53 protein-coding genes (1 of these 53 cut by a window edge) are annotated in these 56,188 nt (G+C 63.0%); 25 read left to right on the plus strand and 28 right to left on the minus strand.

The genetic code is table 11. The features are described 5' to 3' along the window. The first annotated feature begins 536 nt into the window (after positions 1 to 536). Positions 537 to 2,492, plus strand: coding sequence for a M23 family metallopeptidase (locus LSG43_RS16665; protein ID WP_231805721.1), 1,956 nt, complete (start codon positions 537 to 539; stop codon positions 2,490 to 2,492). On the opposite strand, the gene LSG43_RS15150 is transcribed toward LSG43_RS16665, so the two are convergent. Next, a complete protein-coding gene (locus LSG43_RS15150) occupies positions 2,489 to 2,839 on the minus strand; it encodes a VOC family protein (RefSeq protein ID WP_231805723.1) in 351 nt (116 codons plus the stop codon). The genes LSG43_RS16665 and LSG43_RS15150 overlap by 4 nt on opposite strands. 170 nt (positions 2,840 to 3,009) lie before the next feature. On the opposite strand from LSG43_RS15150, the gene chrA reads away from it, so the two are divergent. Beyond that, positions 3,010 to 4,230 carry a chromate efflux transporter gene (gene chrA, locus LSG43_RS15155; protein ID WP_231805725.1) on the plus strand — a complete coding sequence of 407 codons (1,221 nt, stop codon included), beginning with the start codon at positions 3,010 to 3,012 and terminating at the stop codon, positions 4,228 to 4,230. Between the two features lie 559 nt (positions 4,231 to 4,789). Here chrA and LSG43_RS15160 read toward each other — a convergent pair. The 7 genes from LSG43_RS15160 to LSG43_RS15190 all read right to left on the minus strand — a co-directional run bounded on the left by LSG43_RS15160 (position 4,790) and on the right by LSG43_RS15190 (position 15,483). Next, positions 4,790 to 5,878, minus strand: a complete 1,089-nt coding sequence (locus LSG43_RS15160; RefSeq protein WP_231805727.1) for a transporter substrate-binding domain-containing protein — start codon at positions 5,876 to 5,878, stop codon at positions 4,790 to 4,792. Between the two features lie 145 nt (positions 5,879 to 6,023). After that, a complete protein-coding gene (gene clpB / locus LSG43_RS15165; protein WP_231805729.1) occupies positions 6,024 to 8,642 on the minus strand; it encodes an ATP-dependent chaperone ClpB in 2,619 nt (872 codons plus the stop codon). A gap of 211 nt (positions 8,643 to 8,853) precedes the next feature. After that, on the minus strand, positions 8,854 to 9,507 hold the full coding sequence (locus tag LSG43_RS15170) for a DUF4167 domain-containing protein (RefSeq protein WP_231805731.1): 654 nt from the start codon (positions 9,505 to 9,507) through the stop codon (positions 8,854 to 8,856). A gap of 410 nt (positions 9,508 to 9,917) precedes the next feature. After that, positions 9,918 to 10,796: a peptide chain release factor N(5)-glutamine methyltransferase gene (gene prmC / locus LSG43_RS15175; RefSeq protein WP_231805733.1), complete on the minus strand. Its 879-nt coding sequence runs from the start codon at positions 10,794 to 10,796 to the stop codon at positions 9,918 to 9,920. Continuing rightward, complete coding sequence (prfA, locus tag LSG43_RS15180) at positions 10,796 to 11,872, minus strand: peptide chain release factor 1 (RefSeq protein ID WP_231805735.1); 1,077 nt, start codon at positions 11,870 to 11,872, stop codon at positions 10,796 to 10,798. Before prfA ends, prmC begins: the two co-directional genes overlap by 1 nt. 31 nt (positions 11,873 to 11,903) lie before the next feature. After that, positions 11,904 to 14,168 (minus strand): phosphoenolpyruvate--protein phosphotransferase, encoded by a 2,265-nt coding sequence (gene ptsP, locus LSG43_RS15185; protein ID WP_231805737.1) that lies wholly within the window; start codon positions 14,166 to 14,168, stop codon positions 11,904 to 11,906. 55 nt (positions 14,169 to 14,223) lie between these two features. Then, the gene (locus LSG43_RS15190; protein ID WP_231805739.1) at positions 14,224 to 15,483 is read right to left on the minus strand and encodes an aspartate kinase; all 1,260 of its coding nucleotides are present in this window, start codon (positions 15,481 to 15,483) and stop codon (positions 14,224 to 14,226) included. A gap of 165 nt (positions 15,484 to 15,648) precedes the next feature. Here LSG43_RS15190 and ubiG point away from each other — a divergent pair, with 165 nt between their 5' ends. Continuing rightward, a complete protein-coding gene (gene ubiG, locus LSG43_RS15195; protein ID WP_231805741.1) occupies positions 15,649 to 16,386 on the plus strand; it encodes a bifunctional 2-polyprenyl-6-hydroxyphenol methylase/3-demethylubiquinol 3-O-methyltransferase UbiG in 738 nt (245 codons plus the stop codon). Here ubiG and LSG43_RS15200 read toward each other — a convergent pair. The 5 genes from LSG43_RS15200 to LSG43_RS15220 are packed head-to-tail and all read right to left on the minus strand — an operon-like array spanning position 16,383 to position 19,158. Beyond that, positions 16,383 to 16,730, minus strand: a complete 348-nt coding sequence (locus LSG43_RS15200) for a GNAT family N-acetyltransferase (protein WP_231806181.1) — start codon at positions 16,728 to 16,730, stop codon at positions 16,383 to 16,385. The two genes, ubiG and LSG43_RS15200, sit on opposite strands and share 4 nt — an antisense overlap. A gap of 41 nt (positions 16,731 to 16,771) precedes the next feature. Then, on the minus strand, positions 16,772 to 17,200 hold the full coding sequence (locus tag LSG43_RS15205; protein ID WP_231805743.1) for a DUF1178 family protein: 429 nt from the start codon (positions 17,198 to 17,200) through the stop codon (positions 16,772 to 16,774). Positions 17,201 to 17,227: 27 nt separating this feature from the next. Further along, the gene (locus LSG43_RS15210; protein WP_231805745.1) at positions 17,228 to 18,076 is read right to left on the minus strand and encodes a carbon-nitrogen hydrolase family protein; all 849 of its coding nucleotides are present in this window, start codon (positions 18,074 to 18,076) and stop codon (positions 17,228 to 17,230) included. Next, the gene (gene grxC / locus LSG43_RS15215; RefSeq protein ID WP_231805747.1) at positions 18,073 to 18,336 is read right to left on the minus strand and encodes a glutaredoxin 3; all 264 of its coding nucleotides are present in this window, start codon (positions 18,334 to 18,336) and stop codon (positions 18,073 to 18,075) included. Before grxC ends, LSG43_RS15210 begins: the two co-directional genes overlap by 4 nt. A 27-nt stretch (positions 18,337 to 18,363) precedes the next feature. Next, positions 18,364 to 19,158 carry a ComF family protein gene (locus tag LSG43_RS15220; RefSeq protein WP_231805749.1) on the minus strand — a complete coding sequence of 265 codons (795 nt, stop codon included), beginning with the start codon at positions 19,156 to 19,158 and terminating at the stop codon, positions 18,364 to 18,366. 45 nt (positions 19,159 to 19,203) lie between these two features. Between LSG43_RS15220 and LSG43_RS15225 the strand changes: the two genes are divergently transcribed. From LSG43_RS15225 to LSG43_RS15235, 3 genes are all read left to right on the plus strand, one after another. Next, positions 19,204 to 20,064, plus strand: coding sequence for a methyltransferase domain-containing protein (locus LSG43_RS15225; protein WP_231805751.1), 861 nt, complete (start codon positions 19,204 to 19,206; stop codon positions 20,062 to 20,064). Continuing rightward, complete coding sequence (locus LSG43_RS15230) at positions 20,057 to 20,644, plus strand: SagB/ThcOx family dehydrogenase (RefSeq protein WP_231805753.1); 588 nt, start codon at positions 20,057 to 20,059, stop codon at positions 20,642 to 20,644. The genes LSG43_RS15225 and LSG43_RS15230 overlap by 8 nt, the downstream gene beginning before the upstream one ends. 235 nt (positions 20,645 to 20,879) lie before the next feature. Beyond that, positions 20,880 to 21,836, plus strand: a complete 957-nt coding sequence (locus tag LSG43_RS15235) for a DMT family transporter (protein ID WP_231805755.1) — start codon at positions 20,880 to 20,882, stop codon at positions 21,834 to 21,836. Here the strand turns inward: LSG43_RS15235 and LSG43_RS15240 are convergent, their stop codons facing one another. The 5 genes from LSG43_RS15240 to LSG43_RS15260 all read right to left on the minus strand — a co-directional run bounded on the left by LSG43_RS15240 (position 21,837) and on the right by LSG43_RS15260 (position 25,767). After that, the gene (locus LSG43_RS15240) at positions 21,837 to 22,946 is read right to left on the minus strand and encodes a CehA/McbA family metallohydrolase (RefSeq protein WP_231805757.1); all 1,110 of its coding nucleotides are present in this window, start codon (positions 22,944 to 22,946) and stop codon (positions 21,837 to 21,839) included. Positions 22,947 to 22,971: 25 nt separating this feature from the next. Then, positions 22,972 to 23,370 carry a (deoxy)nucleoside triphosphate pyrophosphohydrolase gene (locus tag LSG43_RS15245; RefSeq protein ID WP_231805759.1) on the minus strand — a complete coding sequence of 133 codons (399 nt, stop codon included), beginning with the start codon at positions 23,368 to 23,370 and terminating at the stop codon, positions 22,972 to 22,974. Beyond that, positions 23,367 to 24,125, minus strand: coding sequence for a GNAT family N-acetyltransferase (locus LSG43_RS15250; protein WP_231805761.1), 759 nt, complete (start codon positions 24,123 to 24,125; stop codon positions 23,367 to 23,369). The genes LSG43_RS15245 and LSG43_RS15250 overlap by 4 nt, the downstream gene beginning before the upstream one ends. 2 nt (positions 24,126 to 24,127) lie before the next feature. Further along, positions 24,128 to 25,363: a bifunctional glutamate N-acetyltransferase/amino-acid acetyltransferase ArgJ gene (argJ, locus tag LSG43_RS15255; RefSeq protein ID WP_231805763.1), complete on the minus strand. Its 1,236-nt coding sequence runs from the start codon at positions 25,361 to 25,363 to the stop codon at positions 24,128 to 24,130. A gap of 101 nt (positions 25,364 to 25,464) precedes the next feature. Continuing rightward, on the minus strand, positions 25,465 to 25,767 hold the full coding sequence (locus LSG43_RS15260; RefSeq protein WP_231805765.1) for a putative antibiotic biosynthesis monooxygenase: 303 nt from the start codon (positions 25,765 to 25,767) through the stop codon (positions 25,465 to 25,467). Positions 25,768 to 25,919: 152 nt separating this feature from the next. Here LSG43_RS15260 and LSG43_RS15265 point away from each other — a divergent pair, with 152 nt between their 5' ends. Next, complete coding sequence (locus LSG43_RS15265; RefSeq protein WP_231805767.1) at positions 25,920 to 26,522, plus strand: TetR/AcrR family transcriptional regulator; 603 nt, start codon at positions 25,920 to 25,922, stop codon at positions 26,520 to 26,522. Between the two features lie 54 nt (positions 26,523 to 26,576). Here the strand turns inward: LSG43_RS15265 and LSG43_RS15270 are convergent, their stop codons facing one another. Then, positions 26,577 to 27,473 carry a peptidylprolyl isomerase gene (locus LSG43_RS15270; protein WP_231805769.1) on the minus strand — a complete coding sequence of 299 codons (897 nt, stop codon included), beginning with the start codon at positions 27,471 to 27,473 and terminating at the stop codon, positions 26,577 to 26,579. A 252-nt stretch (positions 27,474 to 27,725) separates the two neighbouring features. Between LSG43_RS15270 and secA the strand changes: the two genes are divergently transcribed. The 3 genes from secA to LSG43_RS15285 all read left to right on the plus strand — a co-directional run bounded on the left by secA (position 27,726) and on the right by LSG43_RS15285 (position 33,140). Further along, positions 27,726 to 30,410 (plus strand): preprotein translocase subunit SecA, encoded by a 2,685-nt coding sequence (gene secA, locus LSG43_RS15275; RefSeq protein ID WP_231805771.1) that lies wholly within the window; start codon positions 27,726 to 27,728, stop codon positions 30,408 to 30,410. Between the two features lie 219 nt (positions 30,411 to 30,629). After that, positions 30,630 to 31,295, plus strand: a complete 666-nt coding sequence (locus LSG43_RS15280) for a hypothetical protein (RefSeq protein WP_231805773.1) — start codon at positions 30,630 to 30,632, stop codon at positions 31,293 to 31,295. Positions 31,296 to 31,370: 75 nt separating this feature from the next. Beyond that, the gene (locus tag LSG43_RS15285) at positions 31,371 to 33,140 is read left to right on the plus strand and encodes an SLC13 family permease (protein WP_231805775.1); all 1,770 of its coding nucleotides are present in this window, start codon (positions 31,371 to 31,373) and stop codon (positions 33,138 to 33,140) included. A 13-nt stretch (positions 33,141 to 33,153) separates the two neighbouring features. Here LSG43_RS15285 and LSG43_RS15290 read toward each other — a convergent pair whose 3' ends face one another. The 4 genes from LSG43_RS15290 to LSG43_RS15305 all read right to left on the minus strand — a co-directional run bounded on the left by LSG43_RS15290 (position 33,154) and on the right by LSG43_RS15305 (position 36,493). Further along, positions 33,154 to 34,215 carry a L,D-transpeptidase family protein gene (locus LSG43_RS15290; protein ID WP_231805777.1) on the minus strand — a complete coding sequence of 354 codons (1,062 nt, stop codon included), beginning with the start codon at positions 34,213 to 34,215 and terminating at the stop codon, positions 33,154 to 33,156. A gap of 126 nt (positions 34,216 to 34,341) precedes the next feature. Next, the gene (locus LSG43_RS15295; protein ID WP_231805779.1) at positions 34,342 to 35,301 is read right to left on the minus strand and encodes an acetyl-CoA carboxylase carboxyltransferase subunit alpha; all 960 of its coding nucleotides are present in this window, start codon (positions 35,299 to 35,301) and stop codon (positions 34,342 to 34,344) included. Positions 35,302 to 35,435: 134 nt separating this feature from the next. Continuing rightward, positions 35,436 to 36,338: a site-specific tyrosine recombinase XerD gene (locus LSG43_RS15300; RefSeq protein WP_231805781.1), complete on the minus strand. Its 903-nt coding sequence runs from the start codon at positions 36,336 to 36,338 to the stop codon at positions 35,436 to 35,438. Beyond that, positions 36,335 to 36,493, minus strand: coding sequence for a histidine kinase (locus LSG43_RS15305; RefSeq protein ID WP_231805783.1), 159 nt, complete (start codon positions 36,491 to 36,493; stop codon positions 36,335 to 36,337). Before LSG43_RS15305 ends, LSG43_RS15300 begins: the two co-directional genes overlap by 4 nt. A 222-nt stretch (positions 36,494 to 36,715) precedes the next feature. Between LSG43_RS15305 and LSG43_RS15310 the strand changes: the two genes are divergently transcribed. Genes LSG43_RS15310 through LSG43_RS15320 form a run of 3 tightly spaced genes read left to right on the plus strand, consistent with a single transcriptional unit; the run spans position 36,716 to position 39,676 of the window. Next, entirely contained in the window at positions 36,716 to 37,291 is a 576-nt protein-coding gene (locus LSG43_RS15310) for a shikimate kinase (RefSeq protein ID WP_231805785.1), read from the plus strand. Next, positions 37,281 to 38,396, plus strand: a complete 1,116-nt coding sequence (aroB, locus tag LSG43_RS15315) for a 3-dehydroquinate synthase (protein ID WP_231805787.1) — start codon at positions 37,281 to 37,283, stop codon at positions 38,394 to 38,396. The genes LSG43_RS15310 and aroB overlap by 11 nt, the downstream gene beginning before the upstream one ends. Beyond that, on the plus strand, positions 38,396 to 39,676 hold the full coding sequence (locus LSG43_RS15320) for an HlyC/CorC family transporter (RefSeq protein ID WP_231805789.1): 1,281 nt from the start codon (positions 38,396 to 38,398) through the stop codon (positions 39,674 to 39,676). The genes aroB and LSG43_RS15320 overlap by 1 nt, the downstream gene beginning before the upstream one ends. Before the next feature lie 15 nt (positions 39,677 to 39,691). Here the strand turns inward: LSG43_RS15320 and LSG43_RS15325 are convergent, their stop codons facing one another. After that, positions 39,692 to 39,949, minus strand: coding sequence for a BolA family protein (locus tag LSG43_RS15325; protein WP_231805791.1), 258 nt, complete (start codon positions 39,947 to 39,949; stop codon positions 39,692 to 39,694). Between the two features lie 130 nt (positions 39,950 to 40,079). Here LSG43_RS15325 and LSG43_RS15330 point away from each other — a divergent pair, with 130 nt between their 5' ends. The 5 genes from LSG43_RS15330 (at position 40,080) to LSG43_RS15350 (ending at position 45,811) form a co-directional block, all read left to right on the plus strand. Next, a complete protein-coding gene (locus LSG43_RS15330; protein WP_231805793.1) occupies positions 40,080 to 40,733 on the plus strand; it encodes a J domain-containing protein in 654 nt (217 codons plus the stop codon). 125 nt (positions 40,734 to 40,858) lie between these two features. Continuing rightward, entirely contained in the window at positions 40,859 to 41,836 is a 978-nt protein-coding gene (gene cobS / locus LSG43_RS15335; protein WP_231805795.1) for a cobaltochelatase subunit CobS, read from the plus strand. Positions 41,837 to 41,890: 54 nt separating this feature from the next. Next, positions 41,891 to 43,774: a cobaltochelatase subunit CobT gene (gene cobT / locus LSG43_RS15340; protein ID WP_231805797.1), complete on the plus strand. Its 1,884-nt coding sequence runs from the start codon at positions 41,891 to 41,893 to the stop codon at positions 43,772 to 43,774. Next, the gene (locus tag LSG43_RS15345) at positions 43,765 to 44,748 is read left to right on the plus strand and encodes an esterase-like activity of phytase family protein (protein ID WP_231805799.1); all 984 of its coding nucleotides are present in this window, start codon (positions 43,765 to 43,767) and stop codon (positions 44,746 to 44,748) included. The genes cobT and LSG43_RS15345 overlap by 10 nt, the downstream gene beginning before the upstream one ends. Before the next feature lie 25 nt (positions 44,749 to 44,773). Next, on the plus strand, positions 44,774 to 45,811 hold the full coding sequence (locus LSG43_RS15350; protein WP_231805801.1) for a M42 family metallopeptidase: 1,038 nt from the start codon (positions 44,774 to 44,776) through the stop codon (positions 45,809 to 45,811). A 33-nt stretch (positions 45,812 to 45,844) separates the two neighbouring features. Here LSG43_RS15350 and LSG43_RS15355 read toward each other — a convergent pair whose 3' ends face one another. Together LSG43_RS15355 and rpmB are read right to left on the minus strand one after the other, a co-directional pair. Beyond that, a complete protein-coding gene (locus tag LSG43_RS15355) occupies positions 45,845 to 46,480 on the minus strand; it encodes a VUT family protein (RefSeq protein ID WP_231805803.1) in 636 nt (211 codons plus the stop codon). A gap of 186 nt (positions 46,481 to 46,666) precedes the next feature. Then, on the minus strand, positions 46,667 to 46,951 hold the full coding sequence (rpmB, locus tag LSG43_RS15360; RefSeq protein ID WP_231805805.1) for a 50S ribosomal protein L28: 285 nt from the start codon (positions 46,949 to 46,951) through the stop codon (positions 46,667 to 46,669). Between the two features lie 244 nt (positions 46,952 to 47,195). Here rpmB and LSG43_RS15365 point away from each other — a divergent pair, with 244 nt between their 5' ends. The 6 genes from LSG43_RS15365 (at position 47,196) to LSG43_RS15390 (ending at position 53,479) form a co-directional block, all read left to right on the plus strand. Then, entirely contained in the window at positions 47,196 to 47,984 is a 789-nt protein-coding gene (locus LSG43_RS15365) for a DUF3108 domain-containing protein (protein WP_231805807.1), read from the plus strand. A gap of 18 nt (positions 47,985 to 48,002) precedes the next feature. Further along, complete coding sequence (locus LSG43_RS15370; protein ID WP_231805809.1) at positions 48,003 to 48,431, plus strand: DUF2267 domain-containing protein; 429 nt, start codon at positions 48,003 to 48,005, stop codon at positions 48,429 to 48,431. Between the two features lie 450 nt (positions 48,432 to 48,881). After that, the gene (locus LSG43_RS15375; protein WP_231805811.1) at positions 48,882 to 51,713 is read left to right on the plus strand and encodes a helicase-related protein; all 2,832 of its coding nucleotides are present in this window, start codon (positions 48,882 to 48,884) and stop codon (positions 51,711 to 51,713) included. Continuing rightward, positions 51,710 to 52,042 carry an RNA-binding S4 domain-containing protein gene (locus LSG43_RS15380; RefSeq protein WP_231805813.1) on the plus strand — a complete coding sequence of 111 codons (333 nt, stop codon included), beginning with the start codon at positions 51,710 to 51,712 and terminating at the stop codon, positions 52,040 to 52,042. The genes LSG43_RS15375 and LSG43_RS15380 overlap by 4 nt, the downstream gene beginning before the upstream one ends. Before the next feature lie 178 nt (positions 52,043 to 52,220). Beyond that, complete coding sequence (fdxA, locus tag LSG43_RS15385) at positions 52,221 to 52,559, plus strand: ferredoxin FdxA (protein ID WP_231805815.1); 339 nt, start codon at positions 52,221 to 52,223, stop codon at positions 52,557 to 52,559. 356 nt (positions 52,560 to 52,915) lie between these two features. Next, positions 52,916 to 53,479 carry a CarD family transcriptional regulator gene (locus LSG43_RS15390; protein WP_231805817.1) on the plus strand — a complete coding sequence of 188 codons (564 nt, stop codon included), beginning with the start codon at positions 52,916 to 52,918 and terminating at the stop codon, positions 53,477 to 53,479. A gap of 88 nt (positions 53,480 to 53,567) precedes the next feature. On the opposite strand, the gene LSG43_RS15395 is transcribed toward LSG43_RS15390, so the two are convergent. Next, positions 53,568 to 55,043, minus strand: a complete 1,476-nt coding sequence (locus LSG43_RS15395) for a M48 family metalloprotease (protein WP_231805819.1) — start codon at positions 55,041 to 55,043, stop codon at positions 53,568 to 53,570. After that, the gene (locus LSG43_RS15400) at positions 55,040 to 55,846 is read right to left on the minus strand and encodes a thermonuclease family protein (RefSeq protein WP_231805821.1); all 807 of its coding nucleotides are present in this window, start codon (positions 55,844 to 55,846) and stop codon (positions 55,040 to 55,042) included. The genes LSG43_RS15395 and LSG43_RS15400 overlap by 4 nt, the downstream gene beginning before the upstream one ends. A gap of 273 nt (positions 55,847 to 56,119) precedes the next feature. Between LSG43_RS15400 and LSG43_RS15405 the strand changes: the two genes are divergently transcribed. Then, positions 56,120 to 56,188: the start of a lysozyme inhibitor LprI family protein gene (locus LSG43_RS15405; RefSeq protein WP_231805823.1), read on the plus strand. Its footprint extends 294 nt past the window's final position; the window shows 69 of its 363 coding nt (coding positions 1–69); its start codon is at positions 56,120 to 56,122; its stop codon lies beyond the right edge, outside the window.

The following is a 56,188-nucleotide window of genomic DNA, read 5'->3' on the forward strand; positions in this document are numbered from 1 at the left end:
GCACCATCAACCTGTCTCGTAACGACCCAACATACCAACACAAATGCATCAGCACGCCAGATCCGCAAAACCAACAGACGCCGGCCACGTTTCCCTTTCCTCATAATCCACAATGTCAAAAAACGAACGCGAACCGCGTTCCAGAGGTCGCTTCAAGAGAACAGTGTCTTGCGTCCGGAAGCTTCCGGCCGACCAAGCCACCTTTTCCTGAAGTCACGACGCCGGGCACTCAGGGCGCCACCGCGTCTGCAGTTCCGGCGTTATATGGGCAGCCCCGACCGGTGTCAACACCGCCGGACGCGGAAAATGACTCTTTTTTGACACCCCCGGGAAAACCCTTAGCGCAGCACCCTGATCTTGCTGTCCCAAGCTTCCAAGTTTGGCCGCATTTATTGGCCATCAGCTCCATTGGATTGAGAGTGCGGTGCGCGGGGGTCCGGGCATAGCGCCTTGACTTCCAGGGGTGCGCCGTCCATCCCTGTCATACGCCTAAACAAAACGAACATTACGGCCGTTCCGGTCACGGGAAGATTTCGGTGAACGCAGCCCAACGCAACCGCCATGCCGCTCTACTCAAGGCAACGGGCTTTGAGGACGGGCCGGCGCTGACGGTAAAATCTTCCGAAGGCGCTCTACCCCAGGGACGCGAGATCAACTTTGGCTGGCTCGCCGGAACCATTCTGACCGGACTGACCTCCTTCATGCTCATGGCAGCCGCCCTGCAGGTTTCGTTCCGGGGCGAGGATACGTTTTCCACGCCCTATGAGGCCCTGGCGATCGAAGTGCCCGAAATGGCGCCAGCCGACCCGACTTCTCTGGTGAGCAAGACCCGCCGGCTCAAACCGGTCACCGAAACCGTTTCGGATCGCCAGGTCATCGAGGCGAGCATTCGCGAAACCGTCGATGGCGTGGCGCGTATCCGCAGCCAGCCCTTCACCCGCATCGAAGCGACGCTTGCGACCGCCGCAACCGCGTTGTCGGCCGACATTCCGACCTACGACCCCGTGGCCCTGCTTGCGCGCAACGAACCGATGAGGACCGACGCCGCCGATCTGGTCAACACCGACATTTACGGCGCCGACGTCGAAGGCGAGGTGACCGTGCGCACGGCGGCACTCCCCCTCACCGCGACACCCCACCGCGCGATCAACGACGCGCTGGCCGCCCAGTTTGTGCGGTTGAGCGTCGAGGGGGCCTATACCGCCGACGAAACGGTCCTGATGGGTTATGCCGCTGCAGGCGATGTCGGCGCCCTGCGCGAGCTTGAGATTATCGGACCGGAGGAAAATTCAACAAGCGTCGCTGAAAACGTGACGGTGATGCCCAAGAGCCTGCCGGGCCAAACGGTCAACCAGACCCGCACCGAGCGCATCGTGACAATTCACGAGGAAACGCCGCTCGCGGACGAACTGGTGCGCAACGGGTTCACCCAGCCAATGGTGACGGCGGTGACCCGCGCCATGCGCAACGTCTTTCCCGACCCGGTGCTTTCGGCCGGCATGCGGCTGCGCATCCTGTTCGGTCCCCAGCGCGGCAGCGATACGCTCATCCCCTACCGCATGAGCATATATAACGACACCACGCACAGGGTAACCGTGGCGCTGACCGACAGCGGCCAGTATGTGCTCGGGATCGAACCGCCGACCATCACATTCCCCGAGGAAGATACCGAGGAAGTCAACGTCGCCAACCTGCCCACGATCTACCGCTCGATCTGGGAGACCGGCCGCAAGCACGACCTGGACGACTCAACGATCGACCGTATCGCTGCAATGTTTGCCTATGACGTCGATCTTACCCGGCGCGTCTCTCCCGGCGATACGATGACCATCCTGCTTTCAGGCACGGCCGGAGACAGCGATCGGGACCTCCTCTATGTCAGCCTCAAGCTCGGCAACACCGTGCGCGAGCTCTTCCGTTTCAGGACCGACGACGGGGTCGTCGACTTCTACAATTCCGAAGGCGAAACCGGAAAGCAGTTCCTCGTGCGCCGGCCGCTCGAGGGTGGCGGGACGCTGCGCTCGCGCTATGGCTACCGCTACCACCCGGTTTACGGCAATTACAGCCTGCATTCGGGTATCGACCTCGCGGCACGTACCGGCACCCCCATCTATGCCGGCGGCGATGGCGTGATCGAACGCGCGCAATGGCTCTCGGGCTACGGCCGCTATGTCGAAATTCGCCACGCCAACGGCTATGCGACCGCCTACGGTCACATGTCCGCCATCGCCGACGGCATCACGCCAGGCACGACGGTCACTCAGGGGCAAGTGATCGGTTATGTCGGCTCGACCGGCCTCTCGACCGGCCCGCACCTGCATTACGAAATCAAGATCAACGGCAACACCGTCGATCCGCTCGCGGTGAAATTGCCACGGGCCAATGCATTGCCGCAGCAATATCAGGCGGCGTTCGACAATACCGTCACCCAGATCCGCGCACTCATTGCCCGCGACGCTTCGCCCGACATCACCATCGCCGCGGCGAACTAGGCCGCCTTGGCCGCGCTCCAGACCGCAAGCTGATTGCCGCCGGGCTCGCGGAAGTGAAACCGCCGCCCGCCGGGGAAATCGAATTGCGCCCTGGTGATCTCCCCTCCGGCAGCCGTCACCGCCGCTTCGGCAGCGTCGAGATCGTCGGCGTAAAGAACGATGAGCGGCGCGGTGATGGCGCCGTTCGCCTGTTCGACGCCGCCATCGAGCCCGGCGTTCTCGATTGCCTGATAGCTTGGCCCGTAATCCGCGAACGTCCAGCCGAAGGCATTTTTGAAAAAGCTGCAGCTCGCACCGATATCGGCGCTGGAAAATTCAACATAGTTGATGTCGAGCTTGGCCGGCATGGTCGTCCCTCGTTTTTGTTCCTATTTTGTTCTAACCTCATCGCGACCGCCTGGCAAGAGGCGTTCGGCGATCTTCGCATGAAGTTTCGATGACAATCTGTCCGAACGCTTGCATCGGGCGCAGGCATGCCCGACAAGGCAGGGACCGATGCGATCGCGGGCGGGAAACGATGAGCCAGGCAGAATCCGATGAGGCGGCGAACGCGTCCGCAGGCAGCGCTGGAGAAGTCTTCCTCGCGTTCCTGAAACTCGGGCTCACCTCCTTTGGCGGCCCCATCGCGCATCTTGGGTATTTCCGCGACGAACTCGTTCTGCGGCGCAAATGGATCGACGAGGCGGGATATGCCGACCTCGTTGCGCTCTGCCAGTTTCTGCCCGGTCCGGCCTCGAGCCAGGTCGGTTTCGCGATGGGACTTCTGCGCGGCGGCGCATTGGGTGCGGCGGCGGCCTGGACCGCGTTCACCCTTCCCTCAGCCATCGCGCTTGTTGTTTTCGCTTTCGGCGCGGGCGCGCTCTCTGGGCCGGTCGGGACCGGGATCATCGCCGGGCTCAAGATCGTCGCGGTCGCAATCGTCGCGCAGGCCGTCTGGGGCATGGCGCGGGCGCTCTGCCCGGACCGCGAGCGCGCGACAATTGCGCTTGGCGCAGTGCTCGTCGTCATTTTCGCCGGTGGTGCCCTCGGCCAGATCGGAGCGATCCTCCTCGGCGCGTTTGCCGGCCTTGTGCTGATCGACCCGCCGGAAAAACCGCTCGAGGATGTGGTGCATTTCCCAGTCTCGAAAACCGCCGGCGCGATATGCCTTGCCGCCTTCGCGGCCTTGCTCGCCGGACTCCCGCTCCTGGCGGCGAGCGGTCAGGCGGTCGCGGTCTTCGACGCCTTTTACCGCGCAGGCGCGCTGGTCTTCGGGGGCGGGCACGTGGTGTTGCCACTGCTCGATGCGACGACGGTACAACCGGGCTGGGTGGGTGCGGACCAATTTCTGACCGGTTACGGAGCCGCCCAGGCGGTTCCGGGACCGCTCTTCACTTTTGCGGCCTATCTCGGCGCCGTACTCGAACCTGCGCCCAACGGGGTCGCCGGTGCACTGATCGCGCTCGTTGCGATCTTCTTGCCGGGGTTCCTGCTGCTCGTGGGCATGCTGCCCTTCTGGAACGCCCTGCGCACGCGACCACAGGCGCGCGCGCTGATGGCGGGCACCAACGCCGCCGTCGTCGGCATTCTGGGCGCAGCGCTTTATACGCCGGTTTTTACGAGCGCGGTGACCGCACCAGCGGACTTCGCACTGGCGCTCACCTGCTTCGTGCTGCTGACGGCGTGGAAGTCACCCCCCTGGGTGGTGGTGATCGTCGCGGCGCTCGGCGGGGCGGCCATGGGCTGGTTCGGGATCTAGGAGCCGGGCACGGCGAGACGCCCGGCGGCCTTTAAGCCCCGGTGTCAAACAGCGTGGACGGTATGCGGCGAGACGATGCCTCATACTGAATATGAAATAGCGAGGCCCGCCTCGCCGCATACATCCGGGATTTTTGGCTTGGCGTCCGCTCGGGCTGGGGCCAATCCCCGCCAGGTTTCCCCGGTGACCACAGGATTGCTGTGGCTGGCCTCGGTGACGTTCGGACCTCCGCTGGGACGACTCCCATCGGACCCGGACCGGTCCCGCCCAAACGTTCGTTGCGCTCGCGCCCATCAAAGCGGGTCCGTAATGAACATGATAAGGACCTTACAAGCGCCGGGGATAAATTTTCCGATCGGCGGCCAGAACGCCAAACCGGACAACATCTTACGAGAGCTGCCGCGATGAAAATTCACGGCCAGATCGCCATCCGCAACGGCTCCCCGCGCTTATCGTTCGGACCATTCAGGAGCCGCTGATCCCGGTCGCTTACGCTATGCGCCGGAACGAAAAAGGCAGTGCCTTTTTGCCCTTTTCTCTATCCAACGCGCGATCCAGCTCAGTACGCTTCGCCGAAATATTCCTCGCGCATATCCTCAATAAGCCCGTCCTCGAGCGCACCGATAACCTCAACCGAGACGGCGCGACGGAGCGCGCTGCTGAGCGGCATGGCAAAGGCGTATTTCTCCGGCTGAAAGATCGGGCCCACGACATCGACCGCAACATCGGGATGGGTATGCGCGTAGTACTCGAGAACCGGCGCATCCCCGATCACCGCATCGATCCGGCCGGAGACGAGAGCCTCAACCGAATCGGCGGTGCCATTGAAAGTCCTGGCCAGGACCAGCGCGTTGTCGACAAATTCCTCTGCCGTGCTGCCCGCTGCAACCCCGACACTATGGCCGGGCAGATCGGCGATCTCGTTGATTCGCCCCGTGAGTTGCAGTGTGGTCATGACGCTCGTCACCGACGAGGTGACATAGGCCAGAACCGCGATACCGGTCACAAGCCACAACGCCTGCCAAATGCGGCCGATCCAGCCGAAAAGATTCTTGCGTGCGGGGGCACGACCCGAGGTGACCACCGACATGACGGTATAAAAACTCTCGGCGACGCCATCCCGCCAGCGGCGCGGAAAATCCTTGTCGAAATGACGATCGAACACCGTGAACCCGATGGTCGCAATCACGATAACCAAAGCGAGCCACGCATAGGCCGTGAGATAGCCCGCATTGTAGAGGCCGTTGATAACGCCCCAAAACCCGCCCCCATGATCGGTGTCGACCATGAGTCGCAATCCCGCGTCGTACCAGGGCTGCGTGAAATCGACCCGGCGCGCCCGATCCTCGGTGACAGTCATATTGGTGACCGCGACATCAACCTGGCCTTCCGCCGTCGCGTCAACGAGCGCGCCAACGGTATCGAAACGCTGGTATTGCGAGGTATATCCGAGCTCTCCTGCAATTGCCTCCCAAAGGTCGATTGCCATGCCGGCATAGCCGTCCCCTTCGGCCATGACGAAGGGCGGGCTTTCATATACGCCGACGGTAAGCGTGTCCTGTGCCGATACCGCCGCCCCCATAAACAGAACAGCGGCACAGGCGGCGGCAAAACGAACGAAAATGGCCCGGATGATGAAACGTGACATGAAGCAAGCCCCCTAGCTTTGCCAGCAAGGTAGCCTCATGATCGCGTCGGATGCAAACATGGCGTGCGTGCCAACGCTGCCGCATTGGAATGATGAAAAGGCCCCGTCTCCGGGGCCTTTTTCGTATTCTCAGCCGAGGCAGCGTTTACTCCGCCGCGTTCTCCACGACTTCACCCGTCACAACGGGCAAAATCACCAGCCCGTCCTCTCCGGCATCCACTTGCACGGCCGAGCCGTCCGCAACATCGCCCGCCAGCATCTTCTCGGCCAGCGCGTCCTGCACGCTGCGCTGGATGACGCGTTTCAGGGGCCGGGCGCCGTAGGCCGAATCGTAGCCTTCGTTCGCCAGCCAGTCGCGCGCCGCGGGGGTCACCTCGATGGTGATGTCGCGGGCGTCGAGGAGCTTTTGCAGACGCTGAAGCTGGATATCGACGATCGCGCCCATCTGGCCGCGTTCGAGCCGGTGGAACAGGAGGATTTCGTCCACGCGGTTGAGGAACTCGGGCCGGAACGCGAGCTTGACCGCGTCGAGCACCTTGCCGCGCACGAGTTCAACGGGTTCGCCCTCGGGCTGGGCGGCGAGGAATTCGGCGCCCAGGTTCGAGGTCATGATGACGACCGTGTTGCGGAAGTCGACCGTATGGCCCTGCCCATCGGTCAGACGTCCATCGTCGAGCACCTGCAGCAGAACGTTGAAGACGTCCGGGTGCGCCTTTTCGATCTCATCGAGCAGGATCACCTGATAGGGCCGGCGGCGGACCGCCTCGGTCAGAACACCGCCTTCCTCATAGCCGACATACCCCGGAGGCGCGCCAATCATGCGGGCAACGGCGTGCTTTTCCATGAATTCCGACATATCGAGCCGGACCATCGCCGTCTCGTCGTCGAAAAGGAACTGCGCCAGTGCCTTCGTCAGCTCGGTCTTGCCGACACCCGTGGGGCCGAGGAACATGAACGAGCCGATGGGCCGGTTGGGATCCTGGAGCCCGGCACGCGACCGGCGCACCGCGCGGGACACCGCCTCGACGGCTTCGGCCTGCCCGATGACACGCTTGCCGAGCGCTTCTTCCATACGCAGGAGCTTGTCGCGTTCGCCTTCGAGCATCTTGTCGACGGGAACGCCGGTCCAGCGCGAAACGACCTGGGCGATATGGTTGGGGGTGACAACCTCCTCGACCATTTCCGTACCGGTACGGTCCGCCTCGGCAGCCTCGGCGTCTGCAATGCGCCTTTCAAGGTCCGGAATAACGCCATAGGCCAACTCACCCGCGCGGCCGAGATCGCCCTTGCGCTGGGCGAGCTCAAGCTCCGTGCGCGCCTGGTCGAGCTGCTCCTTGAGTTTCGTGCCGCCGGCGAGCCGTTCTTTTTCCGCCAGCCAGCGATGCGTCATCGCATCGGATTCTTCCTCCAGCCCCGCAAGTTCGGTTTCGAGCTTGGCGAGACGGGATTTGGACGCCTCGTCGTCCTCCTTCTTGAGCGCCTCTCTTTCGATCTTCAGCTGGATGATCCGCCGGTCGAGCTCGTCGAGCGCTTCGGGCTTCGAATCCACCGCCATGCGCAGGCGCGCCGAGGCCTCGTCCATCAGGTCGATGGCCTTGTCGGGCAGGAAGCGGTTGGTGATATAGCGGTTCGAAAGCGTCGCGGCGGAAACGAGCGCGGAATCCGAAATCCGCACACCGTGGTGGAGTTCGTACTTTTCCTTCAACCCGCGCAGGATCGAAATGGTGTCCTCGACCGTCGGCTCGTTGACGTAGACCGGTTGGAACCGGCGGGCGAGCGCGGCATCCTTTTCGACGTGTTTTTTATATTCGTCGAGCGTCGTGGCGCCCACGCAATGGAGTTCACCACGCGCCAGCGCGGGCTTCAAAAGGTTCGAGGCATCCATTGCGCCATCAGCCTTGCCGGCACCCACGAGGGTGTGCATCTCGTCGATGAAGAGAATGATCTGACCGTTGGCGGCTGTGATTTCCGAAAGCACAGACTTGAGCCGCTCCTCGAACTCGCCGCGATATTTCGCGCCGGCGATCATCGCACCCAGATCGAGCGCGAGGAGCTGCTTGTTCTTGAGCGATTCGGGAACGTCGCCATTGACGATGCGCAGCGCGAGGCCTTCGGCGATGGCGGTCTTGCCGACACCCGGTTCGCCGATCAGCACGGGATTGTTCTTGGTGCGGCGCGAAAGCACCTGGATGGCGCGGCGGATTTCCTCGTCGCGGCCGATCACCGGATCGAGCTTGCCGTCGCGGGCCTCGCCCGTGAGATCGCGGGCGTACTTCTTGAGCGCCTCATAGGTGTTTTCCGCGCTCGCCGAATCTGCAGTGCGGCCCTTGCGGATTTCGTTGATCGCCGCGTTGAGCCCGTTCGCGGTGACGCCGGCGGAAGCGAGGATCTTGCCCGCGTCGGTGTCTTTTTCGATCACCATGGCAAGCAGGAGCCGCTCGACGGTGACGAAGCTGTCACCGGCCTTGTCGGCGGCGCTTTCGGCGGTTTCGAGGATGCGGGCCGCTTCGCGCGAGAGGTAGATCTGGCCGTTGTCGCCCGATACCGCAGGAATCTTCTTGAGCCCTTCCTCAACGCCCGCGCGCACGGCCTGCGCATTGCCGCCGGCGCGCTCGATCAGCCCCGTGGCCATGCCTTCGGGGTCGTCGACGAGGACTTTAAGGATATGCAGCGGCACGAATTGCTGGTGGCCGCGCCCGAGGGCAAGCTGCTGTGCACTCTGGATGAAGCCGCGCGTGCGCTCGGTGTATTTTTCGATATTCATCGCTTCAACTCTCCTTGTCTGGCGCGTCCCCCGCCGCCCGTTTCCGGCACGGCCCCGGCGACGCCCGAAGCGTTGGATTGGATATAAATGTCGCTCAGCCCGCTTGGCGGCACTGATCGAAGTCAAAAAGAGATATAGGCACGGGCGGCGAAAGAAAAAGGGCCGGGAGTGAAACCCGGCCCTTTTTCGCGTTTTCGTTGGTGCGCCGCGTTTACTCGGCGGCCGCCTCCCGACCTGCGGTGAGGAAAGCGGGCAGTTCGCTCGTCTCCGAGGACGCCTCTTCAGCGGCCTTCTTGCGCGGACGCCGTGCACGCTTGGGCTTTTCTTCGTCGCTGGCTGCCTGAGCGGGTTCTTCAGCCTCAGCAGGCTTGGCCTCCGCTTCCGCGTTTTCGGCGGTGGCTTCTTCTGACTTGGGCCGACGCTGACGACGCTGGCGCTGCGGACGGCGCTGCTCGCCTTCGGCGTTATCCTGCGCGGCGCCGTTGGTCTGAGCCGCCTGCTCGTCCTCGCGTGCGACGGTCTCGCTCTGGCGCGCCACCTGCTCGTCGGTGTCCTCGTCGTCCTCGGGCGTCGTGTCGGTCATCTGTTCGGTGCGCGGCTGATATTGGCCCTGCGCAGCCAGAATGATGCGGAAATAGTGTTCGGCGTGCTGGAGATAGTTCTCCGCCATCACCCCGTCTCCGGCCGCCGTGGCGTCACGGGCGAGCTGGACGTATTTCTCGGCGATGTGCGCAGCGTTGCCACGGATTTTCACGTCCGGACCATTGCTTTCGTAATTGCGCGACAAGGGATTGTTGCCGCCCCCGCGCCGACCGTTATTCCGGCCGCGCGAACGCTGCTTGTTGTTCTGCTGGTTTGGTCTCATCTGCTCGCTTCAACACGTTTCGTGTAGGTATGCGGTACGGGTCTAACTTCTTTGTCACGGTCCTGAAGGGAAACGGGTTTTCGACCTTCCTCAGGACCGCTCCCAATGGGGCGTACCGCGAATTGTCCTTGCGGCTGCGCATGGCACCAAGTTCGCAAAACCCGACAAAGGTCCTGCGCCGTGCCGATCGCTCTCTCAGGCTTCCCCAAAAAGGCTGTGTGGTCACTCCACCCAAGTTCTGCGCATAGGTCCCTGCCTTGAACCGTATCGCCTGCCGGCTATGTCGTTTGCCGCCAATGTGAGGGTGGATGCCACCGCAGCGCGCTGGGCACTGCGTCAGCGAGGGCAACCTAACCGCTTCTCTCCCCCATTCCAAGGAAAAATTTCGCTCCTGCGTGAATCTGCCGCCTTTACCGGGGCCGCCCCGCACTTTCCTGCCGCGCGGTAACCATCCGATCGTGTCCGGCGAGATCGCGTTCGACTGTGACATCCACAAAACCCGCTTCTTGCAACAATCCGGTGACTGCAGCGCCCTGATCGAATCCGATCTCGAGTGCGACGGCGCCGCCCGGTTCTAAAAAGCGCCCCGCTTCGGCAGCAAGGATGCGATAGGGTCCGAGCCCATCCTCGCCTCCATCGAGCGCCAACGCAGGATCGTAGTCCCTGACGTCTTTCTCCAGCGTGCGGAGTATCGCCGTCGCGATATAGGGCGGGTTCGACACGATCAGGTCGAACAGCTCGCCGTCCGCTACCGGCGCGAACCATGCGCCAGTGCGAATCGCGGCCCGCCCCGACACATCGAGCGCCAGCGCATTTTCCCGCGCCTGCGTAGCGGCGGCCTCGGCAAGATCGATCCCGACCCCGACTGCCCCCGGCAGATTGGCCAGAAGCGCCAGAAGGATGCAGCCCGTGCCGGTGCCCAGGTCGAGCACGCGGGCACCCGGTTTGTCCTTGAGCCGTTCGATGCCGAAATCGACGAGCATTTCAGTCTCGGGCCGCGGCACAAGTGTCGCGGCGTTGAGCCCGAAAGAGAGCCCATAGAATTCCTGCCGCCCGACGATGCGGGCGACCGGCTCGCGTGCCGTTCGCCGCGCAATCAGATCGTCGAAACGCTGCGCGGCCTCGGCCGGTATCGGATCTGGTTCTGAAAGGATCAGACGCGTCTGGTCGATCCCCAATACGTGTCGCATCAACACTTGGGCATCGCGGGCCGGCGATTCAAGTCCGGCCGCCGAAAGTCGATCGCGCCCCGCGCGCCAGGCCTGCCCGATGGTCGGGCGCCGCGCCATTATCCCCCGCCTTCCATCGCCGCCAGCTGCGCGGCCTGGTTTTCGGTGATCAGCGCGTCGATGATCTCGCCGAGCGCTTCACCTGCGATCACCTGCGGCAGCTTGTAGAGCGTCAGGTTGATCCGGTGATCGGTGACGCGTCCCTGCGGGAAATTGTAGGTCCTGATACGCTCGGAACGATCCCCCGATCCCACCTGGTCGCGGCGGCTTTCCGCCCGCTCGGTGGAGGCCTTGGTTTCCTGCTCTTCGTAGAGCTTGGCACGGAGCACTTTCATCGCGGTGGCGCGGTTCTGGTGCTGGGACTTTTCCGATGACGTGACGACGATCCCGGTGGGGATATGCGTGATGCGCACCGCCGAATCGGTGGTGTTGACGTGCTGACCGCCAGCGCCCGAAGAGCGCATGGTGTCGATCCGGATATCCTCGGGGCGAATTTCGATGTCGATGTCCTCGACTTCGGGAAGGACGGCAACCGTCGCCGCCGACGTATGGATACGTCCACTCGCTTCGGTCTCGGGCACGCGCTGGACGCGGTGCACCCCCGATTCGTATTTGAGCCTGGCGAAAACCCCGCTGCCCGAAATCGTTGCGATGATTTCCTTGTAGCCGCCTGCATCGCCCTCGGACGCTTCCATGAGCGTTACACGCCAGCCCTGGGATTCGGCGTATCGCTGGTACATGCGGAAAAGATCGCCCGCGAAAAGCGCTGCCTCGTCGCCGCCGGTGCCGGCGCGCACTTCGAGAATCGCGTTCTTTTCGTCGGCGGCATCCTTGGGCAAAAGAAGGATGCGGATTTCTCCGATCAGCCCTTCGATCTTTTCCTTGAGCTCGGTCATCTCCTCATAGGCGAGATCGGCCATTTCCGAATCGCCCGATTCATAAAGTTCCTCGGCGCCCTTCAGATCGCTGAGCGCCTGTTTGTAGACGCGGATTTTCTCGACGACCGGATTGAGCTCGGCATATTCCTTGGACAGGCGCACATAGGCATCAGGGTCCGGATTGGCCGACATGCCGTGCTCGACAGCGTCGAAACGGCGCTCCAGCGCATCAAGCTTGTCATTTGGCAATCTTGCCATTCGGTCAGGTCCACAGTGCTCGAAGGAGACGCTAAAGCGAGAGCCTCTGGCGTTCTGCGATCTCCATCAGGATCTCGCGCACCGTCGTTGCCCTGTCGCCATGCGTCAGAAAGGCTTCCATATCGGCCCTTAGCGCGTTGAGATCAAGCCCAAGGATCATTTCCTTGATCGGACCGATCGAGGAGGCACCCATCGAAAGCCGGGTCATCCCGATGGCAAGCAGCGCCAGGGCCTCCAGGGGCCGGCCGGCAAGCTCGCCGCACATGGTGATCGGCTTGTTGTGCCGCGCCGCCGCGTCGACGATCTGCTTGAGCGCGCGCAATCGGGGGCGGGCGATGGGATCGTAGTTGCGCGCGACGCGCGGATTGGCCCGGTCGGCGGCAGTGAGGAACTGGATGAGGTCGTTCGAGCCGATCGAAACGAAATCCGTCTCGGGCAGAAGCTCGTCGAGCTCGAACAGGACGGAGGGCACCTCGATCATCGCGCCGATTTTGAGCGGGTTGGGCGCAAGCATGCCAAGTTTGCCCATGCGCGCGGCCTCGCGCTCGATCACGCGCTTGACCTTCAGGAATTCGACGGTCTCGGTGACCATCGGCACGAGCATGTTGAGTGGGCCGCCATTGGCCGCCTGCAGAAGCGCGCGCACCTGCGTGCGCAAAAGCCCGGGCCGGTCGAGCGCGAGCCGCAGGCTGCGCCAGCCCATGGCCGGGTTTTCCTCGGCCATCGAACGCATGTAGGGCACGACCTTGTCGCCGCCGATATCGAGCAGCCGGAAAACGATCGGCTTTCCCTCCGTACGCCGGATGGCTTCCGTATAAAGCTCCACCTGATCCTTGATGCGCGGCATTTTTGACGCGATCATGAACTGCAATTCGGTGCGGAACAGACCAATCCCGTCCGCGCCCGTTTCCTTGAGCGCGTCCATGTCGGCCAGCAGCCCGGAATTGTGCAGCAGCGTGATCGGCTCGCCGTCCGTGGTGATTGCCGGCTTGTCGCGCAGCGCCGCATAGTGCGCGCGGCGCTTGGCCGACAGCCGCACCTTGTCGGCATAGGTCGCCTCGAGATCGGGTGAGGGCCGAACGTGAACCTGGCCGCTGAACCCGTCGACGATAATATCGTCGCCGTTTTCGCAAACCGAGACGATGGAATCAGCCTGCCCTACCGCGACCAGCCCGACCGAACGCGCGACAATCGCCACATGCGCGGTCGCCGCACCTTCCTCAAGAACAACGCCGCGCAGCTTGGTGCGGTCGTATTCGAGCAGTTCGGCTGGGCCCATATTGCGCGCAACCAGAATCGCATTGTCGGGCAGGTCCCTGCCCGAATCCCCGCCATCGCCGGTCAGGATCCGCAAAAGACGGTTGGCGAGATCGTCGAGATCGTGCAAGCGGTCGCGCAGGTAAGGATCGGTCTGGCGCAGCATGCGCGCGCGTGTGTCGTTTTGCACGCGCTCGACGGCAGCTTCCGCCGTTAGCCCCGAGTCGATCGCCTCCTCGAGCCGCCGCGCCCACCCCCGGTCGTGGGCGAACATGCGATAGCTTTCGAGAATTTCCCGATGGTCGGACGGGATCTGCATGTCCCCGGAATTGAGCATGTCGTCGATCGAAACGCGCATCTTCTTGAGCGCCTCGTTGAGCCGCTCCTTTTCCGCGTCCGTATCGTCGGCAACGAAATTGGTGACGACGACGCGCGGGTCGTGCAGCACGACCTGCCCCAGGGCGATGCCTTCGGAAAACCCGACGCCCTCGAACATGCGCGGGCGCCGCAAATCGATATCCGAGCCCGGCGTGATGAGCGCGTCGAAATCCGCGGTCGAGATCATTTCCGCCAGGATCGTCGCCGTGGTCAGCAGCGCCTCGGTCTCGTCCTCGCCATAGATGCGCCGGTCCTGGTTCTGGACGACCAGAACCCCAAGGGTCTGCCCGGCGCGCAGGACGGGCACGCCGAGAAACGAGAAGAACGGATCTTCTCCGGTCTCCGGACGATAGGCAAAGGCCGGATGCTCGGGCGCATTCTGGAGGCTGAGCGGCTCGGCTTCCGCCGCGATGAGACCGACAAGGCCCTCCCCCAACCGCAAAGTGGTCAGGTGAACTGCGTCGCGCTTGAGCCCGTGCGTCGCGAAAAGCTCAAGCGCGCCATCGTCGCGCAGGACGTAGAAGGAGCAGACGTCCGCGCGCATGTTGTCGGCGATGAGATCGACGATCTTGTCGAGGCGTTCCTGGCTGGCCAGCGGTTCGGCCATGGTTTCGCGCAACTGGCGCAACAAGATGCGCGGACCGCCAATTGCTGTGACCATCACTACCCCGGCGCCATGCGCCGTCCCGCTGGAAATCATTGAGGCCGGGGTTACACTAGTCCTCGGCCTTGTCCAATCCGTAATAGGTATGGAGCGCGCGAACTGCAAGTTCCGCATACTCTTCATCGATCAGGACGGAGGTCTTGATCTCGGACGTCGTGATCAACTGGATGTTGATTCCCTTGTCCGCGAGCGCCTTGAACATCGAGGACGCGACACCCGCGTGGCTGCGCATGCCGACGCCGACCACCGAAATCTTTGCCCCGCCCTTGGAACCGGAAATCGATTCGTATTCGAGCCCGGGCGCGGCTTTGAGAACCCGCATCGCCTTGTCGAATTCGCTGTCGGGAATGGTGAAGGTGATGTCGGTATGCGCGCCGTCGTCCGAAATGTTCTGCACGATCATGTCGACGACGATATGGGCGTCCGCCAACGGCCCGAAGACGGCAGCGGCGACGCCGGGCCGGTCCTTCACCTTCCGGAGGGTGACCTTGGCCTCGGCCTTGGCCAGCGTGACGCCTGAAACGATCTGCTTTTCCATGATCTCATCCTCATCACAGACAAGGGTGCCTGTCGCGCCCCAGTCCGAACCCGGCGCGTTTGCCGCGTCCGGATCGTCAAAACTCGACCGCACGACGAGCCTTACGCCCTGCGCCATCGCCAATTCCACCGACCGGGTCTGCAGCACCTTGGCGCCCAGCGACGCCATTTCGAGCATTTCCTCGAACGAAACCCGCTCGAGCCGGCGCGCCCGCGGCGCGATGCGGGGGTCGGTCGTATAGACGCCGTCGACGTCGGTATAGATGTCACACCGGTCGGCCTTGACCGCCGCGGCCACCGCGACCGCCGAGGTGTCCGATCCGCCCCGCCCCAGCGTAGTGATGCGGCCTTTGTCGGAAATGCCCTGGAACCCCGTGACGACCGGCACCCACCCATCGCTCATGCGTTCGTCGAGATTGTGCGGGTCGATGCCCGTGATCCGCGCCGAACCGTGCGTATCGTCGGTATGGATCGGCACCTGCCAACCCGCATAGGAGCGCGACTGGACGCCGAGATCCTGCAGGACAATGGACATGAGCCCCGCGGTCACCTGCTCGCCCGACGCGACGACAGCGTCGTATTCGCGCGTATCGTGCATCGGTGCGGCGTCGGTGCACCAGTTGACCAGTTCGTTGGTCTTTCCCGACATGGCCGAAACGACCACCGCGACCTCGTTGCCCGCGTCGACTTCACGTTTGACGTGGCGCGCCGCGTGCCGGATGCGTTCGATATTGGCGACCGAAGTGCCGCCGAACTTCATGACTATACGCGCCATTACGACGTCCTGGAGATTCTATCTTGCCGTAACGGACCGTACGGTTTTCGCGGCGGTGAGTGCCACAAAGCAGCGGGTTTAGCAATATGCTGCGGCACCGCTGCGCTTGACTTGGCCGCACTCCGGGCGCAGGTGAGGGACAAGGTTCGAACCAAGGTGCGTATCATGACCGCGACCACCATCAATCCCGAAGAGATCGGCAAATTCCAGAAGATGGCCGACGAGTGGTGGGACCCGACAGGCAAATTCAGGCCTCTGCACAAGTTCAATCCGGTCCGCCTGGCCTATATCCGCGAAAAGGTCATCGCGCATTACGGGCTGGACGAACGCGCCATGCACCCGTTCAAGGGCCTTCGCCTTCTCGATATCGGTTGCGGCGGCGGACTTTTGTGCGAGCCGATGGCGCGGCTCGGCGCGGATGTGGTCGGTGCCGATGCGGGCGAGAAGAACGTCAAGATCGCTGCACTGCACGCCGAACAGGCGGGACTCGACATTGACTACCGCGCGACCACTGCCGAAGCCCTCGCGGAAGCAGGTGAACAGTTCGACGTGGTCCTGAATATGGAAGTGGTCGAGCACGTTTCGGACGTCTCGCTCTATCTTGAGAGCTGCTGCCGGCTCGTCAAACCGGGTGGACTGATGTTCGTCGCCACGATCAACCGCACGGCGCGGGCCTACGCGCTCGCCATCATCGGCGCCGAATACGTTCTGCGCTGGCTACCCAAAGGCACGCACCAATACGAAAAGCTGGTGACGCCCCAGGAGATCACTTCGATCACCCGGCGCAACGGCATGCACGTGATCGACAAGACGGGAGTGACGTTCAACCCGCTGAAAGATCAGTGGGGGAAGAGCCGGGATATGGCGGTGAACTACATGCTGCTGTTGGGGAAAGACGCCTAGCCCCGCAGGTCGATAAGCCCCGCCCCGGTCGGCCGGAAACCGCAGGCGCGGTAGAGGCTTTCAAGGTGCGGCTCGAAGTCCACGTGCAGCCACTGTGCACCGCGCGACCGGGCCACCGTTTCGGCCGCCTTCACGAGATGGGTCGCAATCCCCTGCCGGCGGAAATCCGGATCGACGCAGGTGTCGAGAATGAAGGCATGGATGCCGCCATCCCAGGCGATATTGACGAACCCGATGAGCAGCGCGCCCTCATAGGCGCCGACATGACCAAGGCTCCGCCTGAGGATCGGCGCAAAGCGCTCCGGCCCCGGATCGCCCCACGCGCGCGTCCAGAGAGACCGCATATCCGCGTCTGACGGGAACGGATCGGTGCGCAGCGTAGCCGTCAATTATGCTCGTCGGGGACGTGTGGCAGCGGCATGAAGTCGATGCCGTCCTCGATGAGCGAGGAGACTTCGTCGCGCGTGGCTTCGCCATAGATGCCGCGCTCTTCGGCTTCGTTGTAGTGGATCTTGCGCGCTTCTTCGGCGAATTTGTCGCCCACATAGTCGGCGTCCGCGGTGAGTTTGGCGCGCAATTGCCGCATGGCCTCAAGCATCTTGGCCCGGTCGGGATGGCCAGCGGAGAGCGATACCTTTTCGCTTTCCGCAGCGCGCGACAGCGCGGGCGCCATGAGCGCCTTTTCGACCTTGGTGGAGTTGCACACCGGACAGGTCAGAATACCCCTGTCGGCCTGGTCCTCGTAGGCTTCCGCATTGCGGAACCAGGCGTCGAACTTGTGATTGGCTTCGCAAACGAGCGAATACTGGATCACGTTTCTATACCCTTCTTGTACCGCGCCTTATTGCGCGGCCGTCTTGCTTCCGCCGAGAGTGAAGTCCCGGCTGTTTTCAAGCTGCGGCACCCTTTGCCGCGCCTCGGCGACCCGGTCAAGCTCCAGATCGGCGAAGATGAGCCCAGCCGCGTCGCCATCGGCCTGCGCGATCACCTCGCCCCACGGTGCGACGACCATGGAATGGCCATAGGTCGACCGCCCGTTTTCATGCTGTCCGCCCTGCGCCGCGGCAAGGATGAAACACCCCGTCTCAATGGCGCGGGCGCGCAGGAGCACCTCCCAATGCGCTTCGCCGGTCGGCACCGTAAACGCCGCGGGCACCGCGATCACCTGGGCTCCGCCCTGCGCCAACGCGCGATAGAGCGCCCCAAAGCGGACATCATAGCATATCGAAAACCCCAATTCGAACGACCCTGCCCGGGCCACGACCGCCGTCTCGCCGCCCCGGTAGGTCGCGCTCTCGCGGTAGGCCTGCTGGCCGGGAATATTCGCATCGAAGAGGTGGATCTTGTCGTAATAGGCCTGAAGCGTGCCGTCGGGCGCAAAGAGCAATGAGCGGTTGGCGAACCGGTCACCGTCGAGCGCTATCGCCATGGAGCCGACATGCAGATGCAGCGCATGCTCTTTGGCGATCTGCGAAAGCTGCGCGATCGCGCTGTTGCCTTCGAACGGCTCCGCGCGCGCCTTGAGCATGTCGCGGTTCTCGGCGAAAAAGACGCTCATCTCCGGCGTCAGCACATAGTCCGCGCCGCAGGTTTTTGCGCCCTGCGCGATATGCGCGATCGTCGCGAGATTGGTTTGCGGGTCGACGCCCGAATTCATCTGCGCAACGGCGATGCGGACCACTTCACTCACGCGGCTGTTCCCGCAATCAGCGGATCGAGCTTGCCTTGCCGTTCGAGCGCCGCCAAATCGTCATAGCCGCCCACATGGGTCTCCCCCACGAAGATCTGTGGCACGGTCCGGCGTCCATGCGCGCGCTGGGTCATGGCCTCGCGCAGCGCGGGATCGATGACCGTGCGCTCTTCGAACGAGACGCCCTTCTTGGCCAGAAGCGCCTTGGCGGCGTGGCAATAGGGGCATGTCGGGGTTGTGTAGATTTCGACCTTGTTCATGCTTGGGCAATCCTTTCGATTGGACGTTTATATTGTCATTTCCCCGTCAAAAACAACGCGCGCGAAGCTCAGCACGTCCACATGAGCGATCCCGGCCCGTTTGAGCGCCTTGGTAAGGGCCCTTGCTGTTGCGCCGGTGGTCATGACGTCATCGACGAGAACCGCCCGCTTGCCGCCAAACCGTTGGAGCGCCTTGAGATTGACGCGGAAGGCGCCCTCGACATTCCGGGCGCGCTCGCGGGCGCTAAGACCCACCTGCCGGCTCGTGTGCCGGTGCCGCATGACAAGGTCGGTATTGACCGGGCACTTTGCAAGCCTCGCGATGGCGCGCGCCAGTTCGGTCGATTGGTTGTACCGCCGCGCGAACTGGCGCGCGGGATGCAACGGCACGGGGACGAGCACCGCATCGGCGCCAAGAACCTCATAGCCCGCTGCCGCCATCATCCGCCCGCAGAAAACAGCGATCTCGGGCCTGTCGCCATATTTCATCCTCGAGACGAGCTGACGTGCGAGGTCGGTATAAGCGACCGCCGAACGGGCACGGTCGAACGGCGGCGGGTCGGCGATCGCCTGCGCGGAGACCGCGCCGTCGCCGAGATCGGCGGCAAAGGGAAGCCCGAGGACCGGACAGAGCGGCGCCGAGATCGGCGTAAGCTTGCCCCAGCAGGATGCACAAAGCCCGTCGGGCGTTCCAACGGCGACCCCGCAGCCAAGACAGATCGGGGGAAACACCTGGTCGAGCAAAGAGCGGCCCGCTGCGCCCAACGCAGGCACGAGCCGCTGCGCCCAACCGGTTTTGACAAGCCCCGTTTCGCTCTCCATAAGACCGCATTATTGACACGGCCAGGATCAGGGACCAATCGCGAAATGACCCAAGCTCCGCTCGTCTTTGACCGCCCCCTGCTCGCCCGGCGGCAGGCGAAGCGCGGCGTCGCGCGCGATTTCGTGACCGATCTCGTCCACGCCGATCTCGCCGACCGGCTCGCACCGATCATGCGCAGCTTCAAGACCGCGCTCATTATGGGCCCGGACGCCCGTCTCCTGCCCGACACGGCCCTTTCGGACGATGGCCGGATCGCCTTCGAAAAGGTTTCGACGCTGGTTCCCGGTACCGGCTACCCGCTCGTCGACCCCGAAGCGCTTTCCCTGCCACGCAACGACTACGACCTCATCGTTTCGCTCCTCGATCTCGAGATCGTCAACGACGTGCCGGATTTTCTCGATTCCGTCCGGCGCCACCTGGTGCCCGACGGACTCTTCGTTGCTGCCGCGATCGGCGGGCGGACGCTGACCGAGCTGCGGGACGCATGGCTGGCCGCGGACGTCGAATTGACCGGCGGCGTTTCCCCACGTGTCGCACCCATGATCGACGTGCGCGACGCGGGCGGGCTGCTTCAACGCTCGGGCTTCGCTCTGCCCGTGACCGATCTCGAAACCCATGTCGTGCGCTACGCCAATCCGCTCGCGCTCATGGACGAACTGCACGGACTGGGGGCAACCAACCCCCTCGCGGGCCGGGACGGACGTATGGTAACGCCCCGCCACATGATGCGGGCCGCCGAAATCTACGCCGAAAAGTTCTCCGACCCGGACGGCCGTATCCGCGCAACGCTCGAAATCCTCTGGCTCTCGGGCTGGGCCCCGCACGAAAGCCAGCAAAAACCACTGAAGCCGGGCTCGGCGACCGTGAGCCTCAAAGACGTGCTGAAAACCAAATTCGATGACTGATTTCGAGGCGCTTCTTCAACGCCGCCGCTCCGAACGTGCATTCGGCGCCGGGCCCGTCTCCCGGACCGATGTCGACCGTCTGCTCTTTGCCGCACAGGGCAGGACCGGCGCCCCGGACAAGCGGACGATCCCTTCGGCCCACGGCCTCAACCCGCTCCGGCTGACACTCACCGTAAGCGCCGTCGAGGGTATGGACGCGGGGCTTTATGGCATCGACCCCACCACCCTTGCACTCGACCTGAGGGAACAATCGGATGTCCGCGCCGCGCTGGAAACCGCCGCGATCGACGATCAGCCCTGGATCGGTGCCAGCGCCGCCATCCTCACCATAGCCGCCGATTTTGGTGCCCTCGCGATGCATTTTGCCGATCAGCCGGGGCTCGGCATGCGCGGCACGCGCTATGGGCTCATCGAAGCCGGCGCCTGTGCGCAGACCGTGCACCTCGCCGCCTGCAACCTCGGGCTCGCCTCAATCATCATCGCCGGCATCGATGAGGCGGCGACCGCGCGCATGTTGGGACTTGCACCTCCCGTCGCGCCGATTGCCCATATCTGTATCGGCCCCCGACCTGCCGGATGAGAGGCGGGCGTCACACCTTGCGGCCAACCTAATCCGCGTGTAGCAGTAGCGTCATGATCAACCGCGCCATCCTTATCGCCAAACTATGGCTCCTCGGCATTCCCAAAAGCCGGGGCGCGCGCGTTTGATCTGATGTCTTCATGAAACCGCTTGTTGCACCGGCTCCACCCGAAGGGTTGGTGCTGGCTGAGCGGCATCCGGTCCTGACGGGGATGTCTCGAAAAGGACCTTTGATATGTCTGATGCCGCCGACCGAACCATCGCCACACCCCGAATGGATACGCTCGGCTATGGCCTTGCGATTGCCGGCGCGGCGCTCTTTTCGACCAAAGGCATCTTCATCAAACTCGCCTACGCCAGCGGCATAGGCCCCGAAACCGTCCTGGCGCTGCGCATGATCGTGGCGCTCCCGGTCTATGTTTTCATTGCCGTCCTGATCCTGCTGCGCGAACCGTCGCTGCGCGCAAAATTGAGCGCCCGAGCCACCATCGCCGCGATCAGCATCGGCATCCTCGGTTACTACGTCGCCTCCTCTTTCGACTTTTGGGGGCTCTCCTTCGTAACCGCGCAATATGAGCGCCTGGTGCTCTTTACCTACCCCTTCTTCACGCTGGCGCTCGGTGTGATGTTTTTCGGCGACACGATGAACTGGCGCACCGTTCCGGGCCTTCTCACATCGTATGCGGGTTTGCTGGTGATTTTCGGATGGAACCTCGCAACCAATCCCAACGGGCTTTTGGAGGGCACGGTTCTGGTTCTGCTTTCGGGACTCACCTTCGCGCTTTATCAGCACCTTGCCAAAAAGAGCATGAACCGGATCGGCGCGCGGCTCTTTACCTGTATCGGCATGAGCGCCGCCGGCGTGGTCGCCATCGCGCACAATACGATCCAGCACGGCGCAACGAGCTATGCCGGCCTCTCATCCGAGGTCTGGTTCTATGGCTTGTGCCTCGGCATTCTGGGCACGGTTCTGCCGAGTTTCCTGCTCAACACCGCCATCAGCCGCATCGGTGCGCGGGCAACTTCCTCGACCGGTCCGTTCGGGCCCGTGGTGACGATCGTGCTGGCGGTCCTGATCCTCGGCGAACCGTTTACGCAGTATCACGCCATCGGCACGATGCTGGTTATCCTGGGCGTGCTCTGGTTCTCCCGCGCGGAGCGAAACGGCAAGCGTCAGCTTGTGGCAGCCTGATCAAAATGAAGGATCGTAATTGAAATAGATCGGGTTCGAGAGCGCGATCTTGTTACCGCTTTGGGCCATGGAATTCGGCACTTCCGGGAATGGCGTCTGCGGGCCTTCGATTTCGACGCGGTAATAGGCGCGCGCGCCCTCTTCGGGCGTATCGGTGAAGCGCACTGACCGGGTTTCGGCATCGGTTATGAAGCTGCCAAGCTCGTTCCGGTTCTTGATCACCTTGACCGCATAGCACGCGCCGGGAATGCCGCCGCCGACGAGCCGCACCTCGAAGGTAACCGGCCTGCCGGTGGGCTTGACGTTGCCGCCCATCATCACGTCCATCACGCCGTCGCCATCGAGATCGGCGTAAAGTTCGACGCGCGGGTTATAGGGATTGGCGCTGACAGACGCGCGGCCCAATACCAACGCGTCGAGGATGGCATCCTTCGTTCGTTCGGCGGCAAAAATCCAGGTCGTCGGCGTGCCGACATAGTTCGCCGTCGCCTCGATCGATTGTGCCACGATCTGCTCGGGCGTATCAGGCACGCCATGATGCGAGTCGCTGCCACCCCGTGCACCGAGCATGCGACCGGATAGCAGCATGTCGTCCCAGATCCGGACGCCCGGGATGTTCTTGGGCCAGACGCTGGTGTTCCAGATTTCGACAGAATCCGCGATATCGAACGAATATCCGTAATGGTTCTTGGTGCTTGGGTGATTGGCCGAGAAGTGAACGCCGAGCTCGTTCTTGAGCGCCAGGAGGTGCCAGTCGCGGGCATCACGAGCATCGAACACCCGTTGATGGTCGTAGGGTTCGGGCGAAAGGATGTTGATATGGCCCCGCGGCGCGGTCAGTTCCGCACCGTAGAACAATAGCACGGAGTCGGAACGATATTCGGGATCGGCCCATGTATTATTGGCAACATCACCCCAGACATGGATATCGTGATCGGTGACCGCGAGATAGTCGAACCCCATCTTCTCGGCAAAGCCGATGATCTTGGCCTGGGGATTGTTGGTTGAATCCGTCGAGTGCCGCGAATGCATGTGCCAATCGCCCTTGAGCCACACGCCGTCGGTCAGGCTGGCCACGGGCGGAAGGGTCTCGGGGATTTTCGGGGTCATCGTTGGGACACCATAAGTCAGGGGATTAAAGCAGATCGCACAGCGGCGCGATCAGCGGCTCGTCGGCGGCGGGCATGGGGTATTCGCGCAGGCGCTGCGGCTTGACCCATTTGAGCGCCGAGTGTTCGTGCGCGACCGCCATGCCCTGCCATTTCCGGCACACGTAAAGCGGCATGAGAAGATGGAAGTCGTCGTAGGAATGGCTTGCGAAGGTGAGCGGGGCGAGACAGGCTTCCTGGGTCTCCACCCCCAACTCCTCGCGCAACTCACGGATGAGCGCGGCCTCAGGCGTCTCGCCGACCTCGACCTTGCCCCCGGGGAATTCCCAAAGCCCGGCCATCGCCTTGCCCTCGGGCCGCTGGGCGATGAGCACGCGCCGATCGGCATCCACCAGCGCGCAGGCGACGACGAACACGGTCTTCATTGCTCGGCTTTCTGCGGCAGACGGCGGTAGTGATAGGGGTAGCGGAACGTGAAGCCTGCACCGAGGTAAAGCGCGAGGGCGGGAGCATTGGCAGCAAGCACCTGGATCGCGGCGTGCCGCGCACCGTTTTCGGCAACCCAACTCAGCGCCGTTGCCATGAGGCGTCGCCCGAAGCCCCTGCGGCGGCGTCCGCCGTCAGTCACGACATTGAGGAAAACCCCCGTCCCCTCGTACTGCCCGCACAAGAGAGAAGCGACCGGCGCACCCTCGTCGCTGCGCAGGATGAGACCGGCGGCGGGAATATCGAGCTTGGCGAGAATGGCCTTGAGTGTCTCGGCAGTCGCCGCGTCATACCCCTGAAGCTGCACCTGAGCGTCGAGGAACTCTGTACTCGTCGCCAAGACCACCGAAACGTCGGCATCAAAACCGGCCGTCTCATCGAGCGGCATGTCGAGCACGAGGCTCGGCTCGTAGAGCTCCCAGCCGGTTTCGACCAGATGCGCGAAAGTTGCCTTTCCGGTGAGCGGCGTGACCCGGAAGACCGGAGGAAGCTCGTGCTCGGAATAGTGCGCGGCGAGCGTGTCGATCCGGGCACCGGCGTTGTCGTCGTCCGCCGGATCCGTGCAATGGATGGAATTGGCGCGTTTGGTATAGCCATTTGCGAAACGCCCCTGCCATGCGCCGTCCTGCACCGTCTCAAGCGCGGGCCAGAGCGCCAGTGTGGCGGCCTCGATCTCGGCAACCGGAACGACCATGATCAGCTCCGGTAGCTGCCGTTGATGTCTATGTAGCCGTGCGTGAGGTCGCAGGTATAAACCGTCGCCCGGCCCTCCCCGAGGCCGAGATCGACGCCGATCTCAAGCTCTTCGCCCTTCATATAGGCACTTGCCTCATCCTCGGAATAATCCGGTGCGCGTTCCCCGTTCCGCGCCACGACGATATCGCCGAAGGCGATGGTGAGCCTGTCGCGGTCCGCGGGCTGGCCGGCCTTGCCTACGGCCATCACGACCCGCCCCCAATTGGCGTCTTCGCCGGCGATCGCGGTCTTGACCAGCGGCGAGTCGGCAATCGCCCGCGCGATCTTTGCGGCGCTTTCGTCGCTCTGGGCGCCCGTAACGGTGACGGTGACGAATTTAGAGGCCCCTTCCCCGTCGCGCACGACCTGCATGGCGAGGTCGAACAAAACGTCGCCCAGCGCTTCGCCGAACACTTCGGCACGCGGGTCCTCGAGGCTTTCGATCGGGGCAACACCCTCGGCCTTGCCGGTGGCAAAGGCCAGCAGCGTGTCGGAGGTCGAGGTATCGCTATCGACGGTAATCGCGTTGAAGCTGGTTTGATTATGCCGCGCGAGGAGCGCCTGCAGCACCGGCGCGGCGATCGGCATGTCGGTGAAAACGAAGCTCAGCATCGTCGCCATGTCCGGCGCGATCATGCCCGAGCCCTTTGCGATGCCCGAAAGCTGGACGCTCACCCCATCGATCTCGCAGCTCGCGGCCGCAAGCTTGGGGAAGGTGTCGGTGGTCATGATCGCCCGGGCCGGTTCCATCCACGGCGCCGAAGAGAGACGACCCGCCATTTCCCCAAGAACGCCCTGGAACTTCGTCGCGTCGAGCGGTTCGCCGATGACCCCGGTCGACGCGAGGAAGACCTCTCCCGCCTCGCATCCGATGGCCTCGGCGGCGATCTTTGCGGTCAATGAAACCGCGTCCCGGCCCTTAAGGCCCGTAAACGCGTTGGCGTTGCCCGAATTAACCACGAGCGCCCGCGCCGTCCCCCCCGATAGCCGCGCCCGGCACCAGTCGACTGCCGCCGAAGGACAGAGCGACCGCGTCAGCACGCCGGCAACGACCGTCCCCGGATCGAAAACCGCAAGCAGGACGTCGGTGCGGCCCTTATACCTGATGCCGGCCTCGGCCGTCGCAAAACGGACGCCGGCGATGTGCGGCAGCTCGGGATAGGATTTGGGAGCGAGGGGGGAAACCGGCAGGGCCATCAACAGCAATCCGAACGAAAAGCAATGGCGTCCGGTTTGCCTCATTCGCCGGGGCGGTGCAAGGGGGCACGGCGGCCCCTTGCCCGGTGGTGCGGACGGACCTAGCGCCGGGCCGGCACGAGGATGAAGCGCCCGAAGGTCTTCTGGATAAAGGGCGTCAGCCCGAAAACGATCATCGGCACCATCAGGGGTACGACAACCATCGTTATCTGCCAGATCGGCCAACCGGCGGTCAGCGGCAGGACGAGGTAGAGTAGCGTGGTGATGATGGGATAGACGCCCAGCATCATAAAAAATGAAAGGCGCAGACGCGAGGGCACACGGGGAGACGCCGGGCCACCGGTACGCGCTGCGGCGGGTTGCCCACCGGCGGTCGAAGCCTGGGAACAGGATGTCGAAGCCATAAAGGATCTCCATTAAACGAAACGGCACGTTCCGTTATATAACGATACGGGCCGTTCCGTTCAAGTGGGAATTACGCTAAGCTGGACCAGGAAACCCGGCACAGGCGCATCGGGCTCGTGCGGGGAGGCAATCGAGAGGAAATGGGAGCACCATGGATCAGTCAGTCGGGGGCAGGAGGGCTTCAATCGGCGCGCGGCGCAATCCGGCCAGCGAGCAGGCGATACTCGACGCGGCGGCCGAGATCCTTACCGAGGAGGGGTTGGCTGGATTTTCCATCGAAGCGGTCGCACGCCGGGCGCGGGCCGGAAAGCCCACCATCTACCGCTGGTGGCCCAACCGCACGATACTGCTGCTCGATGTCTACCACCGCTTCAAGCGCGTCCTGCCCGATCCAGACACCGGCACGCTCGAGGGCGACGCACGCATGTTCCTGACCAACCTGTTGACCTTCTGGAAGGACCCAACCAGGGGAACGGTCTTTCGGTCGATCATCGCCGAAGCGCAAAGCAACGCCGAGGCGATGACCGAACTGCAAGCCTATCTCGAAGACCGCCACACCTATCTCGAAGGGATCATCGAAAGGGCGCGAGCGCGCGGGGAGGTACGGGACGACGTCGATAGCCGTACGCTCGGCGAGTGGCTGGTTTCGTTTGCGTGGCACCGGCTTTTAACCGACACGATCGACACAAGTCCCGCCGAAATCGAAACCGTGGTCAGAACCTTCGCCGCAGGCGCTGCACCGCACCGGAAATAGCAACGCCGCCGGGGGGAACCCGGCGGCGCTGCTCGTATCGGGAACGACTGCGGCTTAAAGGCCGCCCTGGGCCTCAATGGCAGCCGCCAGGTCTTCGTCCGTAATCTCGATCTCAGTATTGGCCTTGAGTTCGCCCACGGTATCTTCGAAGACCTGATAGAGCACCTGCTGGGCCAACTGGCCCTGGACCTGCTCAAGCGGCGGCATTGCCGTTTCGCGGCGATCTTCAAGCTTGATCAGGTGCCATCCGAACTGCGACTGCACCGGCTCGGAGACCTGCCCCACTTCGAGCGCGAAAGCAGCTTCCTCGAAAGGCTGAACCATCATGCCTTCGGAGAAATAACCCAGATCGCCGCCATTGGCCGAGCTGCCGTCGGTCGAGTACGCCATCGCCGCCTGCTCGAACGCCATACCGCCTGCGATCTCCTCTGCGATCGAATTGGCCTCTTCCTCGCTCTCGACGAGAATGTGCCGCGCGCGGACTTCGGTCTGCGGCTCGAACTGGGCCGCGGCCTCGTCATAGGCCGTCTGCACCGCCTCAGGAGACACCGCGCCCTCGATGACATCGGCAAAGAAGGCCCGGCGCAGCGCACGGTCTTCGAGATAGGCGAGCCGGCGGGCGAAAACCTCGCTCTGATCCAACCCTTGCTCGCGCGCCGCGTTGGCCATCACTTTCATGTCGATCATGACGGTGAGCAGGAACGCGCGGCGCTGCGCGGGCGGAATCTGCTGGAGATCCTGCGCAAGATCCTCGGCGGCGAAATTAAGGTCGGCCTCGGTGATATCCTCACCTCCAACCGTCGCGAGCACGGTATCGGGCGAGACTTCCGCGGCTGCGGGCGCCTCGGCAGGTGCCGCGTCCTGTGCAGCGGCAGGAAGGGACAAAACCGCAGCACCTGCGACAAGCGAGGCGGCGAGGGTTTTGAGGATGGATGAGAACGCGGTGGGCATGAATATCTCCTCGTTGCGCCAAGCTCCCCAAAAGCACTCGGCATTTCAGCTTTCCGGCATCCGATCGGTGGTCTGTTTCGGACCAAAAATCCGATACCGCCGGGGGGCCGGTCGTCGCCTGCGAGGTGTGGCCCATTTTGCCAGCGTTGACAACCCTACCGGGCACTCTTACATCTGCTCGCGCGCTTTCCCGGGCCTTTCGCGACATGCCCGAGTTCACGACAGTTACCATCGCCCAAGGACAACATCTTCATGGCTATCGCAGCGCTTGCCCGCAAGCTTTTCGGCTCAGCCAACGACCGGCGGATCAAACGCTACCAGCCGCTCGTTGCCGCGATAAACGCGAAAGAAGCCGACTTCGAAAAGCTCTCCGACGAGCAATTGCGCAACAAGACTGTCGAACTGCGCCAGGAACTCGCCAACGGCGCCAAGCTCAATGACCTCATCGTTCCCGCCTTCGCGACCGTCCGCGAAGCCGCCAAGCGCACGCTGGGCATGCGGCATTTCGACGTGCAGCTTATCGGCGGCATGGTCCTCAACGACCATGCAATTACCGAGATGCGCACCGGCGAAGGCAAGACCCTTGTCGCAACCCTTGCAGCCTACCTGAACGCGCTCGAAGACAAGGGCGTCCATATCGTTACCGTCAACGATTACCTGGCCCGACGCGACGCCGAATGGATGGGCAAGATCTATCGTTTCCTGGGCCTTGAAGTCGGCGTGATCGTTCACGGGCTCACCGACGCTGACCGCAAGGCCGCCTACGCAGCCGACATCACCTACGGCACCAACAACGAATTCGGCTTCGACTATCTGCGCGACAACATGAAATACGCGCGCGCCCAGATGGTGCAGCGCGGACATAATTTCGCGATCGTCGACGAGGTGGACTCCATTCTGATCGACGAGGCGCGCACGCCGCTCATTATTTCCGGCCCGTCCCAGGATCGCTCCGAGCTCTATATGAGCATCGACAAGTATATCCCCATCCTCACCGAAGAAGACTATACCATCGACGAGAAGCACCGCTCGGCGACGTTCACCGACGAGGGCATCGAAAAGCTCGAAGCCATCCTGGAGCGCGACGGGCTCATCAAGTCCGGCAGTCTCTACGACATCGACAACGTTTCGATTGTCCACCACCTCAATTCCGCGCTTCGCGCCCACAAGATCTTCCAGCGCGACAAGGACTACATCGTCCGCAACGACGACGTTGTTATCATCGACGAGTTCACCGGTCGCATGATGCCCGGCCGGCGCTTCTCCGAAGGCCTGCACCAGGCGCTCGAAGCGAAGGAAAACGTCAAGATCCAGCCCGAGAACCAGACCCTGGCCTCGATCACGTTCCAGAACTACTTCCGGCTCTACGACAAACTCTCGGGCATGACCGGCACCGCATCGACCGAAGCCGCCGAGTTTGCCGACATCTACAAGCTCGACGTCGTGACCATCCCCACCAACCTGCCGGTGGCGCGGATTGACGATGACGATGCGATCTATCGCTCGGTCGAGGAGAAGTTCAACGCCATCACCGACCTCGTCGTCGAATGCCGGGAACGCAACCAGCCCGTTCTGGTGGGCACGACCTCGATCGAACGCTCCGAACAGGTCGCCGAGCATCTGCGCAAAAAAGGCGTCAAGAACATCCAGATCCTGAACGCCCGCCACCACGAGCAGGAAGCCCAGATCATCGCGCAGGCCGGCGTGCCCGGCATGGTGACCATCGCGACAAACATGGCCGGCCGCGGTACCGACATCCAGTTGGGCGGCAATCTCGACATGCGGCTCGCCAATGAAACCGAGGGGCTTGAAGGCGAAGCGCTTGAACGCAAGACCGCTCAATTGAAGGCCGAGATCGAAAAGGCCAGGGCCGAGGCCATTGCCGCCGGCGGCCTGATGGTGATCGGCACCGAACGCCACGAATCCCGCCGCATCGACAACCAGTTGCGCGGCCGCTCGGGCCGTCAGGGCGACCCCGGGCATTCGAAGTTCTTCGTCTCGCTCCAGGACGATCTGATGCGCCGGTTCTTCCCCGAGCGCATGGAGAAGATCCTTACCTCGCTGGGCCTCAAGGACGGCGAGGCGATCTCCGACAGCCTCGTCACCAAGGCCATCGAGCGCGCACAGACCCGCGTCGAAGCGCACAACTACGATATCCGCAAGAACATCCTCAAATACGACGACGTGATGAACGATCAACGCAAGGTGATCTTCGAACAGCGTCTTGAACTGATGGATGACGACAACGTCTCCGAGACCATCGCCGAGATGCGGCACGACGTCGTTGATACGATCGTTTCCAAGGCCTGCCCGCCCAAATCCTTCCCCGAGCAGTGGAACGTCGAGCAACTCGAAGCCGCCTGCAAGACCTATCTGGGCATCACCCCGCCCATCAAGGATTGGGTGGACGAAGAGGGCATGGACGTCGACGTGCTCACCGAGCGGCTGACCAGGGCCGCCGACGAATACGCCGCCGCCAAGGCCGCCCGTTTCGGTCCCGACACCATGCGCCAGGTCGAAAAGTCGCTTCTCCTGCAGTCGATCGACGGGCTCTGGCGCGATCACCTTGTGACCCTTGACCATCTATCCAAGGTGATCGGTTGGCGCGGGCTCGCCCAGCGCGATCCCTTGAACGAATACAAGCAGGAAGCCTTCGAGCTCTTTTCCCAGCTCTTGAACAATCTGCGCGAGCTGGTGACGACCCAGATGAGCCATGTCGAACTCCAGGTACGTCAGCCGGCCCCGCCGCAGGCACCGGACCCCAGCGAGCTGCAGGAAACGCATATCGACCCTACGACCGGCCGCAACGAAGTCGAAGACCAAAAGAGCGGCCCGCAGGGCACGTTGACGCCCGAGCAGATGGCTCAGACCCGGCGCAACGACCCTTGCCCCTGCGGATCAGGCAAGAAGTTCAAGCATTGCCACGGCGCTTACTGATTGCGCCGAAATTGTCACGAGACTTGCAGCCCCGCCGCACAAACGGCGGGGTTTCTTATTCGTTAAGCTTAGGAGCAAATATAGCTAAATATTGCGCTCGACACTAAGGACTCCTTCAGCGGCGCATGGCATATTATTGCGCTTAAGACTTGGGAGCACCGGGACAAGAACCCGGAGGGCGCCAAATGGCAGCCACAAGGTGCTCTAAGGAGGGCCGATATGGCCATTGGGCAAGTAACGATCAGCGCAGCCGACTGGATCGCAGCCAGGGTCACCGACCGCATGGCCATCATGGCCGCCGCAAGCCGGATCGACGAGCAAAGTCAGCTTAGCGGCAACATCGCTGTCCCGCCGACCGAAGAGAACGCGCAAAGCCAGCTCGACCAGCGTCGTCGGCAACACTCCTTGCTCGCCGCCCAGGAGAGTTATCGCCGTGTAGCCGCCCGCATCAAGGCCCGCCTGGCCAGCCGGCCCCAGTCTGAGACGGTACGCGTCGAGGACGCCCTGAGGCCGTCGGCCGAACGCGCCAGGCTCCTTGAAGTCATGCGCGACAACCCCAAGCTCCTCACAACACTGATCGCCGGCACGGCCGACACGAATCAGACGCAACCGGCCAAGACCGCCGCGCGCGTCGACGCGGTTCCCGCCCCGTTTGGCGCCGGGCAGACAAAACCGTTCGAACCGCCACCCGCGCAAGAGAGCACAACCGCACAAAACACCCCCGACGGCGGCCCTGATTCCACCGACACACTAACCGTCTGGGAGACTGCCGAAGCACGCGCCGACGCAATCGCCGCCGACACGGCACTGCGCAAGGGGCTTTGGGCCGACCTGTTCGAAGCTGTCGACAAGCCGACCGACCATCGCCCCATTGTGGAAGACTGACCCCGTCGTCGCAATCCGCACAGGAACCGGCTAGACTTTGAGCCGTTATATGCATCCAACGGCGACGAGGCCCCATTGACTTACGAACAGACCGCGCTCTTTGCGCTCATCGTCCTCGTTCTCGTGGGGCTGCTTTGGGGCAAATGGCGCTACGATATCGTCGCGTTTTCCGCACTCCTCATCGGGGTCATCATCGGCGCGGTTCCGGCCGAGACCGCTTTTACAGGCTTCGGCCATGAAGCCACGATCATCGTGGCTCTCGTCCTTGTCGTCTCTGCGGGCCTGAGCCGCTCGGGTGCCGTCGATCTGATCGGCCGCGTGGCCATGGACAACGGCCGAAGCCTCAGTCAGCACATCGCAATCACCGGCTCGATTGCCGGCGTACTCTCGGCGTTCATGAACAACGTGGCGACCCTCGCGCTTTTCATGCCGGTGGATATCCAGGCTGCCAAGAAAGCCGGCCGCAGTCCCGCCCTGACCCTGATGCCACTGTCCTTCGCGACAATCCTTGGCGGTCTCGTCACCCTTATCGGCACGCCCCCCAACATCGTTGTCGCCGCTTACCGCGAGCGTGCGCTTGGCGCGTCCTACACGATGTTCGATTTTGCGCCCGTCGGCGCCGCCTGCGCCCTTGTCGGCATCGCCTATGTGGCGCTCATCGGCTGGCGCCTGATCCCCACGCGCGGCGGCAAAGCGGACGGCGTCGAGCCCGCGCCCGAGGATTTCGTCGCCGAGCTGATCGTCGCCGAAGGCTCCAAGGCCATTGACGAGAAAATGCGCGATCTCGACGCGCCGGCGGCCGAACACGACTGCGCCGTCCTGGGGCTCGTGCGCAAGGGCAAACGCCTACCCGGCCGTGCGCGAAACGAGGTGGTGGCCGAAGGCGATATCCTGGTCGTCCTGGGTTCAGCCGAAGCGCTTGAGGCCCTTGCCGGAGCGCTCGGGCTGAGGCATCAGGGCAAGTCTGGCCAGATCGCCGAGGTCACCTCCGAAATGACCCTCGCAGAGGTTGTTATCGCGCGCGATAGCAACCTCGAGGGTCGCCGTGCCAACGACGTCTACTTCCTGCGCAGTCGCGGTCTTTCGCTTGTCGGGCTGAGTCGGGAAGGCCGTGCGATCAATCAACGCATCCGCACAACGCCCCTGCACGCAGGCGACGTCCTATTGTTGCTGGGCACGCCCGAAGCGGTCGCCTCCTTCACCCACCGTTCGGGCGCCCTCTCGCTCAAGCGCGGTGAGCGCGCAGTGACCCGGCATGAAAAGGCCATCGGCGCCATCGGCCTGTTCGCGTTGGCAATCGCTGCTGCGGTCATGGGATTCGTTCCCCTGCCCATAGCCCTCGGCGTTGTCGCAATGGGGTTCGTCCTGTTCGACATCCTGCCGCTCAGAGATCTTTACGATTCCATCGAATGGCCGGTGATCGTGCTCCTGGGCTCGATGATCCCCATCGGCGTCGCGCTCGAGGAGACCGGCGGCACGCTGATCATTGCCGAAATGCTGGCCGATGTGAGTACGGGCCTGCCCGCCTGGGCCGCGGTGGCGCTCGTCCTGGTGGTCACCATGACGCTCTCGGACGTCCTCAACAACACCGCTACAGCCGTCGTCGCCGCGCCGATCTCGGTGCAGCTCGCGCAGACCCTCGGGGTCAATCCCGACTCGTTCCTCATGGCCGTCGCCGTGGGGTCGAGCTGCGCCTTCCTCACCCCCATCGGACACAAGAACAACATGCTCATTCTGGGGCCCGGCGGCTATCGCTTCGGGGATTACTGGCGCATGGGGCTGCCGCTCGAGGCGATCGTTACCGCCGTCGCCGTACCGATGATCATGATCGTCTGGCCGCTGTAGAACTGTAGGCCGGTCAGCCCTCGGCCGCCGTTGCACCGGTCGTGGCGGTTTCCGTGCCGTCTGTCGGCTGTCCAGGACCCGCGGCGGCGCCTTCTCCGCCACCGAACGGGCTGAAGAGCGTATCGAAAAAGTCATCGACGGCATTATTGAGCGCCTCGCCGCGCGCCTCGGCGGCAGCCTGAGCCTCAAGCGCGCGCTGCTCTGCCGCAAGCGCGGCAGCCTCGGCCTCGGCAAGCCGGATGATTTCCGCATCGAGCGCCTGCGCGTCGGCCTGCTGCTTGGCGACGAATGCCGTCACGATCGCCTCGTCCGCCCGCACCGGTGCGCACGAGCCGGCCATGCTGGCCGCAGCGGCAACGGCGGAGGGCTGCATGAAGACATAGCGCCCGTTGCATACGTCCCAGGCGGGTGGCTGTTTGGCGACCTCGAAATAGTCGTAGCCTTCCTTGATGTTCTGCCAGAAATCCATGTGCGGGCTGTCCTGGTGCCGTGCAAGGTTGGCCGGTGTCATGCGGAAGGGAAAGATCTGCACCTCGAAATTGCGCTGCCCGCCCTCAAAGGCTTCGCGCGCCAACGCATAGATCTCGGTGATCTGCTCGTCCTCCATCGCGTAGCAGCCCGCCGACGAGCACGCGCCGTGCACCATCAGATGCGAGCCGGTACGCCCGTGCGACCGGTCGAACTTGTTGGGAAAGCCCAGATTGAAGGCGAGGTGATAGTTCGAGTGGGGGTTCATCAGCCCCGGGGTGATCGTATAGAAGCCCTCGGGCGCCTGCCGGTCGCCCTCGGCGAATTTGGGGCCCAGTTCGCCCGACCACGCGCAGATGTCATAGGTATTGAAGAGCTTGTAGGCACCGTCGCGCGTCTGCTTCCAGACCTCGAGCTTGGCCTCTTCCTTGAAGATCCGCACCATCATCGCCGCACCGGGCGACGAGCCCATCGACGCGAGCTTGGATTCTGCAGCCGAAGACAGAGGCACCAGATGCCGCCCGTCGCCTTCAAGCGGCGAACACGCGATGGCAAATGCGCCCACGACCAGAACGGCCAGCACAGTGCGAACAAAAGAGACGACCATTATGCCCTTGCCCTAGATAGCCCGCCCCCAAGAGCCAACCATTGCGCCTTGATGGTTAAGACGGGGTAAGATTTTCGCCTGCCCGAAGCAGAAATCCGCGCAATTTGCGAAAAATCCCGCTCAAATCTAGGTGAGCGCCGTGCCCATGGCCAGAAATTTTTCGCGCCGGTGTTCGCGGATTTCCAGGGGGCCGTACCCGTCCCCGAAATTGTCGACGAAATCGACAATCTGCTTTTTCGCTTCGGCGATCACCACATCGGGCTTGCGGTGCGCGCCGCCGATCGGCTCTTCGATGATGGCGTCGATGATCCCCATCGAAAGCAGATCCTGCGCAGTGATTTTCTGGGCTGCCGCCATGTCCTGCGCGCGGCCCGCGTCTCGGAAGAGGATCGCCGCGCCCGGCTCGGGAGAAATCACCGAATAGATCGCGTGTTCGAGCATGAGGACGCGGTTGGCGGTCGCAATCGCGATCGCGCCGCCCGAACCACCCTCTCCGATCACGAGCGCGATATTGGGCACGCCGAGTTCTAGGCATTTTTCCGTCGAACGCGCGATGGCTTCGGCCTGCCCGCGCTCCTCGGCGCCGATGCCCGGATAGGCGCCCGCCGTATCGACGAAGGAAACCACCGGCAGCCCGAACCGGTCGGCCATCTCCATCAGCCGCACGGCCTTGCGGTAACCCTCGGGCCGCGCCATGCCGAAATTGTGCTTCAACCGGCTCTCGGTGTCGTTGCCCTTTTCCTGGCCAAGGATGGCAACCGGACGTCCGTCGATCCGCCCGAAACCGGCCTGGATCGCAGGGTCTTCGGCAAACTTGCGATCACCCGCAAGCGGGGTCCATTCCGTGACCATCGCCTTGCAGTAGTCCGAAAAGTGCGGGCGCTGCGGATGGCGCGCGACCTGGGTCTTCTGCCAGGGCGTAAGTTTCCTGTAGATATCCTTGAGCGCGTCGTCGGCGCGCTGCTGGAGCCGCAGCACCTCGTCGGAAATCGAGACCGCATCATCGGTCTGCGCAAGGGATTTGAGCTCGGCGATCTTGCCTTCGAGTTCAGCGACCGGCTTTTCGAAATCGAGATATGACTGCATGCACTCTGCCCGTCTTTTCGGGCAACCTTCTCATTTTTCTTGTGTCCCGGCCAGATAGGAACGCAATCCGGCACGGACGCGGGCTTGGCTATGCCCTCAAAGTGGCGCGAAAGTGTCGGGATCGCGGGGGATTGTCAAGAACCGGGATCGCTGAGCGGATGCCGCGTTTCCAAAAGCTCGCGCAAATGCGCGTCGAGCACGTGAGTATAGATCTGCGTGGTCGAGATATCCGCATGGCCCAAAAGCATCTGCACGACCCGCAAGTCCGCGCCATGCTGGAGCAAATGGCTGGCAAAGGCATGCCGGAGCGCGTGCGGGCTGACCGCGGCCGCAGGCAGGCCCGCGCGCGCCGCCAGCGCCTTCAGATCGCGCGCGAAGACCTGCCGCGCAAGATGCCCGTTGGCACCCGAGGCCGGAAACATGAAACGCGTCTTCTCACGGCCCTCCAACCAGCCCATGAGCGCATCGCGCGCGCGGTCGTTGAGCGGCACGATGCGCTCCTTGCCGCCCTTGCCGGTGACCGTGAGATAGCTCGCATCCCGCATCAGAGCCTTGCGCTCGAGCGCAACCAGCTCGGAAACCCGCAGACCCGTTGCGTAAAGCAGCTCGAGGAGCACATAGAGCCGGACGGCTTTTTCCTCACCGGACGACGCCTCCTCTTCCGCCAATCCCAGCAGCCGGTCGACATCCTCGACACTCATCACCTTTGGAAGCGGACGTCCCGGCTTCGGGCTGGCGATAATGCGCGTCGGATCGTCCTCGCGCAGACCCTCGGAAACGAGGAACCGGTGGAACTGCCGAATTGCGCTCAACCGGCGCGCCTGTGAACTTGCCGCAAGCCCCTGCGCCTCGAGCCCGGCGAGATAATCGGCTACCGCATCGCGGGGCGCCTTGAGGGCGCGCTGCTGCCTGCCGGCAAGCGCGTCGAGATAGTCATCGAGGTCCCGCCGGTAGCTCGCGATCGTGTTGGCAGCCGCGCCCCGCTCGGCGCTCATCATTTCGAGAAACGCGTCGAGCAGATGATGTTCTGGCTTCATTGCCTGTTGCTCTCGGCCAGCAATTCCGCCGTCGGCACGCGGACCGTCACTTCCTTCTCGCGCGGCTCGACGAAAACCATGAGCGCGAACATCCCCGCATAGGCGAGACCTACAATAAAGGCCGTGAGAATGAGGAGGCGGAACAGTGTGGGCACGGGCAGATTTCTCCTGTGGGTATGGTCTCCTATTTCAGCGCCAGCATCAAGCACCGCCGCTTCGCACACCCTTCTCACGCCTAGCGCTTACTCCTGAATCTGACCGATCGCTGCGTCGGTGGCAGTTGGCAGCCCGCTTGACATTGCGTCGCCCGGGCGCTTGAACACGGCGGGCACGCTGGAGGAAACGCGCCGGAGATGGGACAGAAGGGACGCCAAGCCATGTTGCGATCGGCCGATGAGGAGATCGTGGAACTTCTCGCCGGCCGGCCGATCCTGCTCGTGGGCATGATGGGCGCCGGCAAAACCACTGTGGGCCGCCGACTCGCGGCTCGGCTGGGGCTCGACTTCGTTGATTCGGACGCCGAGATCGAAGCCGCCGCAGGCATGCCCGTACCAGACATCTTTTCCTCCCGTGGCGAAGACGAATTCCGCGCCGGAGAAACCCGTGTCATCGCGCGGCTCCTGCGCGAGCATAAGGGCATCATCGCGACCGGCGGCGGCGCCTTCATGAGCACCGACACCCGCGCCCTCGCCAAGGAATTGGCGATCTCAATCTGGATAAAGGCCGAGTTCGAATTGCTCTTTTCCCGCGTGTCGCGCCGCTCGAACCGTCCCTTGCTCAAGACCCCCGACCCGCGCGGGACATTGAAGGCGTTGATCGACGCCCGGTACCCGACCTATGCCCTCGCGGACATCACCATTACCTCGCGCGACGTTCCGCACGATGCCGTCGTCGACGATATTCTCGAAGCGCTCGACACCTATTTGAAGGCCGGAACCGACCATGACCGATAGCCCCGCCGAGACCCTCGTCGCAGTCCCGCTGGGAGACCGCGCGTACGACATCGTCATCAGCAGGAACGCCATCGACAGCGCGGGTGACCGGCTCAAGACACTCTTTCCCGGCGCCCGCTTCGGCATCGTCACCGACGAGAACGTCGCCAAGGCCCAGCTTCCGCGGCTCACAGCGGCGCTCGATGCCGCGGGGCTCGCGCACACCACAATCACCGTACCCGCGGGCGAGGCGAGCAAGTCCTATGCCTGTTTCGAGTATGTCGTCGATGCCATTCTGGAAGCAAAGCTCGAACGCAGCGACATCGTCATCGCCCTCGGCGGCGGCGTGATCGGCGACCTCGCGGGTTTCGCCGCCTCGGTGGCGCGGCGCGGCATGGATTTCGTCCAGATCCCCACGTCGCTCCTCGCACAGGTCGATTCCTCGGTCGGCGGCAAGACCGGGATCAACTCCCGCCATGGCAAAAACCTCGTCGGCGCCTTCCACCAGCCGCGCCTTGTGCTCGCCGATCTTTCTGCGCTCGAGACGCTGCCCGAGCGCCAGTTCCGCGCCGGCTATGCCGAAGTCGCCAAATACGGACTGATCGACGATGCGGCATTCTTTTTCTGGCTTGAGGATAATTTCAAGGAGATCGCTTCCGGCGGTCCGGCGCGCGCCGAAGCCATTGCACGCTCCTGCGCCGCCAAAGCACGCGTCGTCGTCGCCGACGAGCGCGAAACCGGTGCCCGGGCGCTCCTGAACCTTGGGCACACCTTCGGCCACGCGCTCGAAAAGGCCACCGGTTATTCCGACCGCCTGCTGCACGGCGAAGGCGTCGCCATCGGCATGGTCCTCGCGCATCGGTTTTCCGCGAAGCTCGGGCTCTGCCCCGGCCAGGACGTCAGCCGCGTTATCGCCCATTTGCAAAGCGCGGGTCTGCCCACTACATTGGCTGACATTCCCGGAGACTTGCCACCCACTTCCCGATTGATGGACATGATCGCGCAGGACAAGAAGGTTTCCCGCGGCGCCCTCACGTTCATCCTCACGCGCGGGATCGGGCAATCGTTCATCGAGCGCAACGTCGATCCGGCACAGGTAAGTACTTTCCTCGAGGACATACGATAATGGACACAACCCTCTGGTTGTCTCTTGCTGCCATCATCGCCCTTCTGGCGATGAGCTTTTTCTTTTCGGGCTCGGAAACCGCACTGACCGCCGCCTCGCGGGTGCGCATGCACCAGCTCGCGCGATCGGGCAATCCGCGCGCGACTCTGGTCGAGAAGCTGACGTCCGAAAAGGAGCGGCTCATCGGCGCCATCCTTCTGGGCAACAACGTCGTCAACATTCTCGCCTCGACGCTGGCTGCGAGCGTGCTCATTCAGATCTTCGGGGAAGCCGGCATCGCCTACGCGACGCTCGCCATGACAGCAGCAGTGGTTATCTTCTCCGAGGTGCTGCCCAAGACCCTTGCGCTCCTGCGCCCCGACGGCTTCGCACTCGTCGTCGCGCCTGTGATCCGCGTCATCGTCTTTCTCTTTGCGCCGGTGACCCACGCGGTCCAGGGACTGGTCAACATCATCCTCCGCGCCTTCGGGCTCGACACCACCAAGGCGAGCGCGATTTCCGCCCATGAAGAGCTGCGCGGCACGGTGGATTATTTTCACTCAGAAGGCGAAGTGGTCAAACACGACCGCGACATGCTCGACGGCATTCTCGACCTGCGGGAGCTCGAAGTCTCCGACGTGATGGTGCACAGAACCCGCATGCTCGCGCTCGACGCCGACATGCCTGCGGACGAGCTGATCGGCGCCATTCTCGACAGCCCGTTCACCCGTGTGCCGCTTTACCGCGAAAAGCAGGACAACATCGTGGGCATCGTCCACGCCAAGGACCTGCTGCGCGCGATCCAGAAGGCCGAGGGCGACGTCTCCAAGGTCAACGTCCAACGCATCGCCTTCAAGCCGTGGTTCGTGCCGGACACAACTTCGGTCCAGGCGCAGCTGAACGCGTTTTTGAAGCGCAAGCTCCATTTTGCGCTCGTCGTCGACGAGTATGGCGAAGTGCAGGGTCTCGTGACCCTCGAGGATATCCTCGAGGAAATCGTGGGCGATATCGCCGACGAGCACGACACCGTTATCGAGGGCCTGACAAAACAGGCCGACGGTTCCTATATCATGGACGGCAGCCTGCCGATCCGCGATTTGAACCGCGCACTCGACTGGAACCTGCCGGACGAGGAAGCGACGACGCTCGCGGGCCTCGTAATCCACGAAGCCAAGCTCATCCCCGAGCCCGGCCAGCAGTTCACGTTTCACAACCTGCGCTTCAAGGTGCTCAAGAAGACCCACAACCGGATTACCCAGTTGCGGGTCACACCGATCGATCAGAACGTCGCGGCGAAATAGGCTGAAGCTGCCCGCTCAGCTCTCGACTTCGATCGCCAGCGCGTGCAGGCCCGCGTCGAACTGGGGCTTCAGTGCCTCATTGATGGCACGATGTTGCGCCACACGGCTCAGTCCGGCGAGCTTCGGGCTCGCGATGCGGACCCGGAAATGCGTGTTTCCACCCTCACGCCAGCCCGCATGGCCGCGGTGACGTTCGGATTCGTCCTCGACTTCGAGAAAGCTGGGAGAAAAACGATCGGTCAGTGTGGCTTCAATCGTGTCGCGTACGCTCATGATGTCAACAGGCCTCTGCGTTGATTTTGGCCAATAAGGCCGGGGCAAACGGATTTGAAAGGGTATATGCTTATGGGCTGCGATTTGCGCAAGGGTCCAAGAGCAGACCGGAACGGCTAGAAAAGTGACGATGAAAGAAACGAATAAACTGTTCGATTCCATTCGCATCAAGCCCCGCCGCGGCGGCGCCTCCACCGAGCAGGCGGCCGATACGCGTCCAGGCTGCGATTGGGACGGCTGCGACAATCCCGGAATATACAAAGCTCCCAAGGGTGCCGCGGCCGAAGGGAAATTCCACAATTTCTGCCTCGAGCACGTGCGCCACTACAACAAGGCCTACAACTATTTCTCCGGTATGAGCGACGAAGAGATCGCCAACCATGCCCAGAAGATGAACGCGCCCGGCAGCCGCGAAACCTGGGCGTTCGGCTCCAACCGCATGGGCGCATCCAACCCGCAGCCGCGCAAGTTCAAGACGCGTGACTATACCGGCAAGCGGATGCACGATCCCAACAACCTGTTCGCTCGTCTTCAGCGCAACCAGGCCCGCGCCAATGGCGGCACGCAGACCGAACGCGAGGTCACGCTTACCGGCCAGGACCGCATGGCGCTCGAAACCCTTGGGCTGGAGGGTCGTAAATCGCGCGAGGAAATCAAGTCGGCCTATAAGAGCCTCGTCAAAATCCATCACCCCGACGCCAATGGCGGCGACAAGCGTTCCGAAGAGCGCCTGCGCGCGATTATTTCAGCCTACAATCATTTGAAGGCGAAAGGGCTGGTATAGCCTGGCCCGACTGCACAAATAAGCAGCCAACGACGGGCTAGGCCAATGACGGGAATGCTGTTATAGGTCAGCCGCATTTCTCCTGCCGACGCGATTAAAGACGCGCCTTTTCAAGAGGCAAGACTATGACTGAGTTTTCCAACCTGCCCGATACCGAGTTTAACGTCCGCGAAACGTTCGGCATCGACAGCGACCTCGTGGTCAAGGGCTATAAGGACACCGATCCGCACGTCCCCGAGCTGGACCCCGACTATCTGTTCGACCGCAACACCACCCTTGCGATTCTCGCCGGCTTTGCATTCAACCGCCGCGTCATGGTGCAGGGCTATCACGGCACGGGGAAATCCACCCATATCGAGCAGGTCGCAGCGCGCTTGAACTGGCCGCTGGTGCGCGTCAACCTCGACAGCCACGTCTCGCGGATCGATCTCGTGGGCAAGGACGCGATTGTCTTGAAGGACGGCAAGCAGGTCACCGAATTCCGCGACGGCATACTGCCCTGGGCGGTGCAGAACAACATCGCGCTCGTGTTCGACGAATACGACGCCGGACGTCCCGACGTGATGTTCGTGATCCAGCGCATCCTCGAGGCCTCGGGCCGCCTGACGCTTCTCGACCAGAACCGCGTGATCCGTCCGCATCCCGCGTTCCGCCTGTTCGCGACCACCAACACCATCGGGCTGGGCGATACCTCGGGGCTCTATCATGGCACCCAGCAGATCAACCAGGGTCAGATGGACCGCTGGTCAATCGTCACGACGCTCAACTATCTGCCGCACGAAAAGGAAACCGGGATCGTTCTCGCCAAGGCCAAGTCCTATCAGAACCCCGAGGGCGAAAAGACCGTTTCCAACATGGTGCGCGTCGCCGATCTCACGCGTTCGGCCTTCATCAACGGCGACCTTTCCACCGTGATGAGCCCTCGCTCGGTGATCACCTGGGCGGAAAACGCGGAAATCTTCGGCGACATCGGCTTTGCTTTCCGGCTGACCTTCCTCAACAAGTGCGACGAACTCGAACGCCCCGTTGTGGCCGAGTTCTATCAGCGCGTGTTTGGTGAAGACCTGCCCGAATCCGCGGCCAATCTCGCGATTTCCGCTTAACCTTCATTTCTATGCACGGCCCCCAACCATCCGGGCCGTGCCGGATGATTGCCCATGGCCACGCCACCGCGCCCGAAAGCCAATAAACCCGATCCGACCCTGGTGTTCAAATCCGCCGTGGGCGCGACCGTGCGGACGATTGCGGGCAAGCCCGAGCTTGAGGTGAGCTTTACCGCCGACCGGGCGATCCTGACGTCGGACAAGGCCCGGCTAGCGGCGCTACCGCGTCTCCCGACGACGCGCGACATCGCGATCGCACGCGGGCAGGGCGATGCCATGGCGATGCGGCTGGCGAGCCACGACCCGGCCTGCCACCGCAAGATGGCGCCGCAGGACCCTGATGCCCGCGCTGTTTTCGATGCGCTTGAGCAGGCCCGCGTGGAGTCTTTGGGCGCCAAGCGCATGGCCGGCATGGGCGCGAACCTTGCTGAAATGCTCGAGGACCGGCTGTTCCGCGCCAACTATGCCAATGTGACCGAACTCGATGACGCCCCCCTCGCCGAAGCGCTGGGCCTGATGTTGCGCGAAAAGCTCGCCGGGATCGACGTGCCGCCCTCCGGACGCGAGATCGTCAATCTCTGGCGCGAGGAAGTGGAGACGCGCACGGGGACGTCACTGGACGCGCTCGCGCAGCATCTCGACAATCAGACCGAATTCTCCCGCGCCGCCCGCACCATTCTGCGCGACCTTGATCTGATCTCGGATGCCGAACTCGATCAGCAGGAGCCCGACGAGAGCGACGGCGGCGACGCGGACGCGCAGAACAACCAGGCCGTCAACGGCGACGAAGACCAGCAAGAGGGTGAATCCGACGGCGCCGAAATGGAAGGCACCGAAGAGGCGCCCGGCGAGCACGAGGAAGCCGGCGACGTCGAGGGCATGGAAGCCGACATGGCTGAGGGCGACGAAGAGGCCGCCCAGGCCAGCGAGGATACCCCCGCCCCGCCGCCCCAGGGGGACGGCGAGCACCGGCTGTCCAACGAGCCGACCTACAAGATCTTCACCAACAAGTTCGACGAGATCGTTTCCGCCGCCGAACTCTGTCCCACCGAAGAGCTCGACCAGCTCCGGCAATTGCTCGACAAGCAGCTCGAGCACCTCGCCGGTGCCGTGGCGCGGCTCGCCAACAAGCTCCAACGCCGCCTGATGGCGCAGCAGAACCGCGGCTGGGATTTCGATCTCGAAGAAGGCATCCTCGACACAGCGCGCCTGACCCGCGTTGTGACCGATCCGCTGCAGGCACTCTCGTTCAAGGAAGAACGCGATACCGAATTCCGCGACACCGTGGTGACCCTGCTGATCGACAACTCCGGCTCGATGCGCGGTCGGCCGATCACCATCGCGGCGATCTGCGGGGATATTCTCGCGCGCACGCTCGAGCGCTGTGGCGTGAAGGTCGAGATCCTCGGCTTCACCACCCGCGCCTGGAAGGGCGGCAAATCGCGCGAGGCGTGGCTCGATGCCGGACGACCGCCCAACCCGGGCCGCGTCAACGATATCCGGCACATCATCTATAAGAGCGCCGACGAGCCATGGCGGCACGCCAAGCGCAACCTCGGGCTGATGATGCGCGAGGGGCTCCTGAAGGAGAACATCGACGGCGAGGCCTTGCAATGGGCCCACAAGCGTCTGCTTGGCCGCCCGGAAAACCGCCGCATCATGATGGTGATCTCCGACGGCGCCCCGGTCGACGACTCCACCCAGAGCGTCAATCCGGGTAATTACCTCGAAGCGCACCTGCGTTCGGTGATCGAGGAGATCGAGACCCGCTCGCCCATCCAACTCGTCGCCATCGGCATCGGCCACGACGTGACGCGCTACTACCGCCGCGCCGTCACCATTCTGGATGCGGACGAGCTCGCCGGTGCGATGACGGACAATCTCGCCGCGCTGTTCGATGAGGAAGCCCCCGGCGAAGCGCGCAGGCGATGGCGCTGAGAGCCCCGGCCCTCGCCGCATTCGCCCTGCTCGCCGCAGCCCCGGCATGCGCCGAACCCATCACCGTGGACGCCCAGCGCATCGCAACCTTCCAGGGTGCACGCGTCGGTGAACCCGTCGACAGTCTGGTCTTCCGGGGCGGGCTCGAACTCGACAGCACCGCCGAGGATTTCGGCGGCATCTCGGATATCGGCATTTTCAACGGCACGCGCTTCGTCGCCGTCATCGACAGCGGCTGGCTTCTTTCGGGACAATTCGATTACGACGCAGAAAGCATCCTCTCCGGCCTGAGCGCGGTCGAGATCACGACCGTGACCGACAGCGCCGGCGAACGTCCCTATGGTTGGCGCGAAAAAGACGCCGAGGCGCTCGATGTCATTATGCGCGATGACGCCCCGGCAGCCATCCGCGTCGGCTTCGAGCGCATCACCCGGGTCCTAGACTATACGCTTTCCGCAAACCGCCCCGTGCCCCCTGCCCGATCCGTCGCAATCCCCGGCTGGCTGAGCCAGTTGCGCGGTAACGAGACGATCGAAGCGCTCTGCATCGCCCCACCCGCGTCCCCCATCGCCGGGTCGACGCTCATCCTCACCGAGGGCGCGGCCAACGGCTCGGGCTGGGCGGCGACGCTGTTGGGTGTCGAGGATCGGGGAGACCTCGCCTTGAGCCGCACCGGCGACCTCCATCCCACCAGTTGTGCCTTCCTGCCCGACGGCGACCTGCTGGTACTCGAACGCGGTCTCTTCATGCTCAGCTTCACCACCCGCATCCGCCGCATCTCGGCAGAGGATGTACACGCCGGGGCCGTCATGGACGGCGATATCCTTTTCCAAGCGTCCGGACGCGACGTGGACAATTTCGAGGGATTGGCCGTCTATCGGCATGCCAGCGGAGAAACACGCCTTGCCATTGTCTCCGATGACAATTTCAATAGCTTCCAAAGAACGTTGCTTTACGAATTCGCCCTGCGCTGACTTCCCCACCCCCAAGGAGAACTCCATGAACATCGATCTCTTGCGCGCGCTTTGCGAGACACCCGGCGCGCCGGGCCGCGAGCACAAGGTCCGCGCGCTCATCGAAAAGGAAATCGAAGGCCTCTTCGACGAGGTCAAGACCGATGCCCTGGGGTCGCTCCTGTGCAAGCGCAACGGCAAGGGCGAAAACCCCGAAAAGGTCATGCTCCTGTGCCACATGGACGAGATCGCCTTTCTCGTCACCCACGTTTCGGAGAAGGGCTACATCCACATCGATCCGGTCGGCGGGTTCGATGCGCGCAACCTCTTTTCGCGCCGTGTCCTCGTCGTCACCCGCGATGGCGAGTATAAGGGTGTCATGAACCCGGGCGGCCGCCCGATCCATATTTCGAGCGCCGACGAGCGCAAGAAGATCCCCGAGCCCAAGGATTTCTTCGTCGATATCGGGTTGGGCAAGGAGACCCAGAACAAGGTCAAGGTCGGCGACTTCATCGTGATGGATGAGCCGCTCATCGAAATGGGCGAGAAGATCGTTTCAAAAGCGCTCGACAACCGCATCGCATGCTGGCTCGGCATCGAGGTCGTCCGCAAGCTCGTCGAAAACGGCGGCAAACACGATTGCGAAATCCACGTCGCCTTCACCGCCCAGGAGGAAGTCGGCCTGCGCGGTGCCCGCACCGCATCCTATGCCATCAAGCCCGACATCGGTTTCGGCATCGACACCTCGCTTGCCTGCGATACCCCCGGCGTGCCCGATAGCGAAGCGGTCAACATGCAAGGCAAAGGTTTCGGCCTCCACATCAAGGATTCCTCTTTCATCGCCGATATAGCGCTCGTCGAGGAGATCGAGGATCTGGCGATCGAAAAGAAGATCCCCTACCAGCGCACCATCCTCGCGCGCGGAGGTCAGGACGGAGCCGCCGCGCAGCAGGCTGCGGCGGGTGCCAGGGCCGTCGGAATCGTTGTGGGCACGCGCTACATCCACACGGTCACCGAGATGATCGACAAGACCGACCTGCAAGCGGCGCTCGACATTCTCGTCGCCTATCTCGAAAAGCATTGAACCAGAGAGGGCGCCCCGGAGGCGCCCTTTTTTCTAGCTCGCGATTACGACCCTGTCGGGGATCCAGCCGCGCAGGACCTTATAGGGAACGAGCAGCGCGAGGGCGACGAGCATCTTGACGACGAAGTCACCGGCCGCCAGGGAGACCCAGAGCGGCACGTCGCCGCCGACCGAGAGGAACGGCACGGGGAAAGCGAGCGAGGCGTCCTCCCGGCCAAGCCCGGTATCGAGGAAAGCAAAGGTGCCCGCGAACGCGACACCGAAGAAGAAGAGCGTGTCGATCGCCGATCCGATCGTCGACGAGATCAGCGGCGCCTGCCACCAGCGGCCTTGGCGCAGACGGTGGAAGATGACGATATCGAGCGTCTGGGCGATGAGGAACGCCGTGCCCGAGGCGACCGCAATCCGCGGACTGGCGAGCAGCATGCTCATTGCAACCGCAATTACGAAGCCCACGAGAACCACAATCCGCGCCTTTTCCGGCCCGAAATGCCGGTTGGTGAGATCGTTGACGAGAAACGCGATGGGATAGGTGAACGCGCCCCAGGTCAGAAGGTCCGCAAGATTGATCGGCCCGAGCTGCGCCTGGACCGGAAACTGGACGAAATAATTGGAGGCCGTGACGACGAAGGCCATCGCTGCGATGGCCAGAACGAAACGCGTGCTCATGACGCGAGGTCCTTTCTTACCCAGAGCGGCAATATGACCGCCGGATGTTTTCTCTGGCCGCGCCCCGGCAAATGACCGGTGCAGCCTCCCGCCCATTCTGTCGGTCGACGGGATAAACCAAACGCCGCGCATTGGATGTCAACGCGCGGCGCGAAAAAGCCGGATCAATTCGTCATGACCAAAGGCTCAGGAGGCCAGAGCCTGACGAATTTCCTTCTTGAGGCCGAGTGCGCGCGTCGAAAGCTCGTCGTCCTTGGCTTTCATGAGAAATGCGTCGAGACCGCCGCGATGCTCGACCGTGCGCAGAGCGGACGCCGAGACGCGCAGCTTGACCTGACGGTCGAGCGCTTCGGAAATCAGCGTCACATCGCACAGGTTGGGCAGAAAGCGGCGGCGGGTGCGGTTGAGCGCGTGGCTCACATTGTTGCCGGTCATCACGCCCTTGCCGGTCAGTTCACAGCGCCGTGCCATTTTGCTTTGTCCTGTCAATCAAAGACCGGGACCGGGGCATAAGCCCCAGTCGACCAGTCTGGGTACAAACGGAAAGTTTGGCGGGGATATAAAGAAACGCGCCGCACCCGTCAAGCGACTCTGCTGGTTTTGCAGCTTTGGACGCTGGACACCGCACAATCGAGCGGGCAACGTGATCGGAACCTGATTCGCCCGCCGGCAATTGGCCGTCACCCGACCAATTCGAAAGTTCAAGAGTGCGCGTGTGAGAGTGTTCTCCCTACCTTCCCTTCTTGCCGCCGGCCTCATGACGCTCGGGCTCGCCGGGCCGGCTTCCGCTCAGCAGGCCCAAGCACTGGCGCGCTACGTTGTAAGTCTCGGCGGTATCAACGTCGCTTATTTGAATGTCAGGCTCGATATCGAAAGCACCAGCTACCAGCTCGACCTGTCCGCCGACGTCGCCGGCCTCGCCCAGGTTGTTGCCGAGGGCTCGGGTTCGGTCAACTCGGGCGGCCAGGTCACGCCTTGGGGACTGGCCTCGAACCGATTCTACCTCGAGACCCGAAGCCAGGGCGAACGCTTCTCGCTCGAGACCTATTATTCGGGCGGCAACGCCTCTAACGGCATCGTCTCCCCACCTCTGGCCGACAACCCCGACCGCATCCCGGTTGAAGGAAGCCACCGCACAAACGTCAACGACCCCCTCGCAGCGTTCATCCTGCGCGGCCCGGCGCTCGACGCCTCGCTCTGCAACCGCAGGCTCAATATCTTCACCGGCATCGAACGCTTCGACATGGCACTCAGCTACGCCGACACCCAGGATGCGACGTCGACGCGCACGGGATACCAGGGGCCGGTAGTACTGTGCACCATGCGCTACATACCGATCTCGGGCCATTTCGCCAGTTCCGAGATCACCAACTACCTTGCCGATTCGACCCGCATGATGACCTGGTATATGCCGCTCGAGGGCTCTGACGTCTTCATCCCCTACCGTGTGTTGATGGGCACAAGCTTCGGCGATCTCTCGATGGTGCTGGTCGATATCGAATAGGAACGATAAGGGAAGCCTATGGGCGTACCCGCAGAATATTCCTACGCGTCCGAACAATTCCGCACCTATCTCGACGCGCTCAGGGGCCGGCTGGCGACGCATTCGAGCGCCGTTGCCTATACCTGCACCGATGGCGTTTTCCGGGTCTTTCGTGCCCGCCTCGAGCCGCAGAATGGGCTGAAATTCGCCAATGCGCTTCCCGCTGTGCTCCGCGCCATCTTCGTCGCCGACTGGGATATCGCGGCGCCACGCCGGGCCTGGGCCGACAGGCAATCCTTGACGCTCGAAATCCAGAGCGTCCGCCAACACCACAATTTCGCGCCCGATACGGTCATCTCCGACGTTGCCTGGGCTCTGCGCCAGATCGCGGAGCCCAGGGCGTTCGAGCGCACGCTATCCGAACTGCCGCCCGAGGCGCACGCGTTCTGGACGGTCGTCATCGACTAGCTCCGCCCGAGTCGGCCTGTCCCAATACGGAACGGTCAAAACTTTTTTCGTTTAAATCCGCGCCGGACATGCCCGGCAATTGGGACCAATTGGGTTTCCCTCGATCAAGTCATTGATTTTTTTGGCGTTCACGCGCCGTTAGCACCTGACCCGATTCCGTCCGAATTTACCATTTGCTAACGAAGGTGAACGGATTTGGGGGAAAACCGACCCGTTTTCGCTTCCGCGACACGCACGCGGCGTCACTTGTGGGAACGTCCGCCTGCCCCATACAAGATGCTGTAGGGAACAAACACAGATTCGGCCGGAAATGCCGATTCGGTTCTCGTTTGTTCTTTTTTCGTTCGATAAGTTAAAGTAGGCTACCGTTTGGCCCTTGCTATTCCCAATTCGATACACCACTTTCGACACGAGACTGACGGCCCCTTCCGCAACCACCGCGCCTAGGCGATGTTCCATTCCCCATCCCAAACGGTAAAGGCGGTTCTGGGACCGACCAACACCGGCAAGACACACTACGCGATCGAGCGGATGCTGGCGCACCGCAGTGGATTGATCGGCCTGCCGCTGCGGCTTCTGGCGCGTGAAGTCTATTCGCGCCTCACCGAGCGCGCCGGCGAATCGGAAGTCGCACTGGTGACCGGCGAGGAACGGATCGTCCCCAAGAATGCCCGCTACTGGGTTGCCACCGTCGAAGCCATGCCGGCCGAACTCGAGGTCGATTTCCTCGCTGTGGACGAGGTTCAGACGGCGACAGATTTCGACCGTGGGCACGTGTTCACCGACCGGATACTCAACCGCCGCGGCCGAGCGGAAACGCTGCTCCTGGGCGCGCAGACGATGGAGCCGGTTCTTCGGCGGCTGCTGCCGCACGCGGACATCCAATACCGCCCGCGGTTTTCGCAACTGACCTATGCGGGGTCCAAGAAAATCTCGCGGCTGCCGCGGCGCTCGGCCATTGTGGCCTTCTCCTCCAACGACGTCTATGCGATTGCCGAGCTTCTGCGCCGCGAGCGCGGGGGTGCCGCGGTGGTGATGGGCGCGCTTTCCCCGCGCACGCGTAACGCCCAGGTGGCGCTGTTCCAGAACGGCGACGTGGATTTTCTCGTAGCCACGGACGCCATCGGCATGGGACTAAACCTCGACGTCACCCACGTCGCCTTTGCCGCCGATTCGAAATACGACGGCCGCCAGTTCCGCCCTTTGACCCCCGCCGAAATCGGCCAGATCGCCGGCCGTGCCGGCCGGCATATGCGCGACGGGACTTTCGGGATCACCGGGGGCACGGAGCCCTTCTCCGACGAGGTCGTCGAACGGCTCGAAGCCCATGAATTCGAGCCGGTCAAACAACTCCAATGGCGCAACACCGCGCTCGATTTTACCTCCCTTGCCGATCTGCACCACAGCCTGGAAGCCGTGCCCGAGCATGCGAGCCTTACCCGCGTGCCCGTTGCCATCGACCAGAAGGCGCTCGAGCATCTGATGCGCCGCGAGGCGGCGCAACTGGCTACCACAGAAGAACGTGTTCGGCTTGCCTGGGAATGCAGCCAGATTCCGGACTATCGCGATATTTCTCCCGCGGCGCACGGCGAAATCATCGCGCGCATCTATTCAGACCTCGTTTTGAGCGGCAAGATCGACGCCGACTGGATTGCCGAGCAGGTCCGGTTCTGCGACAATACGCACGGGGACATCGATACCCTGTCCAACCGTATCCGCCAGATCCGGACATGGACGTTCATCTCGAATAGAAAAAACTGGCTGGAAGACCCCGCACACTGGCGCGAAACAACCAAGGGAATTGAGGACGCTCTCTCCGACGCTCTGCACGAAAGGCTGATCCAGCGTTTCGTCGACCGGCGGACCAGCGTGTTGATGCGTCATCTCAGAGACAAGCATATGGTATCACCACAAATTACCGAAACGGGCGAACTCACGATCGAAGGTCACGTGATCGGCACGATCGAAGGGTTCCGGTTCACGCTCTCGCGCCTCGATGGGGAAGCCGATTCGAAAAATCTGCGTGCCGCTGCGCATACAGTCGTCGCGCCGGAAATCGCCAAACGCGCCGACCGGCTCGCGGGGGCGCCCAATGAGGAATTTGTTCTGACCACCGACGGCGTCATCCGCTGGCGCGGCGAGGTGGTCGCCGAGCTGGCCGAGGGTCCGACGCTCCTTGCGCCCCGCGTCATCATCCTCGCCGACGAGGCACTTTCGGGTGCGGACCTTGAAAAGGTCGAGGACCGGCTCTCCCTCTGGCTGCGCCATCATATCAACACCCAGCTCGAACAGATCGTCGCGCTCTCCGACCCGGCGGAACTGGAAGGTACCGCGCGCGGCATCGCGTTCCAGCTCTCGGAAAACCTCGGACTCATTCCGCGCGCCCAGGTGGCCGACGATGTACGCGGGCTCGACCAGGATGTACGCGGCAAGATGCGCAAGATGGGCGTCAAGTTCGGTGCCCACCACATCTACCTTCCCATGACACTGAAGCCGGCCCCGCGCGAGCTTGCGCTTGTCCTGTGGGGGCTCAAGAATGGCGGCGTGCGCCAGCCTGGCATCGCAGAGCTGCCCCATATCATCCTTTCGGGCCGCACCTCGTTCCCGATCGATACGAGCTTCGATGCGCGGCTATACGAAATCGCCGGATTCAAGGTCGCAGGCGACCGGATCGTGCGCGTCGACATCCTCGAACGCCTCGCCGATATCATCCGCCCGCTCATCGCACACGACGCGAACCGCCCGTCCGACACCCCGCCGCCCGAGGGCGCTGCCGAGGCCAACGGTTTCCGTGTCACGGTCGAGATGACCTCGCTGCTGGGCTGCGCGGGCGAAGATTTCGCTTCGGTGCTCAAGTCGCTGGGCTACAAGGTCCGCCGCACGCCCAAGCCGAAGGCCGAGACACCGGCGGAATCGGACGCCACGGCACCCGAGGCGGCCGAAATGCCCGCCAATGCTGAACCGGGAACTGTCGGGACAGAAACGGCTGCGCCCGTCGAAGCGGCGGAGCCGGCAGAAAGCACGGAACCGGCCGAACCCGAGTTCGACGAGGTCTGGTTCCCCGCGGGCCGGCGTCCCGACCGCAACCGCGCCGCGCGCAACAAGCGGACTGAGGATGATGCACGGCCACAGAACAAGGCGTTTAAGGGCAAGAAGGCCAACCCCAAACACCGCGAATCCGACGACAAGCCCAAGGGCAGCCGGCCCAACAGACCGCGCGCCGAAAAGCCGATCGACCCGGACTCGCCGTTTGCCGCGCTCGCCGCGCTCAAGAAGTCATGACGGACACCACCCGCCAGCGGCTGGACAAATGGCTCTGGCACGCTCGGGTGGTGAAATCACGCACGCTCGCGCAAAGACTGATCGAAAGTGGTGTCGTTCGGGTCAACGGGCAACGCGTGAAAGATGCCAATACCCGCGTCGCGATCGGAGACGGGCTGACTTTCGTGCTGCACGAGCGTTTGCGTGTCCTCAAGATCCTCGGCATCGGAGAGAGACGAGGGCCGGCGCGTGACGCGACCCTGCTTTACGAAGACCTTTCTCCCGAAGCACCCAGGCGCCTCGACGTCCCAGCCTGGAAGCCCTCGCCGGCGCCGGAACACGACGAGTGAGCGACAAATTTGCGCTCTTGAGAAACTGATGCTGCTCACGCCGCGTTGCCCCGCAAAGCTTATCGTTTTGCCGCGGCAATCTTGGCATAAAGCGGTCTTGATGTAGCCCGCAAAACCGTTTAGCAACCGGTCTGCTCGGCCCTCACGCCATAACGCCAGCTCACCAGGACGTCCCATTATGACCTATGTCGTCACCGACAATTGCATCAAATGCAAATACACAGACTGCGTCGAGGTCTGTCCGGTGGACTGTTTCTACGAAGGCGAGAATATGCTGGTGATCCACCCGGACGAGTGCATCGACTGCGGAGTGTGCGAACCAGAATGCCCCGCCGAGGCCATCAAGCCCGATACCGAAGGCGGGCTCGATCATTGGCTCGAGGTTAACGCCAAATATTCGGAATCCTGGCCCAATATCACGGAGAAAAAACCCGAGCCGCCCGATGCCAAGGAATTCGACGGCGTCGAGGGCAAGTTCGAGAAATACTTCTCCGAGGCCCCCGGAGAAGGCGATTGATCTGATGGCCCTTGAAATCGGGGGCCACCGACACAACATGACAAGCGGTTCGATTCGGCCTAGTCGCACTAGGCCGAAGTGATTCCTGATCGTGAATCACGACTTTTGATTTTGTCACGAAACTGTGGTATTGTGTCCACAATCAGTTGTGAGCCTACTTTTGTCGAACCCGTGTGCCCCGAGGGGCATTTTTTTGTGACAGACGAGCGAAGTGTCTCAACGGACCGGAAAATCGGAGCCGGGCCGAGGTGACTTACGACTGAAACGGCCCCCGAAAGAGGCCGATCGCGTAAGAACTATGGTGCGCACCCCTCAGCGGAAAGCGGCCATCAAGGCGTCAACAGGAGTAGCCCAGCATGGCAACTAAAAAGATCACGCAGCGCGCGGGATTCAAGACCGGTGAATACATCGTCTATCCTGCGCATGGTGTCGGCCTGATCCAATCGATCGAAGAGCAGGAAGTCGCGGGCCTGTCCCTCGAGCTTTTTGTCATTTCCTTCGAGCAGGACAAACTGACGCTGCGCGTGCCCGTTGCCAAGATCAAGTCCGTCGGCATGCGCAAGCTCGCCGAACCCGACGCGGTCGCCAAGGCGCTGGAAACCGTCGCCGGCCGTGCGCGCGTCAAACGCACCATGTGGAGCCGCCGCGCCCAGGAATACGAGGCCAAGATCAATTCGGGCGATTTGAACGCGATCTCGGAAGTCGTGCGCGACCTGTACCGCTCCGAGGACCAGCCCGAACAATCCTATTCCGAGCGCCAGCTCTTTGAACAGGCCATGGACCGCATGAGCCGCGAGATTGCGGCGGTCAACAAGGTCACGCTGACCGAAGCGGTCAAGCTCATCACCAAGAGCCTCAACAAAAGCCCGCGCCGCGTCGCCAAGAGCGACGAAGCGGATGCCGAGGAAGCCGCCGCGTAAGTGCTGCGGCAGGACAAAACGACAAAAGGCCGGTCGAATGACCGGCCTTTTTTGCTTTCGGCCTGCACCGACTGGCTCCGGAACAACCTTAAACCACCTCGACAACCTTGTAGGAGGCCCCGGCCTCGACCGGATCTCCGGGCAGCAGGTTGTTGAGCACCAGAAACAGCTCGCGTCCGCGGTTGAGCGTGCTCATCCGCCGGGCCAGGGAATCCGCAGTATCGCCCGAGCGCGCCGTGACAAGCTCGAGCTTGACCTTGCGGATCGACGAAAGATCGCTCGCGCGCGTACGCCGGAAGCTCGCGATGGTGTTTTCTGCATCCCGCCGGAAGGCCTCTGTGTCTTCCTTGCCCGCGAAGATGAAGCGGTAGACGTCCTCGCCGATCCGGGCCACCGTAACGTGGAAATACCACTGATCGGTCTGCGCCCGGCCCGAGGCCATCTCGATGCCGTTGAGCGTTTGCGTCGTCACGGTTTCGGGCATCAGCCCGGCGATCCAGCCTGAACGCAGATAATCGGCAAGCGATACCCCGGGTTGCACCGAAGCGCTGTCGAACCGAAGCGCTGCGCCATCGCCGGCGACCGCGACGACCGCCGCATTGGAGATCTGCAGCTCATAGGCGCGAGGGACTTCGAAGGTGATCTCGCGCGCCGGATTGACGTAACGCTTTCCGACGATCGCGCCTTGGCGGGTATTGTCCCCGAAATCCATGCCCTCGATCGCCCGCAGATACCCCTCGCGATCTGTCGTTCCGGTGCCCGGCGCGCCATACTCGCGCGCGGCTTCTACGGCCCGCTGGATGCGGTCGGGCGTCGAGGGATGCGAAGAGAGGAAATCGTCACCCATCCCCGGTGTAGCGACAAATTGCGCGAACCGGCCCATGGCGGTGAGGAAGCGCGCCGCCGCGTGCGGATCGTATCCGGCGCGCGCGGCGATCTTGATGCCTTCTTGGTCAGCTTCGAGTTCCTGGCGCTGGGAGAACGCCGCAAGCGATTCCGCCGAACGCTGGGCGGTTGCGTTGGGGTCGATTACCCCGCCCAGAATACTGGTCACGACGCGGTCGACGATCTCGGAGGTCCTTACCCGGTTCGATCGCGCCCGCGCGTGCCGCAAAATGACGTGTGCGATCTCGTGTGCGATGACAGCGGCCAGCTCGCTCATGTCGTTCGCCAGCGCGAGAATTCCGCGGGTTACGTAGATAAATCCGCCGGGCAGTGCGAATGCGTTCACTTCGGACGAATCTAAAATGGTGACAGTGAACTGCGTATCGGGCTGACCTGCGGCCGCAAGCAGCCGCGAGACCATGCGCGCGAGCATCACCTCGGTCTTGCGATATTCGTAGACGCCGCCGTAATTGGCTATGATGCGCGGATGCTCGCGCAAGCCGATGACGGTGTCATCCGGATCTGTCCCCGCGGGCACCGCCGGCGCGGCGCCCGAGGTTTGGCGGGTCGCGATATCGGAATTATTCAAAAGGCCCACACAGCCTGAAAGCGCCACGGTGAACAGGGCCGTGCCCCCCAGAAGGAACTGCCGCCGGGATATTGGAAGCCCGTTCATCATACGCCCAAAATCTCGATCTGCTCGGGATGGGTCACTTCCATCCGCGGCCCGTCATGGCTTTCGATCCAACCCCGCACGCGGATGAGCCGCCCCTCCAGCGCCAGCGGATCGATACCCGCCAATTGGAAAACACGCAATCCGGCCGCATCGATCACAACGGTGAAGTCTTCCTTCCAGTAGCGCCCGAAGTTGAGATAGACGCGGTCGCCGACCTTGTCGGCATTGAGCACCCGCCCCTCGACGAGCTCATAGCCGCCCACTCGATCGAGTAAGGTGGTGACGTCGGTCGCGTCCCGCAAGGCGTAGTATGCGTCCCGCCAGATCCCGAGCCCCTCGGCGCGGCCGGACCGTTCGGCGGCATAGAGCTCGGCCAGGCAGCTCCGGTTATCCGGGAAAGAGTAGACCCGCGCCAGCCCGCGTTCGAGCATTTCGGCCTGCACCCATATCGGCCCGTCTTCGCCGGAAACGAAGACATGCGCCAACGCGCGCCCGTGCCGATCGCGGGTTTCCCCGCCATAATAGAGCGTCACCTCCTGGTGCAGAACGAGAGCGGAAAGCGCCGCTTTCGCCTCGTCGCCCAACGGCCAGGCCTCAAACCCTTCGCGCCCGAGCGGCAGCTTGGGCGCCTGCATGCCTACCAGCCTGACTGTAAGCCCCGTGTCGAGGTCCACAGTATCCCCGTCGGAGATCGAAACCACGCGCGCGCTCGGCCCGACCGTCAGCGCGGCGCAAACCTGCGCGTGCGCGGGCAGTGTCCAAAGTGTGGAGAGGCCAAGAACTGTCACAAGCAACCGATTGAGCAAATACTGGCCTCTATCCCTCGTAAGCATAAGGCGCGCGGTTATTCTTCCCGGCCCGCCGCCCTCAAAACGACGCAGCCGCGCCTACTGTGCACTCAATTACGGCAAAAATCATCCCTGCAGTCACATGGACGACACGCAATCGCGCCGATTTATATTTGAGAAAGCATAGTCGGCAGTTTCCGCCGCGACGCGCGCAGTGCGACCCGAACGATTTGGCCCGACGGGGCAATGCGCGTTACAACAGATCGACCGCCGCAAGCACCGGAGAGAAAGATGCACGCTGCCCAGGCCGGCCTTTATGCACTGGTGGTCGCCGGTACTCTCGTCACCGGACCGGCCGTT

The sequence above is a fragment of the Pelagibacterium xiamenense genome (assembly GCF_021166475.1).
Lineage (GTDB): Bacteria > Pseudomonadota > Alphaproteobacteria > Rhizobiales > Devosiaceae > Pelagibacterium > Pelagibacterium xiamenense.

Bases quoted from the DNA above. Each gene is read 5' to 3' on its own strand.
- LSG43_RS15150 (WP_231805723.1), bottom strand. From the start codon at position 2,839: ATGCCGGCCAAGCTCGACATCAACTATGTTGAATTTTCCAGCGCCGAT.
- chrA (WP_231805725.1), top strand. From the start codon at position 3,010: ATGAGCCAGGCAGAATCCGATGAGGCGGCGAACGCGTCCGCAGGCAGC.
- LSG43_RS15160 (WP_231805727.1), bottom strand. From the start codon at position 5,878: ATGTCACGTTTCATCATCCGGGCCATTTTCGTTCGTTTTGCCGCCGCC.
- clpB (WP_231805729.1), bottom strand. From the start codon at position 8,642: ATGAATATCGAAAAATACACCGAGCGCACGCGCGGCTTCATCCAGAGT.
- LSG43_RS15170 (WP_231805731.1), bottom strand. From the start codon at position 9,507: ATGAGACCAAACCAGCAGAACAACAAGCAGCGTTCGCGCGGCCGGAAT.
- prmC (WP_231805733.1), bottom strand. From the start codon at position 10,796: ATGGCGCGGCGCCCGACCATCGGGCAGGCCTGGCGCGCGGGGCGCGAT.
- prfA (WP_231805735.1), bottom strand. From the start codon at position 11,872: ATGGCAAGATTGCCAAATGACAAGCTTGATGCGCTGGAGCGCCGTTTC.
- ptsP (WP_231805737.1), bottom strand. From the start codon at position 14,168: ATGGTCACAGCAATTGGCGGTCCGCGCATCTTGTTGCGCCAGTTGCGC.
- LSG43_RS15190 (WP_231805739.1), bottom strand. From the start codon at position 15,483: ATGGCGCGTATAGTCATGAAGTTCGGCGGCACTTCGGTCGCCAATATC.
- ubiG (WP_231805741.1), top strand. From the start codon at position 15,649: ATGACCGCGACCACCATCAATCCCGAAGAGATCGGCAAATTCCAGAAG.
- LSG43_RS15200 (WP_231806181.1), bottom strand. From the start codon at position 16,730: ATGCGGTCTCTCTGGACGCGCGCGTGGGGCGATCCGGGGCCGGAGCGC.
- grxC (WP_231805747.1), bottom strand. From the start codon at position 18,336: ATGAACAAGGTCGAAATCTACACAACCCCGACATGCCCCTATTGCCAC.
- LSG43_RS15220 (WP_231805749.1), bottom strand. From the start codon at position 19,158: ATGGAGAGCGAAACGGGGCTTGTCAAAACCGGTTGGGCGCAGCGGCTC.
- LSG43_RS15225 (WP_231805751.1), top strand. From the start codon at position 19,204: ATGACCCAAGCTCCGCTCGTCTTTGACCGCCCCCTGCTCGCCCGGCGG.
- LSG43_RS15230 (WP_231805753.1), top strand. From the start codon at position 20,057: ATGACTGATTTCGAGGCGCTTCTTCAACGCCGCCGCTCCGAACGTGCA.
- LSG43_RS15235 (WP_231805755.1), top strand. From the start codon at position 20,880: ATGTCTGATGCCGCCGACCGAACCATCGCCACACCCCGAATGGATACG.
- LSG43_RS15240 (WP_231805757.1), bottom strand. From the start codon at position 22,946: ATGACCCCGAAAATCCCCGAGACCCTTCCGCCCGTGGCCAGCCTGACC.
- LSG43_RS15245 (WP_231805759.1), bottom strand. From the start codon at position 23,370: ATGAAGACCGTGTTCGTCGTCGCCTGCGCGCTGGTGGATGCCGATCGG.
- LSG43_RS15250 (WP_231805761.1), bottom strand. From the start codon at position 24,125: ATGGTCGTTCCGGTTGCCGAGATCGAGGCCGCCACACTGGCGCTCTGG.
- argJ (WP_231805763.1), bottom strand. From the start codon at position 25,363: ATGGCCCTGCCGGTTTCCCCCCTCGCTCCCAAATCCTATCCCGAGCTG.
- LSG43_RS15260 (WP_231805765.1), bottom strand. From the start codon at position 25,767: ATGGCTTCGACATCCTGTTCCCAGGCTTCGACCGCCGGTGGGCAACCC.
- LSG43_RS15265 (WP_231805767.1), top strand. From the start codon at position 25,920: ATGGATCAGTCAGTCGGGGGCAGGAGGGCTTCAATCGGCGCGCGGCGC.
- LSG43_RS15270 (WP_231805769.1), bottom strand. From the start codon at position 27,473: ATGCCCACCGCGTTCTCATCCATCCTCAAAACCCTCGCCGCCTCGCTT.
- secA (WP_231805771.1), top strand. From the start codon at position 27,726: ATGGCTATCGCAGCGCTTGCCCGCAAGCTTTTCGGCTCAGCCAACGAC.
- LSG43_RS15280 (WP_231805773.1), top strand. From the start codon at position 30,630: ATGGCCATTGGGCAAGTAACGATCAGCGCAGCCGACTGGATCGCAGCC.
- LSG43_RS15290 (WP_231805777.1), bottom strand. From the start codon at position 34,215: ATGGTCGTCTCTTTTGTTCGCACTGTGCTGGCCGTTCTGGTCGTGGGC.
- LSG43_RS15295 (WP_231805779.1), bottom strand. From the start codon at position 35,301: ATGCAGTCATATCTCGATTTCGAAAAGCCGGTCGCTGAACTCGAAGGC.
- LSG43_RS15300 (WP_231805781.1), bottom strand. From the start codon at position 36,338: ATGAAGCCAGAACATCATCTGCTCGACGCGTTTCTCGAAATGATGAGC.
- LSG43_RS15310 (WP_231805785.1), top strand. From the start codon at position 36,716: ATGTTGCGATCGGCCGATGAGGAGATCGTGGAACTTCTCGCCGGCCGG.
- aroB (WP_231805787.1), top strand. From the start codon at position 37,281: ATGACCGATAGCCCCGCCGAGACCCTCGTCGCAGTCCCGCTGGGAGAC.
- LSG43_RS15320 (WP_231805789.1), top strand. From the start codon at position 38,396: ATGGACACAACCCTCTGGTTGTCTCTTGCTGCCATCATCGCCCTTCTG.
- LSG43_RS15325 (WP_231805791.1), bottom strand. From the start codon at position 39,949: ATGAGCGTACGCGACACGATTGAAGCCACACTGACCGATCGTTTTTCT.
- LSG43_RS15330 (WP_231805793.1), top strand. From the start codon at position 40,080: ATGAAAGAAACGAATAAACTGTTCGATTCCATTCGCATCAAGCCCCGC.
- cobS (WP_231805795.1), top strand. From the start codon at position 40,859: ATGACTGAGTTTTCCAACCTGCCCGATACCGAGTTTAACGTCCGCGAA.
- cobT (WP_231805797.1), top strand. From the start codon at position 41,891: ATGGCCACGCCACCGCGCCCGAAAGCCAATAAACCCGATCCGACCCTG.
- LSG43_RS15345 (WP_231805799.1), top strand. From the start codon at position 43,765: ATGGCGCTGAGAGCCCCGGCCCTCGCCGCATTCGCCCTGCTCGCCGCA.
- LSG43_RS15350 (WP_231805801.1), top strand. From the start codon at position 44,774: ATGAACATCGATCTCTTGCGCGCGCTTTGCGAGACACCCGGCGCGCCG.
- LSG43_RS15355 (WP_231805803.1), bottom strand. From the start codon at position 46,480: ATGAGCACGCGTTTCGTTCTGGCCATCGCAGCGATGGCCTTCGTCGTC.
- rpmB (WP_231805805.1), bottom strand. From the start codon at position 46,951: ATGGCACGGCGCTGTGAACTGACCGGCAAGGGCGTGATGACCGGCAAC.
- LSG43_RS15370 (WP_231805809.1), top strand. From the start codon at position 48,003: ATGGGCGTACCCGCAGAATATTCCTACGCGTCCGAACAATTCCGCACC.
- LSG43_RS15375 (WP_231805811.1), top strand. From the start codon at position 48,882: ATGTTCCATTCCCCATCCCAAACGGTAAAGGCGGTTCTGGGACCGACC.
- LSG43_RS15380 (WP_231805813.1), top strand. From the start codon at position 51,710: ATGACGGACACCACCCGCCAGCGGCTGGACAAATGGCTCTGGCACGCT.
- fdxA (WP_231805815.1), top strand. From the start codon at position 52,221: ATGACCTATGTCGTCACCGACAATTGCATCAAATGCAAATACACAGAC.
- LSG43_RS15390 (WP_231805817.1), top strand. From the start codon at position 52,916: ATGGCAACTAAAAAGATCACGCAGCGCGCGGGATTCAAGACCGGTGAA.
- LSG43_RS15395 (WP_231805819.1), bottom strand. From the start codon at position 55,043: ATGATGAACGGGCTTCCAATATCCCGGCGGCAGTTCCTTCTGGGGGGC.